Annotated in this window: 44 protein-coding genes (2 of these 44 cut by a window edge); 10 read left to right on the forward strand and 34 right to left on the reverse strand. The window is 37.4% G+C overall.

Translation table 11 applies throughout. The annotated features are described in order from the left end of the window. From EK417_RS13085 to EK417_RS13110, 6 genes are all read right to left on the reverse strand, one after another. On the reverse strand, positions 1-1,250 hold the 5' portion of the coding sequence (locus EK417_RS13085) for a zinc-dependent metalloprotease (protein ID WP_168801993.1). 868 nt of this gene lie to the left of the window's left edge; 1,250 of the gene's 2,118 nt are visible here — the first part of the coding sequence; it begins with the start codon at positions 1,248-1,250; its stop codon lies off the left edge, out of view. Between the two features lie 346 nt (positions 1,251-1,596). Then, on the reverse strand, positions 1,597-2,862 hold the full coding sequence (locus EK417_RS13090; RefSeq protein ID WP_136522387.1) for an NAD(P)/FAD-dependent oxidoreductase: 1,266 nt from the start codon (positions 2,860-2,862) through the stop codon (positions 1,597-1,599). Between the two features lie 8 nt (positions 2,863-2,870). Next, on the reverse strand, positions 2,871-3,869 hold the full coding sequence (locus EK417_RS13095) for a 4-hydroxyproline epimerase (protein WP_136522388.1): 999 nt from the start codon (positions 3,867-3,869) through the stop codon (positions 2,871-2,873). Beyond that, the gene (locus tag EK417_RS13100; protein WP_136522389.1) at positions 3,866-5,356 is read right to left on the reverse strand and encodes an aldehyde dehydrogenase (NADP(+)); all 1,491 of its coding nucleotides are present in this window, start codon (positions 5,354-5,356) and stop codon (positions 3,866-3,868) included. The genes EK417_RS13095 and EK417_RS13100 overlap by 4 nt, the downstream gene beginning before the upstream one ends. Beyond that, a complete protein-coding gene (locus tag EK417_RS13105) occupies positions 5,353-6,276 on the reverse strand; it encodes a dihydrodipicolinate synthase family protein (protein WP_136522390.1) in 924 nt (307 codons plus the stop codon). Before EK417_RS13105 ends, EK417_RS13100 begins: the two co-directional genes overlap by 4 nt. Before the next feature lie 92 nt (positions 6,277-6,368). Continuing rightward, entirely contained in the window at positions 6,369-7,250 is an 882-nt protein-coding gene (locus tag EK417_RS13110; protein ID WP_076594733.1) for an AraC family transcriptional regulator, read from the reverse strand. A 188-nt stretch (positions 7,251-7,438) separates the two neighbouring features. On the opposite strand from EK417_RS13110, the gene EK417_RS13115 reads away from it, so the two are divergent. Both EK417_RS13115 and EK417_RS13120 read left to right on the forward strand, forming a co-directional pair. Next, positions 7,439-8,833: an aminopeptidase P family protein gene (locus EK417_RS13115; protein ID WP_136522391.1), complete on the forward strand. Its 1,395-nt coding sequence runs from the start codon at positions 7,439-7,441 to the stop codon at positions 8,831-8,833. A 14-nt stretch (positions 8,834-8,847) separates the two neighbouring features. Then, positions 8,848-11,019, forward strand: coding sequence for a S9 family peptidase (locus tag EK417_RS13120; RefSeq protein ID WP_136522392.1), 2,172 nt, complete (start codon positions 8,848-8,850; stop codon positions 11,017-11,019). A gap of 74 nt (positions 11,020-11,093) precedes the next feature. Here the strand turns inward: EK417_RS13120 and EK417_RS13125 are convergent, their stop codons facing one another. Beyond that, a complete protein-coding gene (locus EK417_RS13125) occupies positions 11,094-12,077 on the reverse strand; it encodes a hypothetical protein (protein ID WP_136522393.1) in 984 nt (327 codons plus the stop codon). A 17-nt stretch (positions 12,078-12,094) separates the two neighbouring features. Next, a complete protein-coding gene (locus EK417_RS13130) occupies positions 12,095-13,024 on the reverse strand; it encodes a hypothetical protein (RefSeq protein WP_136522394.1) in 930 nt (309 codons plus the stop codon). A gap of 690 nt (positions 13,025-13,714) precedes the next feature. Here EK417_RS13130 and EK417_RS13140 point away from each other — a divergent pair. Further along, complete coding sequence (locus EK417_RS13140; protein ID WP_136522395.1) at positions 13,715-15,562, forward strand: chloride channel protein; 1,848 nt, start codon at positions 13,715-13,717, stop codon at positions 15,560-15,562. 161 nt (positions 15,563-15,723) lie between these two features. Here the strand turns inward: EK417_RS13140 and EK417_RS13145 are convergent, their stop codons facing one another. Both EK417_RS13145 and EK417_RS13150 read right to left on the reverse strand, forming a co-directional pair. Then, positions 15,724-16,668, reverse strand: a complete 945-nt coding sequence (locus EK417_RS13145) for an aldo/keto reductase (RefSeq protein ID WP_136522396.1) — start codon at positions 16,666-16,668, stop codon at positions 15,724-15,726. A gap of 385 nt (positions 16,669-17,053) precedes the next feature. Continuing rightward, complete coding sequence (locus tag EK417_RS13150; protein ID WP_136522397.1) at positions 17,054-18,862, reverse strand: hypothetical protein; 1,809 nt, start codon at positions 18,860-18,862, stop codon at positions 17,054-17,056. Between the two features lie 467 nt (positions 18,863-19,329). On the opposite strand from EK417_RS13150, the gene EK417_RS13155 reads away from it, so the two are divergent. Further along, entirely contained in the window at positions 19,330-19,848 is a 519-nt protein-coding gene (locus EK417_RS13155) for a hypothetical protein (protein WP_076594739.1), read from the forward strand. 51 nt (positions 19,849-19,899) lie between these two features. On the opposite strand, the gene EK417_RS13160 is transcribed toward EK417_RS13155, so the two are convergent. From EK417_RS13160 to EK417_RS13175, 4 genes are all read right to left on the reverse strand, one after another. After that, positions 19,900-21,051 (reverse strand): efflux RND transporter periplasmic adaptor subunit, encoded by a 1,152-nt coding sequence (locus tag EK417_RS13160; protein ID WP_136522398.1) that lies wholly within the window; start codon positions 21,049-21,051, stop codon positions 19,900-19,902. A gap of 7 nt (positions 21,052-21,058) precedes the next feature. Continuing rightward, positions 21,059-25,396 carry a CusA/CzcA family heavy metal efflux RND transporter gene (locus EK417_RS13165; RefSeq protein ID WP_136522399.1) on the reverse strand — a complete coding sequence of 1,446 codons (4,338 nt, stop codon included), beginning with the start codon at positions 25,394-25,396 and terminating at the stop codon, positions 21,059-21,061. 202 nt (positions 25,397-25,598) lie between these two features. Beyond that, entirely contained in the window at positions 25,599-25,931 is a 333-nt protein-coding gene (locus tag EK417_RS13170) for a hypothetical protein (RefSeq protein WP_076594742.1), read from the reverse strand. Between the two features lie 630 nt (positions 25,932-26,561). After that, on the reverse strand, positions 26,562-27,344 hold the full coding sequence (locus tag EK417_RS13175) for a helix-turn-helix domain-containing protein (RefSeq protein WP_076594743.1): 783 nt from the start codon (positions 27,342-27,344) through the stop codon (positions 26,562-26,564). Positions 27,345-27,415: 71 nt separating this feature from the next. Between EK417_RS13175 and EK417_RS13180 the strand changes: the two genes are divergently transcribed. Continuing rightward, positions 27,416-28,621: a CynX/NimT family MFS transporter gene (locus EK417_RS13180; protein ID WP_228457935.1), complete on the forward strand. Its 1,206-nt coding sequence runs from the start codon at positions 27,416-27,418 to the stop codon at positions 28,619-28,621. Between the two features lie 12 nt (positions 28,622-28,633). Here the strand turns inward: EK417_RS13180 and EK417_RS13185 are convergent, their stop codons facing one another. Further along, positions 28,634-29,341: a DUF421 domain-containing protein gene (locus EK417_RS13185; RefSeq protein ID WP_076594745.1), complete on the reverse strand. Its 708-nt coding sequence runs from the start codon at positions 29,339-29,341 to the stop codon at positions 28,634-28,636. Positions 29,342-29,403: 62 nt separating this feature from the next. After that, positions 29,404-30,168, reverse strand: coding sequence for an MBL fold metallo-hydrolase (locus EK417_RS13190; RefSeq protein ID WP_136522401.1), 765 nt, complete (start codon positions 30,166-30,168; stop codon positions 29,404-29,406). Positions 30,169-30,257: 89 nt separating this feature from the next. Between EK417_RS13190 and EK417_RS13195 the strand changes: the two genes are divergently transcribed. From EK417_RS13195 to EK417_RS13205, 3 genes are all read left to right on the forward strand, one after another. Continuing rightward, positions 30,258-30,572: a winged helix-turn-helix transcriptional regulator gene (locus EK417_RS13195; protein ID WP_076594747.1), complete on the forward strand. Its 315-nt coding sequence runs from the start codon at positions 30,258-30,260 to the stop codon at positions 30,570-30,572. Positions 30,573-30,726: 154 nt separating this feature from the next. Then, the gene (locus EK417_RS13200) at positions 30,727-32,130 is read left to right on the forward strand and encodes a T9SS type A sorting domain-containing protein (RefSeq protein WP_136522402.1); all 1,404 of its coding nucleotides are present in this window, start codon (positions 30,727-30,729) and stop codon (positions 32,128-32,130) included. A gap of 37 nt (positions 32,131-32,167) precedes the next feature. Next, the gene (locus EK417_RS13205) at positions 32,168-32,722 is read left to right on the forward strand and encodes a hypothetical protein (RefSeq protein WP_136522403.1); all 555 of its coding nucleotides are present in this window, start codon (positions 32,168-32,170) and stop codon (positions 32,720-32,722) included. A gap of 104 nt (positions 32,723-32,826) precedes the next feature. On the opposite strand, the gene bioA is transcribed toward EK417_RS13205, so the two are convergent. The 5 genes from bioA to EK417_RS13230 form a co-directional block, all read right to left on the reverse strand. Further along, positions 32,827-34,119: an adenosylmethionine--8-amino-7-oxononanoate transaminase gene (bioA, locus tag EK417_RS13210; RefSeq protein ID WP_136522404.1), complete on the reverse strand. Its 1,293-nt coding sequence runs from the start codon at positions 34,117-34,119 to the stop codon at positions 32,827-32,829. A gap of 309 nt (positions 34,120-34,428) precedes the next feature. After that, entirely contained in the window at positions 34,429-35,412 is a 984-nt protein-coding gene (gene bioB / locus EK417_RS13215; RefSeq protein ID WP_076594751.1) for a biotin synthase BioB, read from the reverse strand. Beyond that, complete coding sequence (bioD, locus tag EK417_RS13220; RefSeq protein ID WP_136522405.1) at positions 35,412-36,026, reverse strand: dethiobiotin synthase; 615 nt, start codon at positions 36,024-36,026, stop codon at positions 35,412-35,414. Before bioD ends, bioB begins: the two co-directional genes overlap by 1 nt. 34 nt (positions 36,027-36,060) lie before the next feature. Further along, positions 36,061-37,170 (reverse strand): aminotransferase class I/II-fold pyridoxal phosphate-dependent enzyme, encoded by a 1,110-nt coding sequence (locus EK417_RS13225; RefSeq protein WP_136522406.1) that lies wholly within the window; start codon positions 37,168-37,170, stop codon positions 36,061-36,063. Continuing rightward, positions 37,163-37,786, reverse strand: a complete 624-nt coding sequence (locus EK417_RS13230; RefSeq protein ID WP_136522407.1) for a hypothetical protein — start codon at positions 37,784-37,786, stop codon at positions 37,163-37,165. Before EK417_RS13230 ends, EK417_RS13225 begins: the two co-directional genes overlap by 8 nt. A gap of 66 nt (positions 37,787-37,852) precedes the next feature. Here EK417_RS13230 and EK417_RS13235 point away from each other — a divergent pair, with 66 nt between their 5' ends. Then, the gene (locus EK417_RS13235; RefSeq protein ID WP_136522408.1) at positions 37,853-39,343 is read left to right on the forward strand and encodes an aminotransferase-like domain-containing protein; all 1,491 of its coding nucleotides are present in this window, start codon (positions 37,853-37,855) and stop codon (positions 39,341-39,343) included. Positions 39,344-39,638: 295 nt separating this feature from the next. Here EK417_RS13235 and EK417_RS13240 read toward each other — a convergent pair whose 3' ends face one another. The 9 genes from EK417_RS13240 to EK417_RS13280 are packed head-to-tail and all read right to left on the reverse strand — an operon-like array spanning position 39,639 to position 53,331. After that, positions 39,639-40,826 carry a PepSY-associated TM helix domain-containing protein gene (locus EK417_RS13240; protein WP_136522409.1) on the reverse strand — a complete coding sequence of 396 codons (1,188 nt, stop codon included), beginning with the start codon at positions 40,824-40,826 and terminating at the stop codon, positions 39,639-39,641. A 2-nt stretch (positions 40,827-40,828) separates the two neighbouring features. Continuing rightward, positions 40,829-43,270, reverse strand: coding sequence for a TonB-dependent receptor (locus EK417_RS13245; protein WP_181446081.1), 2,442 nt, complete (start codon positions 43,268-43,270; stop codon positions 40,829-40,831). Beyond that, positions 43,257-44,645: an AMP-binding protein gene (locus tag EK417_RS13250; RefSeq protein ID WP_136522410.1), complete on the reverse strand. Its 1,389-nt coding sequence runs from the start codon at positions 44,643-44,645 to the stop codon at positions 43,257-43,259. The genes EK417_RS13245 and EK417_RS13250 overlap by 14 nt, the downstream gene beginning before the upstream one ends. Positions 44,646-44,649: 4 nt before the next feature. After that, on the reverse strand, positions 44,650-44,895 hold the full coding sequence (locus tag EK417_RS13255) for an acyl carrier protein (protein ID WP_047374822.1): 246 nt from the start codon (positions 44,893-44,895) through the stop codon (positions 44,650-44,652). Position 44,896: 1 nt separating this feature from the next. Continuing rightward, complete coding sequence (locus EK417_RS13260) at positions 44,897-46,300, reverse strand: MATE family efflux transporter (RefSeq protein ID WP_136522411.1); 1,404 nt, start codon at positions 46,298-46,300, stop codon at positions 44,897-44,899. Continuing rightward, on the reverse strand, positions 46,297-48,108 hold the full coding sequence (locus tag EK417_RS13265; protein WP_136522412.1) for an IucA/IucC family protein: 1,812 nt from the start codon (positions 48,106-48,108) through the stop codon (positions 46,297-46,299). The genes EK417_RS13260 and EK417_RS13265 overlap by 4 nt, the downstream gene beginning before the upstream one ends. Positions 48,109-48,115: 7 nt before the next feature. Beyond that, positions 48,116-49,432: a lysine N(6)-hydroxylase/L-ornithine N(5)-oxygenase family protein gene (locus EK417_RS13270; protein ID WP_136522413.1), complete on the reverse strand. Its 1,317-nt coding sequence runs from the start codon at positions 49,430-49,432 to the stop codon at positions 48,116-48,118. Continuing rightward, the gene (locus tag EK417_RS13275; RefSeq protein ID WP_136522414.1) at positions 49,425-51,833 is read right to left on the reverse strand and encodes a GNAT family N-acetyltransferase; all 2,409 of its coding nucleotides are present in this window, start codon (positions 51,831-51,833) and stop codon (positions 49,425-49,427) included. The genes EK417_RS13270 and EK417_RS13275 overlap by 8 nt, the downstream gene beginning before the upstream one ends. Beyond that, complete coding sequence (locus tag EK417_RS13280; RefSeq protein WP_136522415.1) at positions 51,805-53,331, reverse strand: pyridoxal phosphate-dependent decarboxylase family protein; 1,527 nt, start codon at positions 53,329-53,331, stop codon at positions 51,805-51,807. Before EK417_RS13280 ends, EK417_RS13275 begins: the two co-directional genes overlap by 29 nt. A gap of 216 nt (positions 53,332-53,547) precedes the next feature. On the opposite strand from EK417_RS13280, the gene EK417_RS13285 reads away from it, so the two are divergent. Beyond that, complete coding sequence (locus EK417_RS13285) at positions 53,548-54,645, forward strand: TauD/TfdA family dioxygenase (RefSeq protein ID WP_136522416.1); 1,098 nt, start codon at positions 53,548-53,550, stop codon at positions 54,643-54,645. 325 nt (positions 54,646-54,970) lie between these two features. Here EK417_RS13285 and EK417_RS13290 read toward each other — a convergent pair whose 3' ends face one another. The 4 genes from EK417_RS13290 to EK417_RS13305 all read right to left on the reverse strand — a co-directional run. Further along, entirely contained in the window at positions 54,971-55,783 is an 813-nt protein-coding gene (locus EK417_RS13290; RefSeq protein WP_136522417.1) for an alpha/beta hydrolase, read from the reverse strand. 162 nt (positions 55,784-55,945) lie between these two features. Beyond that, a complete protein-coding gene (locus tag EK417_RS13295) occupies positions 55,946-56,521 on the reverse strand; it encodes a Crp/Fnr family transcriptional regulator (protein ID WP_136522418.1) in 576 nt (191 codons plus the stop codon). A gap of 97 nt (positions 56,522-56,618) precedes the next feature. Further along, entirely contained in the window at positions 56,619-57,140 is a 522-nt protein-coding gene (locus tag EK417_RS13300; protein WP_136522419.1) for a GNAT family N-acetyltransferase, read from the reverse strand. Between the two features lie 17 nt (positions 57,141-57,157). Then, positions 57,158-57,671 carry the 3' portion of a 5'-methylthioadenosine/S-adenosylhomocysteine nucleosidase family protein gene (locus EK417_RS13305; RefSeq protein WP_076594766.1) on the reverse strand. It continues 68 nt past the right edge of the window, so the window shows 514 of its 582 coding nt (coding positions 69-582); its start codon lies beyond the right edge, outside the window — the gene reads right to left on this strand; it ends in the stop codon at positions 57,158-57,160.

Below are 57,671 nucleotides of genomic sequence, written 5' to 3' on the forward strand. Positions count from 1 at the left end.
ATGGTAAGTGTAGCAGTTGTTGGGCTTGTAACTACTATCGCTGCTGTTAGTCCTGCTGGTAATGAAGACGTGAAATGTGTTCCTGCTGTAAGAGTTGTTCCATTGGGTACGGCAAATGTTGCTGAATTTAGTGTAATTGTTGATGTAGGAGCAGAGGCTACTGTTCCATCTAATGACACCCTACCGCTATTGTCTAAGTTCTCTGTAAATGTACTGTTGCTAAGCGTTAGCCTAGGTGGCGTATTAGCAACTCCGGTTGCTGCTAAGTTGGCAGGCTTCCATAAATTTATTCTTGAAGGATGGTTTAATGCTGCCAGCATTCTGTTAACCTGTCCATTGGTAAACATTTTATAACAACCGGCAGAACCATTGTATCCCATATAGTTTTCAATATTTACTTTTTGGCCAAGACAATTGTTACCCGCTGTACATCCTAATCCTGAAGACATATTTTCTACAGGAGTGTCTGCAACTCCATCCCCATCATTACCTGGATTTGAAGTTGAACAAAGAACATTGAACGTGTGTTGAAGATTAAGCCAATGCCCAAATTCGTGAGTGAATGTATCAGAAAATTCGTTTGAAGATACTGTTCCTGCAGCATTAAATATATAACGTCCATTATAAACAACTCTGGCTGTATTTACTGAACTCATGTATGAATCCGGATACCAGGCAACTCCTGATTGATATAAATCCTTATTAGCATATAGGTCATTTTGGATATACACATTCATATACTTTGTATTATCCCAAGCATCGGTGCCAATTTCTGCATCATATCCGCCTCCATTGCCATATCCGCCTTTGAAAGGGTGAAATACTACTCCACTTGTTGCTTTTCCGGTTGGATCAATTTTAGCTAATCGAAATTCAATGCTTAAAGCTCCTCTGATAGATTGGAAGTCAGGATCTACAGTGTTTGAATCAGCGTTAATTCCATTGAAATTTAAGTTGATTTGTTCCAGTAAGTCAACTACTTTTTTGTAATTTACTTTTACATTACTTTGAGATTCTCCATACACATGAAAAACCACAGGGATGATGTAGGTTGGATTGCTGATCCTATTATTCAATGAATTTTTGTTTGATCCCATTTTTTTTATGAAATCTTGAGTGTATTTTTCAAATTTTTCATATTCAGCCTTAGATTCAGGATGCAGTTCAAAATGTTTTTTCATCATTTCATCTGCTTTACACTCATGAGGTCTGTTTTCTTGAGCAAAACCTATTATTGGAAATAGGGACATAATTAATAATGATTTAAATTTCATGGTTTTTTGGATTTGTGTGTTAATAAATTATTTGAATAATCAAATTGTTTTGGACTTAAAAATGTTTTGATTGTCTCTATATAGTCTTAGTTTTTAAAAGTTATATCATTAATAAGATGTTTTGTAAGAAATATTTCTAATTTTTTAGTGCTTTCAGATACAGCTTTGGAATTTGTTTGGGATGGCTCCAATGGTTCTGATTTTTTGCTTTCACAGGGATAGCAAAATAAGAACCCGATAAAAAATGCAATCTTCATAATAGGATGCATTGTAAGAGTTAGTGTTTTCATAAATAATAATTTTGTGTGTTATGTGATGTTTTTTAACTAAATCTTTCAGGGTTGAATATCTTTATCTCAACCGTTGGCTTTTGGTCATTGGCAAGCTCTGAAACTGTTTTCCCGAAAATAGGCCCGAGACTTAACCCCATCATTCCACCGCCTCCCGCAATAATCAGATTGTTCAATTTGGAAGATTGTCCTAAGTAAGGAAGTCCGTCCGGGGCACAGGGTCTGTATCCAAACCAGATTTCAGATTCTTTGGGTATTTTAACCTGGAAATCCGGCAAATAGCCAGGAATAGACCTAACGATTCCTTCTACTCTTCTCATATTAATTTTATCCTGGTGTGAAGCCAGTTCCATAGTTCCGCCAAAGCGGATCTGCCCGTTCATAGGGGTAACTGCAACTCTCGCTTCAAGTAATAAGGCAGCATGTTCCAAGGTATTGAGTGGGTTTTCTGGCTTGTGCATGAATGAATATCCTTTCCCAGGCATTAATTGAATTTTAATACCTGCTTTTTGAGCAAGTTCAGGTAAGAATGAACCTCCCGTCATGATAAACCTGTCTGCGGTAAACTGCTTATCATTGGCAATGACAGCCTTAATATGGTTTCCAAAAGTTTCAAAACCTGTTACTTTGTGAAGGGGATGAAAAATTACGCCATTATTTTTAAGATAAGAGATCATTTGTTTCATCAGTTTCATGGGATTCATATGCCCGTCACATTTATAATTGACGCCTCCGATAACATCCAATCGGGTATTGGGTTCGAGCTTCTGAATTCCCTTTTTATCCAGAATATCAACGGGTAAACCCATCTTAATTGCTTTATGAGCCAATTCTGTCTCCTCTTCTGCAACTTTCTCTGTTTTATAAAGCATTAAAATGCCATTTTGATGAAGTTCAAAATCAAATTCATCTTTTTGTGCAATCTCATTATAAAGTCTGCTGCTTGCCAGGTTAAGATCCCTGATGGCAGCTGCAGAATGATCAACATGTTTCTGGTTGGAATGTTTCAGAAACTTCAATCCCCAGGATATCAGGTTGGCATTGAGTGAGGGCTTTACATAAAACGGACTTTTACTATCAAACATCCATCGTATTCCCTGTGCAACAACTCCCGGAGCTGCCAATGGTGTAAAATGACTGGGTACAATCATTCCTGCATTGCCATAAGAACAGTTGTCGGTAAGGTCATTCTGTTCCAGAATCTCCACCTGCCAGCCTTTTTGTAAAAGATAATAAGCTGAACTTAATCCTGCTATTCCTGCACCGATAATAAGTGCTTTTCCTTTATTTTGTGTCATATACTTATTTACATAACCTGAAATCCCTGCCAATAAGGATCTTCATCATCAATGATAATATGATTGTACCCCGTAATTCTTGCCCAGCCTTCTACTGACGGAACAATCGCGGCTCTTCCATCAATAGTTGTGGCTTCTTCAATTCTCCCGATAAACTGAGAACCGATATAGCTTTCATGAATAAATTCTTCCCCTTCCTTCAGTTTTCCCTTAGCATACCACTGAGCCATTCTTGCAGATGTTCCTGTACCACATGGTGAACGGTCTAAGGCATTTTCGCCTACCAACACCGCATTTCTTCCGCTGGCTTTAGGATCAGTAGGTTTACCTGTCCACTGAATATGACTTAATCCGGTAATATGTTCTATTTCAGGATGGATGAACTGATATTTTTCATTGAGTAATTTTCTGATAAGTTTTCCATAATGGATGAGCTGGCTGGCCGTAAAATCAGAAATATCTCTGAAGTTTTCCTGAGGATCTATAATGGCATAGAAGTTCCCGCCATAAGCTACATCGGCTCTTCTTACTCCAAGATCCGGACATTCAACTTCCAGGTTTTCTGCATATAGGAAAGATTTTACATTGGTCAGTTTTACAGACTTTACTTTTTTTCCTTCCTGTACATAATCTATGAGGATAAGCCCTGCAGGCGTTTCCAGTCGTAATTTTCCAGGAATTTTGGGAACAACAAGACCTTCTTCAATGGCAATGGTAACCGTTCCGATGGTTCCGTGTCCGCACATGGGAAGACATCCGCTGGTTTCAATATATAAAACCCCGATATCGTTATTTTCATCTACAGGAGGATACAGAATACTTCCGCTCATCATGTCATGACCGCGGGGTTCAAACATTAATCCTTTTCTAATCCAGTCGTATTCTTGCATGAAATGCAGCCTGCGTTCCATCATGGAATTCCCTTTTAAAATGGGTGCTCCTCCCGCAATAAGACGTACAGGACATCCACAGGTGTGTGAATCTATACAAAAAAATGTTCTGTTCATGTGGTCTGTATATTTAATGATTCTGAATTCCTTACTCCATCCACCATTCTGCTGATTTGTAATGGGTTGCTATTTTTTAATTCTTCGGGTAGAAATTCATCCGGCCAGTTCTGGAAAGAAATTGGACGAACAAAGCGTTTGACGGCATCCGGTCCTACGGAGGTAAAACGGGAATCGGTAGTAGAAGGAAACGGTCCTCCATGCTGCATGCCATACACAACCTCTACTCCTGTAGGCATTCCGTTGAATAATAATCTTCCGCATTTATCTTTAAGAAGATTGATCAGTTTACTATTATCACGTACGTCTTCATTGGTAGCTGCAATAGTAATCGTTAATTGTCCTTTTAACTGTTGAGCAATTTTCCTAAGCTCTTCGTCAGTTTCACATGCTACAACAATACCAAACGGGCCAAAGACTTCTTCACTTAATACCGGATTATTCATGAAATTACTGGCACTGGTTGTTATCACTGAAGCATTTCCATATGAGCCTTCTGTTTCAGTATGTGCTGATGCAATCAATTCAACATTGGGTTGTGCTATCGCTGTATTTTTATTTTTCTCGAAGCTTTCAAATATACCTTTATGAAGCATATGGGCAGGAGCAACATTTTGAATTTCCACTTTTAAAGTATTGATAAAACGGTCAAGTGGCTTCCCTTTCAATGCAATAAACACTCCCGGATTGGTACAAAATTGCCCTACTCCCAGCGTTAAAGAAGCAATATATTCCTTCGCTAATACTTCTGCTTTGGTTTCAAGCAAGTATTGCAGGGCAAATACAGGATTAATACTTCCCATTTCTGCAAATACCGGAATAGGATTATCACGGCGGTTGGCAATATCAAACAAAGCTTTTCCACCATTGAAAGAGCCGGTAAATGCAACAGCCTGGATGTCCGGATGCTGGATCAGATAAGCGCCAATCTCGTAAGATTTCCCTGTAATATGGCTAAAAATTCCTTCTGGCCATCCAAAAGCTTTAACGGTTGCAGTTATAACATCAGCCATTATCTGTGAAGTCTGTGGATGTGCCGGATGTGCTTTTATAATGACAGGACAGCCTGCCCCAATTGCACTCGCAGTATCACCACCCGCTGTAGAAAATGCAAAAGGAAAATTACTGGCTCCGAAAACGACTACAGGTCCAATGCCTACATTGTATTTCCGGAGATCTCCTTTTTGCTTTTCAGGCTGAGAAAGATCAATTCTGGCTTCTGTATAGATTCCGGCAGATACTGCTTTTGCATAGCTTCTCCATTGTCCCGCAGTTCTGGCCTTTTCACCGGTAAGTCTGGCTAATGGTAATGACGTTTCGGAATGAGCGGCTGTTAAAAGCTCATCCCCCAAAGCTTCAATCTGATCCGCAACAGCATTCATAAATTCAGCCCTTTCATTGATGGTGGTATTCTTCAGGAACTGAAAGGCTTCAACAGCCAATTGAATTCTTCTGTCAATATTTTGTGTTGATGCTTCTTCAATCATAATTGTTTTTCCGGAGTTAATAGTAACGGACGTTTAGCTCTGCCTTCTTCAATAATTTTTTGAATCTTTTCCGCTTCTTTTCCATGAAGTTCAAGACGTGGCGCTCTCACATAAGGACTGCTTATTCCTTCTGCTGTTGCTGCCAGCTTAATATACTGGATTAGTTTAGGGTGAATGTCAAGTTCCAGCAACGGCATAAACCATCTGTAGATGGCTACAGCTTTGTCATATTCGCCTGTTTTAACATAGTTGTACATGGCCATAGTTTCGTTAGGAAAAGCATCTACAAGACCTGCCACAAGACCGTCTGCTCCAAGCATCAGGGTTTCCAGACAAATCGTATCTACCCCTCCTAGAATTTTGATTCTTTTTCCAAAGCGGTTAATCATTCTGGTTACATTCGCCAGATCTCTTGTCGATTCTTTAACGGCCTGAATGGTTGGATATTCAATAAGTTCCTCAAACATTTCAAGGGTAACATATATTCCATAATCTACGGGATTGTTATAGATAAGAATAGGAAGATCTGTAGCAGAAGCAACTGCTTTGAAATATTCAACAACTTCATGGCTGTCTGCTTTATAGCGCATCGGAGGAAGAAGCATCAGTCCGTCTGCTCCAAATTCTTTGGCTTTCTGAGCAAAGTTAACTGCATTTTTGGTTGTATTTTCAGAAAGGTTAAGAATGACAGGAATTCTACCCTGTGTTATCTTTTTCGCATATTTCAGCAGTTCAAATTTTTCTTCTGTTTCCAAAGCGCTGGCTTCTCCCAATGTTCCAGCGAGGATAATTCCGTGAACGCCAGCTTTAATCTGTGCTTCCGTATTGATGGCAAACATTTCAAAGTCTATCTCACCTTCTTTTGTAAAAGGCGTTAATACAGCGGGATAAATACCTTCCCAGTTTAGTTTTGTACTCATATCAAATAATATTTATCCAAAACTAGCAGAATTTCAAAACGGTAAATGTTAATATTTTAATATGTTCTAACCGTATTTTAACATGCCGCTTTTTATTGCTCTATTGTAGCCTCTTTATAATGCTTCAGGTATTCTTTAGGCGAATATTTCATAATGGACTTGAAAACCCTGTTAAAATTGGTAAGGCTATTGAATCCACTATTGAAAGCAACAGAAGAAATGCTGTACATGCTGCTGGCTGTCAGAAGTTTGCAGGCTCTTTGTACACGAAGCTCATTGAGATATTCAATATAAGTAATGCGGGTACGTTTTTTAAAAGAGCGGCAAAAAGCCTGAGGAGTCATACAGGCTTCTTTCGCAATAAGGTCGAGGGTAAGTTTATTCTGCGCAAAATTTTTCTTAATAAAATTCTGGGCATCTATAATTCTTTGGTCTGTATCGGAAATATGATTAGGCAGATTCTTTTCTGAAGATAACGGAATATGCAAATGTCTGTTTTGCATAAGATGATTTAGAATTCTGATAAAATCTATGATCTGATCTACTCCTTTAGTCTTTTGTAATGCAGCAATATTTTCTCCAATGCTTTTTGTGAGTTTGGAAGCCACCTGGAAACCTGTTTCTGAATGACTGATGAAGTTTTTAAGTTCCTCAAATTCCGGTAAGACGAAAAAGGCGGAAATCTTCTTATGAGGATCAAAGAAAATAGAGATGGAATGAACCTTCTGCTTTTCATCTTTTTCAAAATTACCCCTGAAAACATGGGATTGATTGGCGCCCAGATAGAAAATGTCACCTGCTTCAAAATTAAAAAGATTCTGCTCTATAGCCAATGTTCCATGCCCTTTAAGAATCCACATGATCTGTGTTTCTGTATGACGATGGAAATAAGGATAGAAATTAGGCATAATATCTTCCTGTATGCGGATACTTTTGTTAGTATCGGCAGGAACAGAAAACTGGAGACTCTTCATAATATCAATACTTTATGGGAACACTCTACTCGTTAGGTTAAAATATTGCTGAAGTTAAACAAAATATGAACATTGAATATCATATTAAAATCCAAATTTTACAGAATCTTAATTTTTAATGAATAAAGAGTTATAAATAGTACAAAATCGTAACTTTAAATTTTTAAAATAAAAAGTATTCATAATATATGTTTTCAGCACAAACTTACCAAGACAGACGGGAAATATTAAAGAAAAGTGTATCTAACGGAATCTTACTATTTCTGGGAAATATTGAAAATCCTGTGAACTTTGAACATAATCCTTATTATTTCCGTCAGGACAGTACCTATTTATACTATTTCGGAATCCAGGAACCTCGTATCGCAGCCATTATCGATATTGATGAAAATAAGACCATCGTTTTCGGAGATGAACTGAGTATTGATGACATCGTGTGGATGGGCAGACAGGAAACACTGAAAGAGAAAAGTTTGAAATCCGGTGTACAGGAAACACAGCCATATGCAGAACTTGCCCGATATATAGTAAAAGCACAGACTTCCGGCAGAAAAGTTCATTACCTTCCTCCTTATCAGTCTTCCAATAAAATTTTACTGGGAGATCTTCTTGGGATTAAAATAGGAGAATTACAACCTTCTGTAGAAATGATCAGGGCAATTGTAAAACAGCGTTCCATTAAAGAACCTCAGGAAATTGTACAGATAGAAGAGGCCGTAAATGTATCCAATGAAATGCATTTGCTGGCAATGCGCCTCACTCAACCCGGGATGAAAGAATATGAAATTGCCAATGCCATCCAATACCTTGCTGCTAATAAAGAATGTCAGATGTCTTATCCTCCTATTGTGACGATCAACGGAGGTATTCTGCATAATCATTATCGTCTTAATACAATGAAAGATGGGGATCTTTTCCTGAATGATTCCGGAGCAGAAACAGCGATGGGATATGCAGGTGATCTTACCAGAACATTTCCTGTAGGCAAAACTTTTACAACGAAGCAAAAAGATATGTACGAAGTGGTTCTGAATGCTTTTAATCAAGCTCAGAATCTTTTGAAACCGGGAGTACGATTTAAAGATATTCATCTGAAAGCAGCACAGCATCTGGTAGAAGGTCTTATTGATCTTGGACTGATGAAAGGAAATCCTGAAGATGCTGTAAAAAACCATGCTCATACGCTGTTCTTTCAGTGCGGACTGGGTCATATGATGGGTCTTGATGTGCATGATATGGAAGACCTCGGAGAACAATATATTGGCTATACCGAGGAAGAGCCAAAAGATACCAAAACATTCGGATTGAAATCTTTACGTTTAGGAAAAGCTTTGAAATCCGGTTTTGTAGTTACGGTTGAACCTGGTATCTATATGATTCCGGAGCTGATTGACATCTGGCAGGCTGAAAACAGGAATGCAGACTTTATTAATTATGATAAAGTAAATGAATACAGGAATTTCGGAGGAATCCGTGTGGAAGATGATTTCCTGATTACAGATGACAATTACAGACTTTTGGGCAACGGATTAATTAAATCGGTTGAAGACATTGAAAATTACAGAGCTGAGCATTTAGCTTAATCCAAATACTATTTATGAAGAACATAAAAAAACTGACAGCTATTGCATTGTATTTCCTGTGCTTGTCACCATTCGCGGCACAGAAGACACAATGGACTCCAGATGGCAACGCTTATTATTCATTTACTAAAAAAGGGGTGGAAATTGTTGATCTATTGCATCCCGGAAAAGATCAGATGCTTTTAAACAGTAGTGAACTGATTCCTGCCGGAAGTTCTGAAGCCTTACAGTTACAGAGTTTTCAGGTAGCTCCTGATGATAAAAGTTTATTGCTTTTTGCCAATACAAAGAAAGTATGGAGAGATAATACCCGTGGAGATTACTGGATTTTCGACAAAAATACCAAAAAGCTTACCCAGTTGGGAAAAGGATTACCTGCTTCCTCACTGATGTTTGCAAAATATTCTCCGGATGGAAAAAAAGTTGCTTATGTATCTAAGCATAATATTTATGTGGAAGATCTTGCCAGCAATCAGCAGACTAAGATCACTACAGATGGTACAGACGGAATGATTAATGGAACTTTTGACTGGGTATATGAAGAGGAATTCGGAACTCAGGATGGTTTCAGATGGTCGCCGGACGGCAGTAAAATTGCTTACTGGAAGCTGGATGCACGTGGTACGAAAAACTTCCTGATGATCAATAATACAGACAGTCTATATTCTTTTACCGTTCCGGTAGAATATCCAAAGGTGGGAGAAAATCCTTCCGGATGCAGTATCTGGTTTTATGATCTTGCTTCCCAATCTTCAAAGAAAGCCGATATTGCAGGGGATGAAAAGCAAAACTATATTCCAAGAATGGAATGGGTGCTGGATTCTAAATCCATTATTCTGCAGCAACTGAACAGAAAGCAGAATCAAAGTAAAATTATCGTAGCAGATGCCAATTCCGGAAGCAGTAAGGTCATTCACACAGAAACCGATGCGGCATGGATTGATATAAAAACCCGATGGAATGACAACGATCCAAAAGGCTGGGACTGGATTGATAATGGTAAAGAATTTTTATGGCTTTCTGAGAAGGACGGATGGAGACATATTTATAAAATAGATATGAACGGTAAAGAGACATTAATCACAAAAGATGCTTACGATGTAATTAAGCCAGAATTCTTTGATGTTAAAAACAACCAGATTTACTTTTTAGCTTCCCCGAATAATGCCACTCAGAAATACCTGTACAAAGTAAGTATGAAAGGAGGAAAAGCCCAAAAAGTAACCCCTGAATCCTATACAGGCTCTAATACTTATACGATATCACCCAATGGAAAAATTGCCATGTTTACCAATAACAGTATCGATGCATTTTCCGCAGATGCAGTAATATCACTTCCGGAACATAAAGAATTGGTTGCTGCCAAGAGGTCTGCAAAAGCAGATCCGGCAAAATCTAAAGCTGAATTTTTCCAGGTGACTACAGAGGATGGAGTTACCTTAGACGGATGGGTAGTAAAACCTAAAAATTTTGATCCAAATAAAAAATACCCAATCGTTTTCTATGTATATGGGGAGCCTGCTCTGCAAACAGTAACAGATGATTTTTATACCGGCTGGAATTGGTTATATACCGGAAATATGGCTGAAGACGGTTATTTATATGTTTCTCTTGAAAATCGGGGAACACCTTCTCCAAGAGGACGTGAGTGGAGAAAATCTGTCTATCGTAAAATAGGTCAGATGAATATCCGTGATCAGGCGATGGGAGCAAAAGCTTTATTTGCAAAATGGCCTTATATTGACACTTCAAGAGTTGCCGTATGGGGCTGGAGCGGTGGAGGTTCTTCTACCCTCAACCTTTTAGGGCAGTATCCTGATATTTACCAGACAGGAATTGCTATTGCACCCGTTGCCAATCAGCTATTCTATGATAATATTTATCAGGAACGTTATATGGGGCTTCCAAAGGAAAACAGAGAAGACTTTGTCAATGGTTCTCCACTGGCTTATGCTAAAAATTTAAAAGGAAACCTTTTACTGGTTCATGGAACAGGTGATGACAATGTACATTATCAAAATACGGAAGTTTACATCAATGAACTGGTAAAATACAACAAACAATTTCAGCTGATGTCTTATCCTAACCGTAGCCACGCTATTAATGAAGGTGAAGGAACATCACTGCATCTGGCAACAATGTTTACAAAATACCTGAAAGAACACTGCCCTCCGGGAGCAAAATAAAAATATACAAAAACCTGCATTATTGCAGGTTTTTGTATTTAAAGAGTATTTGTTATTAAACCTGGTATTGTAAACTACGATTTAGTAATGATAATATAGTAACTTGTGTCACCACCGGTTGGTATATTGAGAAGACACTCATTGTGGGTTAACTGATTGGGTTCTCCGCTTACATATTGAAAGAAAAGTGCTACTTTTTGATTAGGTACTGTTGTTTGTAATGTATGCGTTAAGATCTGAGCATTTGAAAATGCATAAGATACATTTACTGTATTTCCAAAATTATCCCTGTTGGCGTTAATAATTCCTCTTGAAACAGTATTGGAAGTATAAATACTGCCGGATGCTGTGGCAAAAACGGTATTTATATTCATCTGTCCGGAAAAACTATAATTTTGAGTGTTATTATATCTGTTGCAACGAATTGATCCCCAGGCTTCAAAAGTATATACGCCAGGCTCAGGAATTACAATGTATCTGACATTACTTACCGACTGTCCATTCACTGTTGCTGAAGTATCTGTACCAAAAGTAAATCCTGCGCTATTCCCTTTTAGTCCGGCATCATTAATAATGGGAATATTGATATACTGATTGGGGTCATATAGCGAAAATCCGCCTGTGTTGTTAGTAGGCGAATACGTGGCAGGATAGTTGGAACGTTGCTGATAATACAAATATTTAACAGTGACTGGCATAATTACATTATTTCCAGAGGCATCCACTCCTAATTTATTGAAGGGAGGTGTATAAGCCGGTGATAAAAGCTTAGGTAAATTTTCATGCCTGATATTAAGTATTGCTGCAGAGTTTACATGTAATAAGGCTGTGGGCATGGAAGTTCCTATATTAATTCCCACATTTCCTGTATTGATTACTTTCATAAGTTCTGAAGCAGAAGAATTATTAATTTCCAAGGCTTTTGTTGCACTGGTATTGCTTTTAAAAACAACATCAAGAGTGGCAGTCGGCGTAGCTGTATTGAATCCTACATTGCTGCTTTGAGCAAATAAAAAGAAGGAAACAAATGTAAAGGGTATCAAGAATATTTTGTTCATTACCATTTTATTTGCAGTTATAACTTAGAAATAATCAATGTTGCTTTTTTTTCCAAACCAGCAGCACCTGAAAGAGAACATGCATTTGTGTTGAACTGATCTCCTGTTCCCCAGTTAGTAAATAGTGCAAGTTTCTGATTGGCTGTTGTAGTTGCTATAATAGAAAACATACTATTTTGTGAGGGATAATCATATTGTCCAGGACTGCTTAAATTACCAGTACTGTCACGTAGAGGAAATATATTGTTGCGTATACTGGTCTGTTCTTTATAAGTAGTATTTCCTGCAGATGCCAGATAAATACTGCTGACTACACCTATAAAATTGTTTCCATTATTACTGCCGGATATAGCACCAGTACAATTAATAGAATACTTTAAATTTAGTTTATATACGCCAGGATCAGGAATGGTAATGTAAATTACATTGGTTGCCGGATTACTTCCTCCGTAGATTCTGTTAAGCGTTGCAGATGTATCAGTGCCCAATGTTACATTTAGTGAATTACTGTCAATACCGGTTGTCTGGAAAGGCAAACTGTAGAAAATATTATTATTGTAAAGAGAAAATGCTGAAGTAGTCTGGGTGTTGTCGATCGTAATGTATGAATAAAGCACAGCTGGTACATAGGTACCTACATATCCATTGGTATCTACTGCAATAGGTGTTACACCGGATGCTAATTGGGGAAGATTTTCGTAACGGACACTTCCTTTGGTATGTAGCTTCGCAGTAGGGATAGGTGCATTTATTCCCACATTCCCATTATCAAGAACTGTCATCATTTCCGTTCCTGTGGAATTGTTTATTTCTAATGCTTTTGTAGTATTGGTATTGCCTTTTGAGACGATATCCAGTGATGCAGATGGTGATGGCTGATTAATGCCCACCTGGGAATGGCTTAATGCAAAAGTAAGCACAAAAGCCTGTAATAATATTTTTTTCATCGTGTGTTATTTGCTCACAAATCTGCATCAAAAATCAAAACATATCAAATAAATAAATGCAACATAAATACATCACGCATACATCACAAATTTTGTATTTTAATGTAAGTATTTTGTTTTCAGATGTTTAATTGTTTTTTTTTTACTGCCTCAAAATAATTTTTTTTATTTAATAACTGTTTTCTTTTAATATAAAATATATCCTGAAGAATAATTTTAACCTTCTTTTTACCACGGTTCAGAAAAATAAAATCACGTTCAGCAACTTACGCCACCGGAATATGGAGATCAAGAAACATTAAATCTACATGATAAATACTTAAAGGACTGCTGGCATATACTGTATCTCCACATTTTCCTACGAGATTCAGTTCCTGATCTCTGGAGATAAAGCTTTCCAGTATTACAGCGGCAATAGGTTCATCTTCAATGGGTGTTTTGTTCCATATTTTTAAACAGCAAATGCCTGATATTTATGAATTTTATTCATTTCTCTTTAATAAATTAAAACTTACTAAAAGTAAAGATAAACAATACATATGATGAATGAATTTCTTTTAGATTAAAAGATAAGTTACAATAATAGAATCTATAGAATAATTCAACAGTTTCAAAAGAAGGTTTTTTGTGATATATTTCATAAATTTACGCTGCTTTATCAATCTGATGATAGCGTAAAATATTTCCAAGGTGAAAATTCACAACAAAAAAAAGTACCTTAGCTTCCTTAAATTTAAAAGAGATTTCCAGAAATACGGACTGGAAAAAGCGCGCAGTTATGAGCTTATCCTGCATTGGCTGAACAACAGGCTCAGCAGAAATCAGTTTCTTGTTCTTTCCGGAATTCTGGTAGGCTGTACAGCTGGTCTGGCAGGTGTTATTCTGAAAACGCTGGTACACAATATTCATTATTTCATTACCAATAAAGTTCATTTTGAATATCAGATATTATTTTATATTGTTTTTCCATTTTTGGGAATTGTTCTTACTACGATGATCGTTCTGACACTATTTAAAGGTCAGGATCGTAAAGGTATCGGAGCTATTTTATACGAAATTGCACAGAATTCAAGTATTGTGGCATCTGTTAAAATGTATTCTCAGGTGATACAAAGTGCGGTTACGGTTGGATTGGGAGGCTCTGCCGGATTAGAAAGTCCTATTGCGGTTACCGGAGCTGCTATTGGTTCCAATTATGCACAAACCTATAGACTTAGCTACAAAGAACGTACTTTGTTGCTGGCTGCTGGTGCTACTGCAGGGATTGCATCTGCTTTCAATGCTCCTATTGCCGGGATTATGTTTGCCTTTGAAATCCTTTTAACAGGCGTGGTCTTCACGGATTTTATTCCTTTGGTTGTTGCTGCAGTCTGTGGAAGTCTTTTGTCGAGGATTTTGCTTCAGGAAGACGTGCTTTTCAGGTTTTATACCAGAGATCCGTTTAACTATAAAAATGTTCCGTATTATCTTATTTTAGGAATTGTTACAGGGTTGTATGCCCGTTATTTTGTCATTATTTCTCAAAAAGTGGAGCATTTTATAAAAGGGCTTCAGCTTTCGAGACTTCGTAAAGCGATGTTTGGGGGAGCTGTGCTTTCTTTGCTATGTGTTCTTTTTCCTCCTTTATTCGGGGAAGGTTATGAGACTGTAAAGGCCTTTACCAACGGAAACACCTACTCTATTATTGAAAACAGTTTTTTCAGATATTTTGAGATCGGAGACTGGACGATTATCATTTTTCTGGTTCTGGTATTACTTTTAAAAGCATTTGCTACTTCATTTACCATATTCAGCGGCGGAAACGGAGGTAATTTTGCCCCTTCTCTTTTTGCTGGTGGAACTTTGGGGTATCTGTTTGCATTGGTTTGCCAGCATATTGGTTTTACAGATGTTCCGGTGACCAATCTTGTTTTGGTAGGAATGGCCGGAGCCATGAGCGGTGTTTTATATGCTCCTCTTACCGCAATATTTTTGATTGCTGAATCAAGTTTCGGATATGACCTGTTTATCCCGCTGATGATTGCTTCCATCATATCTTATCTGATTGCCAAATGGTTCTCCCCGATTTCACCGGAATTAAAATCCTTAGCGGATGAAGGAAAGATTTTCACGAATAAACATGATAAAAACCTTCTTTTCGCACTAAGAACGGAAGATTTTATAGATAAATATTCCCAGACCATTAATGAAAATGCCTCTGTTAGTCAACTTTTTGAATTGGTAAAGAACGGTAATAAAAATATTTTCGCTGTGGTGGATGAAAACAGAAAACTTAGAGGAGTCCTTACGTTAGATGATATAAGACCTTATCTTTTTAACAAAGAAATGGAAACATCCCAGACGGTAGCTCAGATGATGAAAGCTCCGCCAGCAATTCTTCACAGAGAAAATAAACCGTTGGATATCCTTCAGACTTTTGATGATACAGGTGTATGGAATCTGCCCGTTGTGAATAACAATAATGATTTTATTGGTTTTATCTCAAAATCTTCAATATTAATGAGCTACAGACAGCTTCTGAAAGAATATTCTGATTAATATTAAAGGCAAAAATGACAACCGTAAACCTGAATTCCCATCCTCTGGAGGGGTGTCAAAAATTCTTTGAATTTTTGACGGGGTGGTTAGCATCGTCAAACGATAAAAATCCGTTCAGCAATGAACGGATTTAATTTTAATCTATAATAAAGTTGAAAAAATTAGCTGCTTGCGTTATTCAACAAAGCCATATCTTCCTGATCAAGAGCAAGTTTCGGAGCATTGAACACGGTCTCCAGCTGAGATGCACTGGTAGCACTTACAATTGGAGCAGTGATCAATGGATTGGATAGCAGCCATGCCAGAGAAACCGTTCCCTGAGTGGTATTATGTTTTGCACTTACCTGATCCAGCGCTTTTAATATTTCAAGTCCTTTAGGATTTAAATACTTTCTTACTCCCTCACCTCTTGCACTTTTTGCCAAATCTGCTTCATCACGGTATTTACCTGTTAAGAAACCTGCTGCCAGAGACCAATAAGGAAATACACTCAAATCAAACTGCTCTGCCAGAGGGGCATAGTTTTGCTCAAAACCTTCTCTTTCCATTAAGTTGTAATGGGGCTGTAAAGCAACATATTTAGGAAGATTATTCTTTTCAGCAGCTTCAAATGATGCTTTCAAACGTTCCGGTGATAAGTTGGAAGCTGCAATATAACGTACTTTTCCTGCTTTAATAATCTCATCATAAGCAGACAGGGTTTCTTCTACCGGAGTGGTATTGTCATCAAAGTGCGTATAATAAAGATCAATATGATCCGTCTGAAGTCTTTGCAGCGATTCATCTACAGATTGCAAAATATGCTTTTTGCTGATATCATAGCCATGTTCTTTCGTCTCCGAACCTACTTTGGTGGCCAAAACGATGTCATTACGGTTTGCTCTGCTTTTCATCCATTTTCCGATGATTTCTTCAGACTGTCCGCCCTTTCCATTCACCCACCATGAATACGTATCTGCAGTATCTATAAAGTTGAATCCGGCTTCAGTAAAGCGGTCCAGTATATCAAAAGACTGTTTCTCGTCCAGTGTCCATCCAAAAACATTTCCTCCGAAATTGATTGGCGCAACCGACAAATCGGTGTTTTTGATTTTTCTTTTTTCCATAAAAATAATTTTACTAAGTGATCCGTAAGGTACGGAATATTAAACCTTGAAAATATTCAAAATAGCCATTCTCTCTATAGCTATTATAAATGAAAATGCTGATTTTTCCTGGTTTTTTTGGTTATTAAGAGTTTGTTGGAAATTGCAAAGACGCCAATAAATTAAACGCTAACTGCTTTAAGATGCAAAGGTTTTATCTCCGATAAAATTGAATACTGTTTATTTTATGTCTATTGCAAAAAGTCTTTGATTTTCTTGCGCCTTAAAGTAAACATTTTTTGCACCATTGCATTTCTCAAAGAAAAAATACATATATTATTAATTTTAAAAAATAAAAACAGCCATTTGAAAGCTGTTTTTATTATCTATCAATTAAAAAATACGGTTATTTTTCAACCTGAGGAATCTCAATAGCGATAAGCTGTAGTTTGTATTCCTGCAATTGCTGGTTGATCGTAGATAAACCGTTTCTGAAGAATGATGATGCTGTAAAAAGCTCATGATAATATTCTATCCCTTCAAGAACATTTTTCCTGAAAGCATTCCATTTTTTTGTCTGCGAATGAGTAATCTCTGCAGTAGAATCGGTGATTTCCTTTCTCAGGTAATCCACATACATTTTCAATTCATTAATGAACATATTCGGACGCTGGCTGTCGGAAAGAATATTGGTATTTCCGTAGATATGTTTTACCATTTCCGAAAGAGAAACTTCTTTATCAAAAAAGGCAATATTCGGTCCGGGACATATGACAACGCCCTGTTTTTCACCTTTAATTTCGAGGTTCTGCTCCATATATGCGGCGTTTACAAGTCCTACACACAGGCAGACTTTATCAGTAATTTCCGATTTCTTTTTTTTAAATTCCTTTTCTGTAAGGGTTTCCTTATTGTCGTACAGTTCCTTGAGTTTGATATCCTGGTACTTTCTGGAAGCGGTACAGGTTCCTTCCGGAGAAAATTCTTTGCTTAATGCCAGAAGTTTTTTGGGACATGAACTTCCATATTTCCCTTTTGCTTCTTTTTCAAAATTTAATCGTTCATTGGATGTTCCTTTTACCGTATTGAAAGGCACTCCTAATGGCGAAATATTGCTCAGATAAAAATCCTGTTCTTTTGATTGCAAAAGTAAATTTCGGGTTTCTGTATCTACGGATGTTGCTTCGGGTACCAGCAAAAACGGTGAACCCCATCCTACGCTGTCTACATGATAATTCGCCAATAAAAACTCGTGTTCTTCGGCAGTTCCTACTCCACCCTGAACCGTAATTTTCATTTCTAATGGCTCAGAAACTGTGGGTTTTCCTTTTTGTTCTAAAGCAGCTGTCATTAAGGCATGGGCAGATTGTATCAGGTCATTTTTTTTCTGCTTGAATTCTTCCATAATAGGCCCGAGAAGCATTCCTTCGGTAGCAAAAGCATGACCGCCACAATTTAATCCGGATTCTATTCTGTATTCTGAAACCCACAATCCTTTTTTAGCCAGAAAGTTTCCCTGAATCATTGCAGAACGGAAATCGCTTACTTTCAGGATGATTTTCTTTTTGATGTTTCCGTTTTCGTCCGGAAAAAAATCTTCAAATTCTTCCATATAGCTGTATAAGCGGGGATTCATGCCTGCGGAAAGAACCATTGATGATGATAATTTACTTTTGGCGAATCCACGCAGTGAAGCATGAGCATCGTTATACATCACTGGAAGCTGTTCATTGTTTTGATAATTGTCTTTATCCACTTTCGTCATGATATTGACATCAATACTTCCCGGTTTTAAGTTGGATTCAATGAAGTTTTTGATATTGGAACTCCATTCATCTTTTTGATTGATCAGGTTTTGAAGGCTGTTTTTTAGATCTGAAGTATTTGGAAGCATGGCTATGAAGTCTTTCAAAGCCTCTTTATTTTTGCTGATCTCGTGTTTGAAAGATTCAAATTTTTCATTCACGATATCATCCACCATATCCAGATAAGCCGTAACTCTTCTGGCTCTGTAATCTTCTGTTTTTGTAGAGATCCCGAAATAGTCAAGATTGAACTTTTTATTGTAAAAGTTCTTCATTTTTTCCAGGATTTCATCATCAATGATGGAGATCACAGAAGAAATTCCATACTGGGCAACACGAATAGGACTGTCTATTGTGTAAGCCAGTCCCATTACCGGAATATGGAAATTGTGCAAAGGTTTTTGTGTCATAAAGTTCTGATAAAATTTTTTATTATTCATCTAAAAATCCTTTACAACTATTCACTGCTTAAAAATATTATTTTAAAATGAATTATGCATTAAATAATATTTTATATTGTGAAAAACATGTCAAATATCATTCTTTTAAATCGATTCCTGTGAAATTGTTACTGAGACATCATTAATTGTATGACTACCACATCAGCTATAGATTTTTTTACTACATTTATTAGTTAAACGATAACCATATTTTCCCTCAGAAAAATTAAAAATGAGATTTTTTCATGTATTATTCTTTTGGTTTTCATGGCTTCAATATTTATTTTTGGCAGTGATTTACTTGTCCAGTTTGAAGCAATGAAAGTAGATAAACTTGATGGACAATTTGGGTTTTATATTTTTGAAAAAGCAGCCTATACCAGTTTGATATATGCTGTTGTTGGTCTTATTTATGACACATACAAAAGAAAACTTAAATGATAACAAATAAAATATATACATTAAGCTTATTTTTTAGCTCTATATGGATTTTTTCCCAAAATGTCAATGAAGAGCTTATTCACTACTTAAAAGAGGCAGAAACGATTCTTATTACCAGTCATGAAGATCTCAGACTTGATATTGAAACGCCTGGCAAGAGTAAAACAATTTACAGAGACTTACTGAAAAATGGTGTTCCCAACCATGAAATCATCATAAATAAAGTAGTACTAACTCCTGAATCCAGACAGGAATTAATAGACATCATAAAACGGCAGAAAATTGTAAAAGCCTGGGATGGAGCTTTATGTTTTGAACCGCACAATACTTTGTTCATTTATAAAGAAAATCAATGGAAAAATATTGAGTTATGTTTTGGATGTAAACAGTACGGCCACAGTAAAAATCTACCCGTTAATAGAGAAGAATTTTTACACAGTTACCAGGACTGGATCAATCTTGAAGATTTTTTCAGAAAACTAGGGGTACAGTGGGAAGTTCCAAAAAAGAAATAAAAAAAGATCAGCGATTGACTGATCTTTTTATTTTACAATGATGTTTTAACGCTATTCAGCTTTATTTTTAAGCATCATCAGAAGGCTGTAAGCCCCTTTCTGTACAATTTTCTTATCCTTTAAAAAATCGGCTTTTATAATTTCCGTAAACTGATCATCAGAAATTCCGGTCATTACAGGAATCATTCTGTAATTGGATTTTCCAAGGTCTTCAAAAACATAATTTTTATTTTCAAAAGAAACTACGGCTTCATTAGGAAGTCCCATTGTATAATGGCTGCTGATATTCACTTCAGCATTTACATACATTCCTTTTACAAATTCTGTATTCACAGAGGATAATCTGGCAATTGCCGTCGCAGAGCCTCCATTTTCAATACTAGGAACAACACTGACAATTTTAGCATTTGATTTCACATCCGGATTCTGATTGTTGTACACCAAAATTTCCTGGCCCATTTTTACATCATTCACATCATTTTCAAAAACCTTTAATTCTAAAAGTAATCCCGCCGGATTGATCAGTTCAAATAAAGTATCTGTAGGGTTGATATACTGCCCGTTATTCACAAGAATTTTGCTTACAAAACCCGTGAACGGAGCATAAACATTGATTTTACTTCTGATATTCCCGGCACTCAGACCTTTGGCATTGATTCCGATGATTTTCAGCTTTTCCTCAAGCCCTTTTAAAGTGGCATTCAAAGTTGAATAATCTGCCTGGGCAGTCTGTAGGGTCTTGTCACTGCTGGCTTTGCTCGTATTAAGGTCTTTCTGGCGGTTATAATTCAGTCTTGCCGCTTCAAGTTGTGCTTTTGTTACCAGATAATCCTGCTGCAGCTGTATAAACTGCGGATCTTCCACCACAGCAAGCACCTGCCCTTTGTTGAAATGACTTCCATTAATTACATTGATCGACTTGATGTGTCCCCCCATAATGCTGGAAACTGAACTGATATGAGACGGTGCAATGTCTGTCTTTCCGTTCAGTCTCACCAGTTTTTCCATATTCCTGTTCTGGATTGTAGTTGTTGTAAGCCCTACAGCCTGAATCTGTTTTTCTATAAGATGAACGGAATTTTTGTCATTCTTAGAAAATTTTGTGTTTTCATAAACTGTTTTTTCTTCCTCTTTTTTTCCTGAACATGAAGATAAAGTTACGATGAAAGCAAGGCTGTATAGTGATATATTCCTGAAATGCATGATGGTATTATTTTGAAATTAAGAATTGAAGTTCGGCTCCGATCTGATTAAGCTTTTCCAGCTGATCAATATAGTCTGCTTTGGTTTTTACGGCCTGATTCACCAGTATTACCCAGTCCAGATAATCTATTTCTCCCACTTCCATCTGTTTCTGAGCTGTTTTTAGAATGATTTCAGATTTGGGAAGCTGTTTTTGTTCATAATTTTGAATGATCTGCTGTTGGTTCATATAATTACCCAACTGTTGATTCAATCTGTTTTTAAGTTCAATTTCTTTTCTCTCATACTGATTTTCGGAGATGGCAATCTTAGCCTGTGCTGCCTTTGTCAAAGCTCTCTGTCCTTTTGTAAACAATGGAATTCCAACTCCCACCTGAACCGAATTGAAACGATTGTTATTGATGTTTTTCATACTCTGATTGGTATATCCTATGAGAAGATCAGGAAGCAGTCTGCTTTTCTCCAGCTGTACTTCTGCCTCGCTTACTTTGATCTGTTGCTGCAGATATTGAAGTTCAGGATGCTGTTGTACCATTTCTTCTGAAATCTGAAGCCCAATATTAATTATAGGCTTCTCTGCAACAGGTTGATATGGAATTGTAGATTGTAGTAATAATTGAAGCTGAAGTTTTACGATATTCAAATCATTTTCAAGAGTATTCAACTGTACTTTTATCTGTTCTTTCTGAATTTCAGCAGTGGACTCCTCCAGAATATTGGCTTCCCCTTTTTTTAATCTTAATGCGGCCTTATCTGCAAAATTATGATACAACTGACTGATGTATTCCAGAACTTTTTTCTTCTCCTGAAGCACAAGTATCCTGTAGAAAACGTCAGTTACTTCTTTGGTAAGCTGTGTTTTGGTCAGATTCTGATTGACGACACTGGCAGACCATTCAGCATCCAGCATTTGTTTTCTTCTTGAATATACCGTTGGAAAACTGAATCTTTGAGAGATTCCGAATGAATTGTCTGTTTCCTCGCCCTGAATTTGTCCAAATCCCCCCGTAATTTCCGTCTGGGGAATGTTCAGATAGCTGGCCTTCAGCTTTTCCTGATAATCTGATATTAATTTCGAATTTTTAAGAGTACCGTTCTGCTGGTATGCTTTTTCCAGAGCCTGATCATAAGTAATGTTTTCCTGAGTCTTATAAGTTCCGAAGGACAATAACAGCAAGAAAACAGACAGTTTTTTATAATTGAGTTTTTTTGAGAATTTCATTTTATCTTTATTAATATGTTCAAACAGGACGTATAAAATTGGAAGGACAAAAAGCGTTAAAAGCGTTGCAAGCATCAGCCCTCCGATGACTACAGTTGCCAGAGGCCTCTGCACTTCAGCTCCTGCACCATTGCTGATTGCCATGGGAAGGAATCCCAGAGATGCCACAAAAGCTGTCATTAAAACCGGACGGAGTCTTATTTTTGTGCCTATGAGTACAATTCTGTTTGTATTATTTATTCCGTTCTTTTTCAATCGGTTAAACTCTGATATCAAAACAATTCCATTAAGTACTGCAACTCCAAATAATGCAATAAATCCTACACCTGCGCTAATGCTGAAAGGCATTCCTCTCAACACCAGAAAATAGACACCTCCTATCGCAGATAAAGGAATGGCTGTATAGATCAGCAGACTGTGTTTTACAGAACCGAAAGCAAAGAATAAAAGCAGGAAAATCATCACTAACGAAATAGGAACTGCTATACCTAATCTGGCTTTGGCTTCATTTAAATTTTCAAAAGCACCTCCATAAGAAATACTATATCCAGACGATAATTTCAGGTTTTTGCCTGCCTTTTGCTGAAGCTCTTCCACAATACTCTGAACATCTCTTCCTCTCACATTAAAACCTACAATAATCCTTCTTTTGGTATCCTCCCTCTGAATCTGATTCGGACTGTTTTTAAGTTCCACTTTAGCCAATTGCGACAATGGAATCTGTTCTCCTGAAGCCGTAGGAACAAGAAGATTTTGGATACTCGTAATATCTTTTTTATGTTCGTTATCCATTCGGACAACGATATCAAACTTTTTTTCGCCTTCATATAAAGCGCCTGCAGTTTGTCCGGCAAAAGCCATATTAATCACCCTGTTGATATCCGCCACTGAAATATTGTATCGGGAAAGTTCTGAGCGGTTATAATCTATCACAACCTGTGGAGCGCCTACTACCGGCTCGATATATAGATCCTGAGCACCTTTTACGGTATTGATAATGCTTCCCATCTTTTTGGCATAGGTGGCAAGGCTGTCCAGATCTTCACCGTAAATCTTGCACACTACATCCTGTCTTGCTCCGGTCATCAGCTCATTGAAACGCATTTGAACCGGAAACTGAAAACTGGTTGTCAGTCCAGGGATAACGCTTAATGCTTTACTCATCTTATCAGAAAGTTCAGGAAATGAGGTTGCAGAAGTCCATTTCTTTTTAGGCTTTAAAACGACTATCATATCTCCGGAATCCATGGGCATAGGTTCTGTGGGAATTTCTGCACTCCCAATTTTCATGACCACTTTTTCTACTTCAGGAAAGTTTGTTAACAGGATGTTTGCAGCCTGAGTGGTAGCTTTTTTGGTTTCATTGATATTACTTCCCTGGAGAATCCTCATTTCAACGGCAAAATCGCCTTCCTCCAACGATGGTATAAATTCTCCACCCATTCTGTAAAGGGTAAAAACAGCACCTGCAAACAGAATCAACACACCAATGATTATTGTTTTTCTAAATTTAAGGGCCTTTATCAGAAGTTTTTGGTGACCGGTTTCCACTTTACCCATCACACGGTCTGAAATATTTTCTTTCTCTTTTTTCTTTCTGCTTAATACCAGAGAGCTCATCATTGGAATATAAGTCAGGGAAAGAATAAATGCGCCAATCAGGGCAAAGGCAACGGTTTGAGCCATAGGCTTGAACATTTTTCCTTCAATTCCCTGAAGCGTAAAAATCGGAAGATATACAATTAAGATAATGATCTGCCCGAAAACCGCACTGTTAACCATTTTGGTCGCAGAGTTGGAAACCTGATCATCCATTTCTTTTTTGCTGAGCATATTGTCTTTTCCGAAATGCTTTTTATGGGCAAGCTGATGAAGAACAGCTTCCACAATAATGACGGCTCCATCTACAATTAAACCGAAATCCAGCGCTCCAAGGCTCATCAGATTTCCTCCTACACCAAAAATATTCATCATGATAATGGCGAAAAGCATAGCCAAAGGAATGACGGAAGCAACTAGTAATCCCGCTCTGAAATTTCCTAAAAATAAAACCAGAATGAAAACCACAATCAAAGCCCCTTCCATCAGGTTTGTTTTTACTGTGCTGATCGTATTATTAACCATTTTAGCCCGGTCAAGGAATGGCTCTATCACAACTCCTTCCGGTAAGGACTCCTGGATTTTTTCCAGTCTTTGTTTAATATTTCCAATCACTACATTAGCATTCTCTCCTTTCAGCATCAGAACAATAGCTCCGGATACTTCTCCGGTATCATTGTAAGTCATAGCGCCATACCTTGTCGCATACCCTAATTTTACAGAGGCTACATCTTTAATATGAACAGGAATGCCTTCTTTTGTTTCTGAAACCTGAATGCTTCCAATATCTTCTGTAGTTCCCAAAAGTCCTTCGCTACGGATAAACAGAACGGTTTCTTTCTTTTCAATATAAGCGCCTCCGGTATTCTGATTATTCTTTTCCAGAGCCGCAAAAACATCATTGATATTGATATTAAAGGCCTGCAATTGATTAGGATTAATGGCAATTTCATACTGTTTCAGTTTTCCTCCGAAACTGCTGACATCCGCCACACCTTTAGTACCAAGAAGCTGTCTTCTCACCACCCAGTCCTGGATAGTCCTCAGTTCGGTTTCATCGTATACATTTTCATATCCTTTTTTAGCCCTTACCACATATTGGAAAATCTCTCCCAATCCTGTTGAAATAGGCCCTAATTCCGGTTTGCCGATTCCGTCCGGAATATTGTCCTGAACAAGCTGCAGCCTTTCCTGAACCTGTTGACGCGCCCAATACACATCAGTCTTGTCATCAAAAACTACAGTCACTAATGAAAGTCCGAAACGAGAAAAACTTCTAAGCTCCGTAATTCCGCTGATATTACTGGTGGCCTGTTCAATAGGAAATGTAACAAGACGTTCTATATCTGCTGCACCATAAGAAGGAGCTGTGGTAATGATCTGAACCTGATTATTGGTGATGTCCGGCTGGGCATCAATAGGAAGTTTGGTGGTTTCATAGACTCCAAAAAGGATGAGTGCCCCTGTAAAAAGAGCAATGATGAGTTTATTCTTTACAGAAAACTCAATAATTTTATTTAACATGGAAAAATTATTAATTGTAATCCGTAAGACCATACAGGAGCTGAGACCTCTCCATAACTTAAGTGTCCAAAATAAAGTTTTTGTAATTTCTTGAGTTAAGGTCTAAACACCAGTACATTGCATTACGAATTAATGGATATGTAACAAGAATTAAATACTTTAAGTAAAAAACATAAAGCATTAATTTTCAATGTGAAGTTGATTAAGAAAGCCGTGGAGGCTGAAAAATCTGAGAAAGATATTGTTGGGAGAAATCTTTTTCTTTGTAGATACTGCTTTTCTCTGAAACAGTAATTTCCTTAGGTTTTTTTATTTCGAATGAAAGCTCCGGAAGCTGGGCATGTACAGTGAGTACGATAGGCGGATTAATAAAAGGCAGTTTCTGATCGGTATCCCAGTCTGAATCCTGTTTGTGGTTATCATAATGCTCCATTACAAATTCTGAAAAGCTTCCGTGGTATTCCATGAAATGTTCAACAAACATAGGCACTTTCAGTACTTCCCCCGCATTGGTGGTAGCCAGTACATACATCATTGAGCATAATATGGAGAACCATTTTAACATGGATGCAAATATAATGTTTAAATTTTTCCCAGAAAGGCTCAGATATTAATTTTTTGAGAATTTTATAGGCGAGATCATATAAAAATTAAACATATGTTTGAATATTATTGGCTTAGCAGAGTCTTATTTTTATAATAATTCACTTTTCGCTATTTATTTATTTTTACTTAAAAACATACGTACAATTCCTCAGATGGCGAATTATATTTAACATGAGGTATTTTCGTGCTGGTAATTCCGGAATCTTAAAGAAAACAAACAACATTTAATAAATAATTATTTTACTTAAAAATAAGTAATTTTTAAAAAAAATAAGCTTATAGTGTTTTGTATAAAGTGATTTTTGCTTATATTTGTGAATCGAAATAATTTTTTTTCATCATTTGTGTTTTTTTAAGGTCTCCATTCGTGGAGACCTTTTTGTTTTCAATAATATCATAATTGAATATTCGCTACTGAAGTGGAAAAATGTGAAAAATGTGAAATATTATGTTCTTTAATCTTTCTAATTGCTTTTATATAAAGGAATGTCTAAAGTTATTGTATATTAATAACTCTCTTTTTTGATAAATTTTACCGGCTTTATATGTGGTTTAAAACTTATTGGATGGTTTTAATAAAATCAGTTGGCCTGAGCTGCATCACAGCCTGAAAACTTCGGGTATAGGCCTGAACACTCTTATACCCTACCTCATATGCTGTTTCTGAAATCGTAAGATTTCCGGAACTCAAGTATTCCAGACTCTTAATAATACGAAGCATTTGCTGATATTTGCTTAGGGTAAGACCAGTTTCTTTTTTGAAAATACGTTCCAGTGTACGGAAAGATAAAAGAGCCATATCACTGAGATCTTCCATTTTGATCTCTCTGTGATAATGATTGTGCAAATATTCTATGACTTTGTCAAGACGTTTGTCTTTCGGGAGGCTGATATGAAAAGTCAGGGAATGTTCTGCAAACCTCGGAAGTTCGTTGAAAAGTGCTTTCAGGAATAGGCTCTCATTATGATCCCGAATCATTAGCTTAGACCACTTCTCCGAATATTTTATCATTTCCTTTAAAACAGGAGGAACAGAAAATACATTCACTTCATGATAGAAGGATTCTTGGGCGCCAACTTCTGCAAACATGATCATCAGTTTGATTTTTGCAGAATGGGAATTGGTTTTATGGACAGCATTTGGAGGAATCCATACCGCATGATTCTGAGGAAGGAGATAGATTTTTTCTTCGATAGTAATATACTGAAAACCACTTTCTACATATACGAGCTGACCTTTTTGATGATGATGAAGAACGTTATCATGAATCCAGTTTTCCTCAAACCATACAAAATAAGGCTTATTTAGTTCATCAATATTTATACTGTCGCTGGCGTTCATGTCGTTTCAGGTTAAAACTTTGGCAAAATTAAACAAAATTACTGCGTTAATTTTGTACAAAAGTTTTTATTATGATGAAGAAAGAAGTAAAAAAGAATGCTTCGTATGTTTTATTAATCATTAATGTTCTGGTTGTTATACTCATTTCCAGCAATCTCCGCTCACCGATTGTGGCCGTTGCCCCTGTATTGGGAGAGGTAAGAGATGCTTTAAAAATGGATAATTTTCAGGTGAGCCTGCTTACTTCTATTCCACTGTTTATGTTTGCTGCCTGTTCTGTACTGGTAAGCAGATTCTCCAATAAATTCGGAATCAGTAAACTTTTGATGTATTCACTGATTATTTTAAGTTTCGGGTTATTTTTACGAATCAGTGGTTCTCTATGGCTTTTGTTTTTAGGTTCTATATTCATCGGTTTAGGAATATGCATCGGAAATGTGGTCACTCCGGGATATGTTAAGAATAATTTTCCGAAGCAGATTGGCCTTATGACAGGAATTTTTGCAGTATCTATGAATCTTACAGCAGCACTGGCTTCCGGTTTCAGTGTGAAAATAGGAGAATTGACAGGCTTTGGATGGAAAGGATCTCTGGGAATATGGCTTGTGATTGCCGCATTGGGCTTCCTGGTTTTATCAGTGGAACTCATATTCAATAAAAGAAATCCGGTTCAGCCTAAGACGGCAATCAGTACTTCAGATTTTAATATGTTCAAATCTGCCCAGGCGTGGAATATCAGTATTTTTATGGGACTGCAGTCTTTGTTTTATTATTGCCTGGTGGCCTGGCTGCCTTCATTTCTTGCTGATTTTCATATGCAGGGAGAAAGCTCCGGCTGGGTGTTCTTTGTGATCCAGATTACCATGATTCCGGTAACATTCTGCTGCCCTATTATTGCCAGTAAAATGAAGGACCAGAGGTTTATGATTCTTTTTATATGTGCTCTGATGTTCGGAAGTACAATGATGTTTGTCTTTCTGAAGTCTCAGTGGATCTATGTGAATGCTGTGATTATAGGGATTTCCAACGGATTGTCTTTCAGCTTGTCGATTCTGTTCTTTTCTGCAAGAACAAAAAGCAGTATCAATGCGGTTAAAATATCAGGTATGGCACAGTCCGTAGGATATCTGATTGCTGCATTCGGACCTCCGTTATTTGGAAAACTGCATGATTGGGACATTTCCTGGAACAGTTCATTCTATTTATTAAGCTTTGCTGTATTGCTGATGCTGTATTTTGGAATGAAGGCGGCAAGAAATAAATATGTTGAGGATTAGGAAAATCAAAGGTCAGGTTACACGTCTTTTATTGCTGGACGCTACCCATTCTTCTTTTTGGCAGTTTGGGCAGCTTCCTGCATTACCCGCTTTTTTATGCTCTGTATATCCACAGAATATACAGGAGTAATGTCTTTCCTCATGAATATAATGTAACGGATTATTTAATGAGCCTGGTAAAATAGGAAGACCGTATTTTACAGATTTATCTTCAAAAAAGAATACACTGATCTCTCCTGAAATTTCTTCTATAGCCATCTCAATCTGGCCAAGCTGCGAAACTCCTTTTAGCCTTAATTCTGCGAAGAATTCGTCACTCCCTAGATTTTCTTTTTGAAAGTTTTTAATTGAAAATTCGCCGTTTTCTATCAGGCAGATGGATTGTCCTTCAACCAGATTTTCAAATTTTTTACTTTTTCCGATAAAATGGGTCACAATAGAATACAGGAGAATAATAACAATAAAAACAATAAGGGATGAAATAATTCCGACATCCTTATTAAACATAGGATCTCCTGCTGCTGATCCCAGGCCGATAATGACTACCAATTCAAATATTGAGAGCTGTTTTACTCCTCTTTTTCCTAAAATTCTAAGTCCGATGATAATAGTCAGAAACATAATTATGGTACGAAGAATGATCTCTAAAAGAAAAGACCATTCTTCATGTCCCAATAATAATTCTTTCCAGTCAAAATTTAAGAGAAAAGTGGACAGCATATAAATTATTTACCACGGAATATTCAAAAAATAAGCCATAACTCCTGTTATTTATTTCATACTTATTTCAGGATTACCTCTTCTCCGTCTTTCAGTAGTAAACATTGGTTTCCAAGTCCTTTTTCGATTATTTTTTTCTGGATAAAATTCCTGTCTTCCTTACAATGGCTTACTGCTTCCAGATGAGTTACCCAAACAGTAGATTCCGGTGCGTATTCACATACTTTTGCGATGTCTTCGCTGGTCATAATAATAGGATCTCCCACAGAGAAGGTGGCAGCACCTCCTGCAACAATGATGTGCTTTGGCTTGTGTTGAGCAATTTCTGCAGCAACTTCATCATACCAGATTGTATCACCTGCAATATAGACTGACTGATTGTCTTTTTTAAAAACGAAACCGTTTACTATTCCCATTTTTTCTCCAATTTCTCCGGTACCGTGCTGGCCTTTGGTGGTAGAAATTTCAATGTTTTTCCATTGAAGATGATCATTTACAATTAAAATATTCGTAAATCCCTGTTCTGCAATATGATCAGCAATAACCTCTGAACAGATCACCGGAATATTTTTATCGAGAAGTTCTACTGCGTCAGCATCCCAATGATCCGGATGAAGATGGGTTACCGCTACAGCATCTATTCCTTCTAATTTTTTCTTTAATTCTTCTCTACTGAAAGGGAGATCTACAAGAGGATTCAGTAGTTCACTTTCTGTCATAGGCATTTTTCCCATAGACCCTTTTTCTCCGAGCATCGGATCTACCAGTATGGAAATTCCGTCAATATTCAGTAGCAATGTTGCATTGCGCCATAATTGTAATTTCATTTTGAGTATTTTTGTTGAACAAATTTATTGACTAATGAAGGTCAAACAATCGAAGGTTACCAAAAGGTTAACCATAAATATTCAGGTATATGAATTTTGAAGAATTTAAAAACTGTGGATTAAGAAGAAGCCTGAATATCCTTTCAGGTAAATGGAAACCTTTAATTCTGCATAATCTTTTTGAAGAAGATCAGGTGCGTTTTGTGGAACTTTGGCGAAATATGCCCCGGGTTTCCAAGAAAGTACTTGCAGAGCAGCTGAAGCAGCTGGAAGAAGATCGTATTATTGAACGGATTGAAGTTTATAATTTTCCGCCGGAAGTATATTATAAATTAACGGAGAAAGGGCAAAAGCTGGGACCTATTCTTTCCGAACTTCATTCATGGGGAAATGGATTGGGTTAAAACCATTTTGGATAAATTCATCGAAGGTTTTCGATGCCATTGAGTATTTCTTTCCTCTTCTAGAATTTTATCCTACATTTGGAAACACTGCCTAAAAATAGATTTATATAGGGGTTATATAATATAACCTCAATTTAAAAAAAAAAACAAACCAATGAAAAAACAATTATTATTTGTGCTTACTCTTGCAGCACAGGCTTCTTTTGCACAAATCATTTCCAAAGATCCTACGTTTGCTTCAAACGGAATTTACAACCTTCAAACGGGAATCTCTTATTTAGGAGAATTAACAGAAACAACCAATGCCGTATTTTACGAATCCTTTGACTCCAATAGTAATCAGTTACTTATCTCTAAAGCGACAAGTTACAATGGCTCTCCGGATTTAACTTTTGGGACCAATGGTAAAACTGCATTGAATTACACATCGGACGCTTTAGTGGGATTTATAAGGCACAGCAATAATACATTAACCCTACTGTTAAAACGATATGACTCTGTAAATAATATTAATTATTTAGATGTAGTCCGATTGCTTGCCAATGGGCAATTGGATCCTTCGTTTTCCAATGGAGGAATAAAATCATTAGCCAATTTCAATCAGGACAATTTCAATATAAAGAATAATCTTATAGAACAAGGAAACAAAATTATTGTTTCGGGAACCGGAATAGATACTAATGGATTTTTTGATGGGTACACTCATACATTCAGATTAAATTCTGATGGTACACCAGATAACAGTTTTGGGGATAATGGAGAATTATCCACTTACGGAATTCCCCGCATTATTTTAGATAAACAGTCCAATATTATCATTTTAGAACACAATACAATAAAAAAGTATACTTCTGACGGACAGCTCATGACTGGTTTTGGTAATAATGGGACAGCCTTGTTTAATGGGGTAAATGTAAATGTTATAAAAGCAGATTCAGCTAATAGAATTATATATGCACAACTTGGATCCTTAACGCCCGCTACGATAGGAAGACTGAATGCTGATGGGACGCCGGATACCACATTCAGCTACACCGGTACTCTTGGTCTTGAATTTTGGGATATCTATGAAAAAAACAATACTTACTATATAGCCGGCTATGCTGATCTTAATAATGCACCTGCTTATTATCTCTCTAAACTTAATCAAAACGGAGCTATTGATACGGTATTTGGAGAATATGTAGAAAATGATTCCAATTTACTCTATCACTTTATTCACGCAATCAAAGTTTTTGATAATAATGTAATTGTTTATGGAGATGGGCCAACAAAAGAAATTGTGAAATATCTTTTAAACGGTACTGCTACATTACCGACAGCAGAAACTGTAAAAAATAATACTGAATTTACTTTTGAAAGTCCTGTAAAACAAGATTTGGTGTATCAGTCAAAAGAAAAAATTAATAAAATAGAGATCTATTCTGTTGACGGAAGGCTATTAAAAACGATAAATAAAAATAATTCCGACGTTTCCGAACTTTCTAAAGGAGTTTATTTTGCGAAAGCAATTTTTGAAAATGGAAAAGTTTTTACAAAAAAACTTATTAAGAAGTAGTAAATTAATATTTTAAAACTAATAACAATTTTTACAAATGAAAAGAATCATTATTTTGATTTCCTGTGTATCATGTATGTGGGCGACGGCACAGATAACACCTCCACCTACTATTCAAAGATCAAATACCACATCCCGCGGACTTACCATCAATTCAAGAAAAGGGACATTAATTGAGAAAAAAATCAGCAATTTAGGCAAATTTAAAAATCTGAATATTCAAAAAATTGTAACCAGAGACGGATCTGATAATTCATCGGAATCTGTGTTGGGCATTATGTATGAATATGAAACCTTTGATGAAATTTCCAAGAAAACCTTAACGGTTGATAAGAATGAACTGGGAAAGCTGATCCAGGCGCTTCAGACTGTGGAACAGAAAGAAAATGAAAAAGCAAATCAGGAAACCAAATATAAGTTTGTTACGATGAGTAATATAGAGTTTGGAAGTGTTTACCGGGAAAAGATTTCATCGTGGGTGAATTATATAAAAACTCCGGGCAACCATTTTAATCAGAACTTACTGGAATTCAATAAGGATGAATTAAAAGAATTGATTACTGTTTTGAAGAAAGCAGACCAGGAACTTTAACACAGAATAGAATTAGATAGTTAAACATAAAAACCTTATAGGTTATGAAAACCTATAAGGTATATTTAAAAAAATTAAAAATAATTATTACCGGAACGGATTGTTTACTCTTTAAACAGATCAAGAACTTCCATAATATTCTGATATACAAAGTCTAATTCTTCGGAAGTAATACAATAAGGAGTAACCAGATAGATTACATTTCCCAACGGCCTCATGATAATCCCTCTCTGTAAGAATTCATTGTAAAGCTTCTTCCCTATTTCATTGAAATAAGAAGTATCATTCCCGGTTTTTAAATCGAACGCTAAAATAGTTCCGATCTGCCGAACCTTTTCTACATGAGGATGCAAAGCAAGTGCTTTCACAAACTCCGAATGTTGATGCGTAATGCGGTTAATATTCATCTGAGTTTCACTTGTCAATAGTAATTCCATACTGGCAAGAGCCGCTGTACAGGCTAAAGGATTAGCTGTAAACGAATGCCCGTGAAATAATGTTTTATAACGGTCTTCAGAAAGGAAAGCATCATAGATTTCATTGGAACAGGTCGTAATTCCCATGGGCATTGTTCCTCCTGTCAACCCTTTTGAAAAACACATAATGTCTGGTTTTTCTGTAAGATAATCTGCTGCGAAAAGCTTACCTGTTCTTCCAAATCCTGTAAAAACTTCATCCTGGATCATAAGAACACCTTCTTCCCTGCAGTATTTCATCAACTGACTAAGATCTTCAGCTTTATACATTAACATTCCGGCAGCACCCTGAACTAATGGCTCATAGATAAAGCAAGCCACTTCATCAGCAAGTTCTTTAATCTGTTTCTGTAAGCTTTCCAGATTTTCTGCATTGGGTGTATCTATAAAAACAACTTCAAACAGCATGCTTTCAAAAGGTCTTGTCCAGAAACTCTTTCCACTGACAGACATCGCCCCGAAAGTATCGCCGTGATAAGCATTTTTAAAAGCTAAAATCTTCGTTTTCTTTTTCTCTTGATTGTATGCATATTGAATACACATTTTTAAAGCAACTTCTACTGCTGTAGAACCGTTATCTGAATAAAAGACCTTTTCCTGACCAGCAGGAAGAAGTTTCAGTAAATTTTCTGAAAGCTGTACAGCAGGTTCATGGGTAAATCCTGCAAAAATAACCTGCTCCAGTGTATTCAGCTGTTCAAAGACACGTTGTGCAATATAAGGATGTGAATGCCCGTGCAGCGTCACCCACCATGACGAGACCACATCCAGATATTTTTTTCCTTCGTTGTCATACAGGTAAATTCCTTTTCCTTTTACAATAGGAATGGCATCATCAGCTGTTTTCATCTGCGTGTAAGGATGCCAGTTGACCGCTTTATCTCTCTCCTGCAGGCTGATTTCTTTTGTTATTGTATTCATATATTGATCTAAAAAGTAGAAATGAGTGATAAATTGTTTAAGTTTTAGCGTACTGATCGCTAGGTTTTTCACATTGCATGCTGTTATTTTAAGTTCGTAAAGGCGTTTCACTCAGCAATAAGAAATATTCTGCTTTGCTGAATAGAATGCCTTTGCGAGCGAAATATTTTCCGACTTAAAATATTACTTTGCGAACCTTAGCGTTAAAAACCAATACTAATATTGATGAAATCAGATATCAATGCTGCAATAAAAATCAGAATACTTGTAATCCGGCTTACCACTCATTATTTTATCATTCATAATTATCTAACAGCAGGTTTCTTTTTTCATCATAGGTTTCAGTCCTAATGTCTGAAGCATCTGCATATCTTCAGAAACTCCCGGATTAGGCGTTACCAGTAAGGTTTCTCTTTCACCCGTAAAAATAGAATTAGCTCCTGCCATAAAGCACCATGCCTGCTCTGTCTCAGACATTTCTATACGTCCGGCACTTAATCTTACCATAGAAGATGGCATTACGATTCTTGCTGTGGCGATCATTCTTACCATTTCCCAGGTATCTACTTTTTCATTATCTTCTAATGGCGTTCCCGCTACTCTGGCCAATGCATTAATTGGAACAGATTCCGGATGTTTTGGCATCGTTGCCAACGTTAAAAGCATTGAAATTCTGTCTCTATGAGTTTCACCAAGACCTATAATTCCTCCGGAACACACTGTGATTCCTGCTTTTCTTACATTATTTATCGTATTGATTCTGTTGTCAAAAGTTCTGGTAGAGATGATCTCTTCATAATACTGCTCAGAAGTGTCAAGGTTGTGATTGTAAGCGTATAATCCAGCCTCCTGAAGTCTGACAGCCTGTTCTTCCGTAAGCATTCCCAGTGTACAGCAAACTTCCAGACCAAGATCATTTACACCTTTCACCATATCAATCACTCTGTCAAAATCACGGTTATTACGAACTTCACGCCATGCTGCTGCCATACAGAATCTTGAAGATCCGGAATCTTTTGCTTTCTGAGCGTGGGCAATTACAGTTTCTGTAGGCAGTAAAGCCTGTACTTTGATATCCGTGTGATAACGGGCTGCCTGTCCGCAATATGAACAGTCTTCAGGACATCCACCCGTTTTGATGGATAATAGTGTTGAAATCTGTACTTCAGAAGGGTCATGCCATTCGCGGTGTACGGTGGCTGCTTTATAGATGAGTTCCATTAGAGGAAGGTGATAAATTTCCTCGATCTCTTCTTTCGTCCAGTTGTTTCTCAATGTTGTTTTTGTATCCATTATCTTATTTTTGTTATTGTTAATTGCTTGGCAGCAAGTTGTATAGATTCCTTATCTGTAGTATTGATTTCGGGAATCCTTATAATTTTTGTTTCTTTTTCAATAAAACTGCAGATCACTCTTTCTGTATCTTCCGGAAAATCTCCGTTAAGAATTAAATATTCCAACTGAATTCCTCTCTGTTGTAAAGCCAGGATGGAGAGCAAGCTATGATTGATACAGCCTAAATAATTTCTGACTACCAATGCTGTCGGAAGGTTTAATTCTTCAATCAGATCGATCATAAAAGTTGTGTCTGATATGGGCACCATAAGACCTCCGGCTCCTTCTACAATCAGTGGGTTTTCTGTTTTTGGGAGTTGAAAATCATTCAGATTGATGGTCATATTTTCTTCTCTTGCAGACTGATGTGGTGATGCAGCCAGCTGTAAACGGTAAGTTTCCGGATGGCAGACGTTGGTATCTGTCCATTTTTCAATTTTATGACTGTCCGTATAGTGAAGATCACCGGACTGTATCGGTTTCCAGTATTCTGTTTTAAAATGCTGAACTAAAATGGCTGAACAGACTGTTTTTCCTATTTCGGTTCCTATTCCTGTTATAAATAATTTCATGGGTTTCGGGATTCGGGTTTTGAATCTTTTTACTTTAAATAAATTCTTTAATAATTCCTGTCAGTTTCATAATTTCCTCTTCTGTATTAAAGCTGTGAAGGCATATTCTCAACCGTTCACTTCCTTCTTTTACCGTGGGACTGTAGATGGCATAGGTTAAAAACCCTTCCTCAGATAAAGTTTGCTGTAATATTTTCAATCTTTGATTATCCGCAATTACAATAGCCTGAACCGGGCTTTTTTCTGCTGATGGAGATTGTAAATTTTGGCTTCGGAAAATTTTAATATTATCCTGAAGCTTTACAGACAGTTCATGATGCTGATCTAAAAATTCATATCCTGTTTTTATACTCATCCACTGGAAATCCTGTGCTGATGTCGTATAGATGAACGGACTTGCAAAGTTGATGAGATAAGATTTCACTGTTTCACTGCAAAGAATTGCTGCTCCGTGAGCTCCAAGGGCTTTTCCGTAGGTCACAACTGCTGCCGAAACATGATTCTGTAATTGATATTTTTCAATCAATCCATATCCAAAAACGCCGAATGCGTGGGCTTCATCAACAATCAGAGAGGCTTTATACATATCGGCAAGTACAGCGATTTTCTGAATAGGTGCAAAATCTCCTTCCATAGAGTAAAGACTTTCTATGGCGATATAACAATGTCCTTCCTGTCTTTTTAAAATATTCTCAAGATCTTCAGTATCATTATGTTTGAATTTCAGCTTTTTAGCATTGGATAGTTTACAGCCATCATGTACCGACCGATGAATCTGTTCATCCACAATAACGACATCATGACGGCTGGGAAGGGTAGAAAATAAGGCCAGATTTGCATTATATCCTGATGGAAAAAGTAATGCTGATTCGAAATGATGTTTTTGGGCAATATCCTTTTCCACAGAAACTGCAATATCACTATTTCCGCTAATCAGCCTTGAACCTGTACTTCCGGAAAGCATTTGAGGGGTGTCCATAATCTTTTGCAACAGTAAATATTGAAGTTCTTTACTTTTTGCAAACCCCAGATAATCATTGGAATAAAAATCAACTCCATCAGACGGAATCTGCAAACGTCTTAATGTTCCCTTTTCTTTTCTTTTGTCAAGAAATTCCTGAAAACGAGAGGCATTGCTAAGCATAATTCAACTGGGCTACTTCCTGGATAATCGCATTGATCCATTCTTCATGAAGTCCTTTTTCTATGTTGAGAATATGATCTGCATGGTGTTTCCAGTCTGGTGAAAATTCATTGAGCTGATGAATCATTTCTTCCAGATGCCCTTCTTCTTCCAGAATAATAGATTTTACCATGATTTTAGAAGATGCTTCAGTAAGTGCCTGCTGATATACAGGATAAAGCTCATCGGCACGCACCTCAATGGCATAGGTTACGAAAAGATAGGCTGCATATTTAATATCTGTTTTATCAAGATTAAAAGCTTTCTGAAGATAGCGGCAGGCTTTAATATCCAATGAATGAAGATATTGGCTTGTTGCAATAGGAGCCAGAAGTTCTGTGCTTTCGTAGGTTTTGCAGAGTGCAGGATTTATCTTCCCGATTTGTTTTTTTAAATAATAAGCATGGCGGTGTTCTTCAGCAGCATGTTTCAGCTGGATCTGAGAAACCAATGTTGGATGTTCACATTTTGATATTTTCCTTGCACCGGCATTTTCCATAAAAGAAAGTGTGTTCAGCCACCTGGCGTGGGTGTTTCCTTCCTGTACAATTTTTTTTAACAGATGATGAAATTCCATAGATTTTTATTTTGATGTCAAAAATAGTATATTGCCGGATGGTTACATGGTGCCAGTTTTTATATTATGGATAGTCCGGTTAAGATTCCTTACGAAAGTTTTATAAAAATTGATAGAAAATCAGAGACTTCTATCTATTTACAGATTTCCAATCAGCTCATCAATGCGATTCAGAGAGGGTTTCTCCCTTTCGGAACAAAACTTCCCGGGACAAGAACGTTCAGCGAGATGCTGGAAATTCACAGAAATACAGCCGTTGCGGTGTATGATGAACTGTCGGCTCAGGGCTGGACAGAGAGTTTTCCGAACAAAGGAACTTTTGTGATCGGAAAAGATCAGGAAAAACCTGTCAAATTGAATGATTTTAAACAGAATAACCTTCAAAAATATCCTGTTTCCACTGGTTTTTCATTTAAAACATCCAATATTCTGGATAATCCTTTTGAACATTCGGACTGTGAGTATGTCTTTAATGATGGGGTACCGGATATCCGTTTGACTCAGATCGGGCAGCATTCCCGTTTTTACAGTTCTATCCTGAAACGTAAATCCAACCAGAAAGCTTTAGGACATTATAATCATGACGGAAGTGAATTTTTTAAAGAACATTTATCCCAATACCTGAATCTTTCCCGCGGACTTCCTATTTCCAAGAACAACCTGCTCATCACCCGAAGTACAGAAATGAGTATTTATATTGTGTCTGAGATTCTTCTTTCGGCTGGTGATACTGTATTGGTAGGTGCTTTGAGTTATTTCTCGGTCAATATGATCTTTATGAAAGCGGGTGTTGATATTGTTTCTATCCCTATTGATGAGGAAGGGATTATGGTGGAAAGCGTTCGGGAAGCCTGTAAAAAGCAGAAAATACGGATGCTTTACCTTACTCCGCATCACCACTATCCTACTACTGTTGCTTTGAGTGCGCAGAGAAGATTTGAACTGTTGGAGCTTGCCAACGAATACGGATTTATTATACTGGAAGATGATTATGATTATGAATTTCATTATGATAAAAGTCCAATTCTTCCGTTAGCCAGTGCTGATACGAATGGAATGGTGATCTATATTGGGTCTTTCGGAAAATCTTTAGCTCCGGGATTCAGAACAGGATTTATTGTTGCGCCTGAGAATCTGATGACAGAAATGCGTAAATATCTTGGAATTATAGACCGTCAGGGCGATATTCTGATGGAAAGAGCGCTTGGAGAGATGATTGCCGAAGGAGAAATCAACCGTTATCTGAAGAAGTCTTTAAAAGTTTATCAGGAAAGGCGTGATTATTTTTCTGTTTTGCTGGAGGAAAATCTGGGTGATTTTATGACCTTCCAGAAACCTTCGGGCGGCCTTGCCATATGGCTGGAATGGAATATTCCGCTGAATCTGATGCAGCTAAGCCGAAACTGTGCAAAGGATAATCTTTTCATTCCTAAAACTTTGCTATATCAGAATAAAGGACTTACGGCCATGCGATTAGGATTTGGAGACCTTAATTTTGAAGAGATGAATAAAGGAATTGAGGTTTTCTCAAAAAATGTGAAGGAATTGATTGGTTGATTTATAATCTAATTAATTGCATATTTCTTGGTTGGAAAACGCAAGGGCGCAAATGAGATGAAGATAACTTGTTTTAAGGCGCGAGGATTTTATCTCTGATAAAATTTGATATTGTATATATAATATAAGTAAAGAGGTTATTCAGAGGTGTCATTCTGAACACAGACTAAAAGTCTGCGAACTTAGTTCATCAATGTAGTGAAGAATCTCTTAACCTAAGTTATTAATGAGATTCTTCCTTCGTCAGAACGACAAAAGCCGGATTATTACTCTTTGAGATAACCTCTTCTCTTTATTAATGATGAGAAGGAAAAACTACTTTGTTTTTCTTATGTTTGGGTTTCTTCTTTTTCTTATTCAAATACATAATAAAACCGGTAATCGGTAGTGATAAAGCGATAATGGCTGCCAGAAAATAAATAACTCTGGTGGTTAGTCCCAAGATGCTTCCGGTGTGAAGATCATAATTTCTTTCTCTTAATGCAGTTCCATATCCGATATTTTTGTTTTTATACGATTGAGATTTTAAAACTTCTCCTGAATACTGATCAAAATTAAAATGTTCATTTCTGTACTGCCTTTCGTCATACACCAATTCAGCGTAATACGTTCCTTCTTCCGATCTAGGAAAATTGATAAGTGCTGATTTTTTATCTTTCAATCCTTTTTCCATAGTATTTCCGATCAGATTAAGGATATTTTCACGGTTTGAAAATTTTACGGAAGGAATTGTACTTTTGGCTTTCTTTTCCATGGGCGTATTTCCATTGAACGTATTTTTTATCCATTGGTCTGCATCTTCAAAGCTCCATATCAATGCGGAATACGAAATAATAAGCAAGGGAATTACGGAATAGAATCCCAACACATTATGAGCGTCATAGTTAATCCTTTTCCAATTAGCAGATGTTTTAATGAAAAACATTCCTTTCAGCATGGCTTTACTCATTTTTCGGGGATACCATATCACAAGCCCCGATAGAAGGATCACAGCAAATATCAATGTGGAATAACCGGTAATTGTTTTTCCGATTTTTTCACCTAATAGAAGTCTCCTGTGAAGATCCAGTACAATTTCAAAGAAATCCTTTTTGGCATCTTCTATTTCCTGTACTTTTCCGGTGTAAGGATCTACATAAATTCGATAATAATAAAGATAAGTTCCCCAATACGTCCATGCTTCTTTATCCATCTTAAGAGTACGGAACACATACGTTCGTGAAGGATTGGAAGACATCACTACTCTTTTGACTTTTAAATCTTCGGGAAGGGCTTTTTCTGCTTTTATTGTAAGTTCAGCCAATGAAAGTTTGTTTCTTCCGATGTTTTCAACGTAATATCTGTTGGGGTGAACAATATGTTTTAATTCTTCTTCAAAAGCCAGGATACATCCCGTAGCGGCCATAATAACAACTACAAGCCCGGACGTTAGTCCGAGCCATAGATGTAACTGATAGGCAATTTTTCTCAACTTTAATTTCATTCTTAAAATTTAAAGCTTACCTCAGCAACAAAATTACGAGGCATCTGAGCGACTATCACTCCCTGCCCTGCAAAATATTGCACATTGCCCAGGTTATTCATTTTAAACCCTAATCTGTATCTTTCTTTTTCAAGGGAAATAGAAGCATTCACTAAAGTATAGGCTGGGAATGCAAACTGTCCGGTAACGGTTTTGTTTCCGGTAATCTGTTTTCCGACACGGTTTACCCCGAAACCAACTCCAAGTCCCTGAAGTCCATTGATTGGAAGGATATAACTGATCCATGAATTGAATACATTCGCAGGACCTGCCGATTCCGGACGACGACCATCTACATTAGGATCTGCCTTTTCATATCTGCTGTGGTTATAGCTGTATCCGGCCATAATGTTTAACCCCTGAACAGGATTCATGATGGTTTCTATTTCAATTCCTTTACTTCTCTGTTTTCCATCCTGAACAACAATATTGTATTCTTTTCCGTCACGGATTACGCCGCTTCCTCTCTGGATGTTATCCACAAGAATGTCATAGTATCCAACGGTGAAATTAATTTTGTTTCTCCAAAGATTTCCTTTAATTCCAACTTCCCACTGATTCGCCATCTGAGGTTTCATCTCTCCGCTGTAGTCTGGTAACTGTTGTGTAACAGGTGCTGTATAGCTGAAACCGTTCATATAATTACCATAAGCAGATAACTGGTCTTTAAGAATCTGGTATACAATTCCCACTTTAGGAGACCATGCGGTCTGCTTGAAGTCATCTTTACGTTTGTTATCATTTATATTCAGCTGTCCTTTACTTTCGTAGTGATCCATCCGTAAGCTTAAAAGGGTGATCAAACGGTCTGTAATATAGGTTACATTTGAAATATAGACTCCATAAAGGTTGGATGCAGAATTATTTCTTACCAAAGGTGTTTTACCTACTGCAATAGCAGCTTGAGTAACAGCCTGGATTTTCTGAAGGGCAAGATCTTTAGAAATATTCGGATACCCCTCTAAACTTTGTCCGTTAACATTATCAAAGACTACAATTGGAGAATGGTTGTTATTGATCGTCTGATTCAGATAATCCAATCCGATCAGGACTTTATTTTTAATTTTCCCGATATTAAATTGTCCATTGAAATTCTGCTGAATACTTGTGGAAGAAGCTTCTGAATTCTGCCACTGTACGTTGCGTTCCAGCAAAGCATCACTGGTTGTCCCTCTGATAAACTGATATTGATACAATCCTTCTGTCTTTCTGAAGTTTCTGGAAAGCAATGTCTGTGAAGTCCATTGATCTGAAATTTTATAATTCGCCTCTGCTTTTACATTGATAGACGGAGCTTTTAAGGTCATATCATTGTTGGAGTAAGACCTTTTCCAGTCAAAGCTTAGCTCGTCAGGATTGTGGGCAAAATATTGCCTTGTTCTCGGAAGGAAAATAATCGGAGTGTTGGTTCCTTCATAATTGTAAATCTGTGCGCCTAAGTTAAATTTCAATCTGTCATTAACCTGATAGCTTACAGTAGGTGCCACAAAGAACGATTTTCTGAATTCAGAATCCCTGAATCCGTTCTGATACTGATAAGCGGCATTCAAACGGAACAGCATATTTCGGGATTCTGTAATAGGACCGTACACATCAGCTGTCACACGGTTCAGGTTGTAGCTTCCCATCAGATAAGAAGCTTCTCCTCCGAAATAATCTTTAGGTTTTTTAGTGACAGCATTAATCAAACCTCCAAAAGAAGTTACGGCCCCACCATACAATGTTCCTGAAGGTCCTTTGATCACTTCCAGACGTTCAATATCGACAGGATCTATTTCTCCGTTGGTGGTTGCAGGAACACCATCTACCATGGATACTTTGGTAGGAAATCCTCTAAGGCTGTAGTAGAAACTTCCGTCTCCTGAACCTCTTCCCGGGCTTCCCTGCATTTTTACCATACCCGGAACGTTTTTCAGTACTTCCGAAATATCGTAAGTAAGCTGTTCCTTCATGATCTGCTGGTTGATGCTTGTGTAAGCCTGTGGATTTTCCAGAACTTTCAGAGGCATTTTGGCCACTGAAGTACTGTCTTTATCCAAAAATTTATTTCTGCTCACTGCATATACAGTAATTCCCTCAATCACATTACTGTGTAAAGGGGCATAGATAGCAGGGATCTCATAGACATCTTTCTGAATGTAGATTTGCTCTCTCATCAGCTCAATGTCATTTAAAACCACCTGAAGCGTATATTCTCCAGGGGGCACATTTTCAAAGTAATATTCTCCTAAATTATTGGTTTTTGCCTGATAAGACGTATTGACAAGTCTTAAAACAGCGTTTTTTACCGGTGCTTTTTCAGACAGCATGATTTTGCCATCAACTCTGTCGCCCTGCTGTGCAGAAAGCGAATTGGAAGATAAAGCAAGACCAAGAAGTAATATAAGGGTTTTAGATGTTTTCATGCTGTAGGTTTTGTAACAGGGGATAGTTTATTTTACCGTTTTGTGATAACGGGAATGATTCTATACGTTCTGTGCGTACATATTGGGGGTTGATACGCAGTTTATTTTTAATGGTTTCGGTGATGATCTGAGGATCAATATCTGGGTTATCATACAACACCACGATTTTTTTATCATTGGCGTTCAGACACACGAAGGTATTGCCCGGCATTTCATTTTTAAGAATAAATTCTACCTCATCCAGATTAAGACGTATTCCGAAAAGTTTCATGATACGTTTTATTCTTCCTGTGATATAATACATTCCGTTTTCACCTTTTCTGGCAGTATCTCCGGTATGCAGTACGGAAGGCTGCTCATACGTAGCAAGATCCTCCAGTTTATTGGCATAGCCTCCGAAAATACTTACGTGAGAAAAAAGTAATTCATCCGTTTCAGGATCAATTTTGAAGCTTCCTCTTTCTACCACATTTCCAATTGATGTTTCTTCTTCCAGCAATCCTTCTGTGGTAAGATAAGCCATTCTTCCTCCTGCTTCTGTTTGTCCGTACTGCGCAAAGAATTCTTTTTTAAATTCATGACAATAAGAGAATAGAGTTTTTCTCAGCTCAGCATTGATCACCCCTCCGGTATGGGTAAAATACCTCAGACTTGGAGAATCTTTTCTGAAAAATCCTATTCTGTTCAGATTTTCATAAAGGAAAGGAACTCCGCCCAAAGTACTGTAGCCGTACTCATCCATTTCATCCCAGAATGCTTTCTGCATAATGTCTTTATCTGTACACACGATTCTTCCGGCACGCATACAGTTGGTGGTGAAAATAGAGAACCCGTACACAAAGTTGACCGGAACGTTTAAAGGAACTACATCCGTTCCCTGAACCGGCATATATTGAAGGATGCTCAATGCGTTCTGATAAAGGCTTTCATCAGATAATTTAACCAGTTTCGGAACACCTGTTGTCCCTGAAGTACTCAAAAGGATCTTGATGTCAGGATGAATCGTAATTTCACTTTTATAATCATCCTTTGCAAAGATGCTGATGTTGTCTGAGAATGCTTTCAGGCTGTATCCTTCAATGGCTTCTCTCTGTGGATCAAAGATATATTTAGGACGATATTCCGCCTCAATACGTTCTTTGAATTCCTGATGCAGTTTCTGTCCCAATACTGCAATGGTGTGTGCTGTTCCGTAAAAATTAAGAAGCACCTCAATGCTGGGCAGCTGATTGTCATTGTACAAAAACATCAGTCCTTTTTCTACCGGGTTTAAGCCTAAAGTACGGTACAGTGTTCCCACCGGTATTGCTGTACCGGTGGAAGCATCTGTAAACGCCAGGTTCTTATTGGCAATTACATTTTCTAAAATTTTCATAGGCTTAGTTTTCTACGAATACTTCGTATTTTTTCATTTTTTCGCGAATCTTTCCCACGGTTCCCATCTCCAGAATATCGTTAAAATCAAATTTGATCTGATAAAACTGCTCAAGCGCTTCTACGATCAGAAGGTGGGACATAGAATCCCATTCCGGGATTTCCTGATACGTTAGTTTTTCATCTACCAGTTCTTTCTTTATGGCGATGGCAGAGGCGATAATTTCATAAAATTCTTCTGTAGTGTTCATTTTAAATTTTTATAGTTTTCCATTTTCCATTTCTAAAAATCATGAGGAATAATACTGCCAGAACAATTTCTGAAGAAACGATAGCGGTAAATATTCCTCTCAGTTCCCATTGAAACCTTACTCCTAAGAGATAAGCCAGAGGAAGCTGAATCACATAAAACATCACGAGGTAAAGCAGCGTAACCTGCAGAATATTTCCGGCCGCATTCAGAGCACGGCTGATCACCATGGTAAATCCTAACAACAGATACGCCATAGATACCACATGGATATACTGCACTGCATATCCTGCAACTTCAGTTTCTGTAGTGAAAAATTTCACCACATATTCCGCTGCAATCTGCCAGAATAAGGCTACAAGTACCAGATACGTCATGTTAATTGTTCCGGCTCTCCAGACTGTTTTTTCTGCACGTTCCGGCTCTCCGGCACCCAGATTCTGACCTGTAAGAACGCCTGCGGCATTTCCTATTCCCCAGGCAGGCATTGTGGCTACTGAAGCAATACGCTGAGCAATGATATATCCTGCAAGCGCTGTAGTTCCGAAAGTGGAGATAATCTTCACCATAATCAGCCAGCTGGATGTGGGGATGATATACTGTACCAATCCGCCAAAGGCGAGTTTCAGAATCTTCTGCAGTAACGGAATATCAAGCTGTAAAGGAACTCTGATGCTGATACTGGTTTTACCGGACACAAATACAAAGGCCTGGTATAAAACGCCTAAAAGCCTTGATAAAACAGTAGCGTAAGCCAATCCCATCAATCCGAAAGCAGGAATAAATCCTAATCCGAAAACAAGGATCACTGCAAAGATGATATTGGAAATATGGCAGATCCAAAGTGATTTCATAGCAATATCAGCGTCACCAGCCCCTCTGAAGAGTCCATTCACAGAAAGGCGGAGAATCACAAGCCCGATACTCAAGAAAACCAGTCTTGAGAAAGAAATTCCATCTGTTACCGTACTGGCATTGATTCCCAGAAAACCAACGATTTCTGATGCGAAAAAGCAGGAAATCCCACCAATAAGCACCGCAAAAAACAGGGCCAGCAAGATGATGTATTGGGCTGTTCTGCCCATTCCTTCTTTATCTTTTTCACCTGCTCTTCTGGCGGTAAGGGTTGCTGCTGCAATTCCCAAACCTACTGCGATGGCATAAGCGAAGTTGATGTAGTTATCTGTAATTCCCACAAGACCAAGAACCTTGTCGCCTAATTTTGCAATAATCAATAGGTTGACGCTCACAAAAACAGATTCCATGACAAGTTCCATCACCATGGGAATGGCAAGACTAAAGATGGAACGGTTGATACTTCCGGAAGTCAGTTCGACTTTTTTTCCGGCTATGGCTCCATACGTAAAAACCGCTCCTTCTTTTAGGAGATGCAGGAATTTCCTCATACTGCTGCTACTGAGTTTTTATTGGCAATCTGATACAACGGATTAGGCAGTGCTCCGTCTTTTCTCGGAATAGCAAATGCCTTGTTTTCACTGTAACCGTTATTTTTCAGACGCAGACTGTTGATATAGAATCTTTTGAATGCCGGCACGTACAGGTCATACTTTTCGTATCTTTCCTGAAGATGGGTATTCTCAGCTTTATAATTTTCTACACAGTGGTGAACCAGTTCCCAGAATGTTTCTTCATTAAAGTTGGAATAGGTATGCAAAGCATTCGACAGATATCTGAAGAAGGCATCAAAAACACCCAGCAAAATAAATAATGGAATATTTTCTTTGTTGGAAGACTGAATCAAACCATCTGCAAGATGTGCAGGAAGCTTTTCTCTGGCTTCAGCTGTTAAAACGATGTCATCCACAAAGTCTTTAATTACGATTCTCTTCGGAACTCCGTTTTTCAAAACCACCATAATGTTTTCTCCGTGTGGCGTTACACATAATGAATGCGTGTAATAAATGTGTAATAATGGGGTAAGATAGGCATCAAGATAGCTTTCAATCCATTCTTTGATACTCACACCTGCTTTTTCAGCAAATGCCTGAACCAATGGAACTCCATGTTCGTCTACATACAGTAAAGAAGCCATGGTTACCATTTGTTCGTCTTCTTTCAGATAGTTTTCAGCACTTTCTCTCCATAATGCGCCTAGGAATTCATTATACTGATAAGGCACACTGGCAATAGCTCCATATTGTGGATGCAAATAGGTAATTGCAGCCTCTTCTCCTAAGAAAATAGTTTCTTTATTATCCAGATAAGCATCGTCTTTAATCAAACCTTTTACCCAATCTGTAATAGCAGGAGCAATTTTCATCTGTTTAGGTGATAATCCTCTGATATTTCCCGTACTCAGAATAGAAACAGCCGTTTTCAGGTATCTCTTTTTAGGATGATCTACATTGAATAAAGTACGGATACTCTGCTGCGGACTGTAGGTATCGCTACCCTCTCCTAACTCGATTAAAAGTCCGGAAGCAATATCTCCGGCAAAATGAATCTGAAGTTTATGCTCCCACTGCCATGGATGTACGGGGATAAAATGATAATCTTCAACATTTTTTCTTTTGCTCAACAACTGCTGCTGAAAATCATTATATAGATCTTCTCCTATTTCAGAACGATAAAACTCATCTCTGTTGATATGTTCCAAAGACTGGAATGACGATCTGCTTTTATGAGAAGCCAGCCAGATTACTTTTAAATTTTCATCGGCTTCAGGGGCAAATGTTTTCAGATCGCGAGGAGAAAAACCTAATCGGCTTTTGTTCACAATTACCCATGGATGTCCTGTCATATTGTGCTCTACAGTTTGATAATCCGCATCAGCAAGCTCTTTTGAAGACATCACTCCTCTTGATAAGATTAAAGCATCACAATACAGCGTATGCAGTAATTCTTCCGTGTATCTTGCAATGGTATAAGGATCTAAGTCAAAAACAGTCTGCATTTCCAGAAAGAAAGCCGCTACATCTACTGAAGACAAATCTTCACCGTTTTCTGTTTTTGTAATGCTGTTTTTATCAATATGCCAGTAATCCATCATTCTTTTCTGTCCGCGGAAGCTGTACGAAATGTTTTCAAATCCTGTTTCAAGTTTGAAAACAGTATATCCGTCTTTATTTTCAAAGGTTACCACAGGTTTCAGAAGCTCTTCATGCATGAGTTCTGCGATGGTTTTGGCCATTAGGTTTCTGTTAGCCTGATTCCAGTTTTCCTGGCTTACTGTATTTTTTAAGTTGGTGTTCATTTTTTGATTAAATTTTGGCAGTTGGTAAATCAGCATATTTTTCTACATCGAAATCCTGGAAAGCAATTTTCTTTTCAATTTTATAATGCTCTCTTCCCAGAATATCATTGATGATGTAGGAATTACGGTAAGCCGCCATTCCAAGATCTGTAGAAATGTAGCTGTGGGTATGTACTTCAGCATGAAGCACATAGATTTCGCCTCCGTTGTGGTCTATTGAATAATTCCTGTTCACATCAAACAATCCGCTGGAATCTCTTTTGATCCTATCCTGAATATTTTGTAAGAATGCAGGCTCGTGGTAACGGTATCCTGTTCCTAAAATCAGATAATCCGCTTCCTGATCATAAGGTACTTCCTGTTCCAGTTGGGTAAATTCGAGATTGATGAAGTCCGGGTTACTGTTGTCTACTCTATTCAACTGACTGTTAGGAATAATTTTAAGATTAGGATCAGCATTGTCGATATTCAGATCATAAATAAAATCGTAGATATCATTGATCAGGTCGTAATTGATTCCTTTAAACTGAGCTTGCTGCTTGCTTAAAATGGTTTTCCTTGCAGATTCGCTTCTGTTGTAGAAATATTCAACATAATCAGGAGAAGTAAGTTCCAGGGTCAGTTTAGAATATTCCATAGGGAAAAATCTGTCCGGACGGGAATACCATCCCAGTTGTGTATCTTCATTTCTGTTTTGAAGAAGATCATAAAAAACTTCTGCTGAACTCTGGCCAGAACCGATAATGGCAATCTTCTTTCCTTGAGACAGCAATTCCTCTTTTCTATACAGATAAGAACTTGTATGAATAACACGGGAATCATCCTTCGGAATGAAAGAAGGAATATGAGGCTGTGTTCCTGTTCCCAAAATCAGTCTTTCTGTTTTGAAAACTGTAGTTTCTTTGGTTTTGGTGTGAATCGTAGTTACATGATATAAACCTTCTTCAAAAGTAATATCCACTACCTGAGTAGAAAAACGGCATTGCGGAAGCTGTTCAATGACCCATTGGCAGTAACGGTTGTATTCTTTTCTCGGAATAAAAAAATCTTCTCTGATAAAAAACTTATACAGTCTTCCGGTTTCTTTCAAATAATTCAAAAGGCTTAAAGGATTCGTGGGATCAGCCATGGAAACGCAGTCGCATAAAAATGGGGTCTGCAGGGTTACATGGTCAATCATCAGTCCCGGGTGCCAGTCGAAACCATCTCTCTGGTCCAGGAAAAGGGTTTTCAGTTCTGAAATCGGATTAGATAATGCGGCAAGTCCCAGATTGAAAGGACCTATACCTATGCCTATTACATTGTATACGGCTTCGTTAGTCATTTTTTGTGATGTTTGTGGTGATTTGTACCTCTTTATTCTGTGGGAATTTTTCCCAGTACCATTCTCTGTAACAGAAGTTCAGATTAGCCTTTTTATGAGGCATTTCTATTACTTTATCTACTTTGAATCCTACATGGGCTTTATTCATCATAGAAGCAAGAGAGTCTACAGATCCTTCGCCTACCATTTTTCCTACCTGTGGCTGTGCAAAAACATAGTCAACCATAGATTGAGTGGATGGAGATACAAATTTCTTTTTAGGATCAATAGGTGCAATAAACTGGTGTGTTCCATAATCGGTAGGCAGTACTTCATAATAATCTCCTACGATATCTCTGCAAGCCCAATACACCTCAATATTACAGGAAGGTTCATCGTTTCCTGCGATGATATAACTGTGTGCTTCATCACCTGGTAGCATCAGCCTGTAGTACGTTTCCAGCTCATCAATGCGCCAGTTCATCTGCCAGATTTTTACGGCATGTTCACGGTTGAACCATTCATGAAGCATTTCAAGGTCATTTTCAAGATCAATAGGACGCATACTCATCGTCACATCTTCTTTCTGGAAGTATCTTTTAAAGAAAACTTCTGTTCCCTGCGGATTGATTAGCTGATCCGAGAAGAAATGTTTGTGAAGAAGGTTCGGAACTTGAGCATAAGAAATTGAAGAAGCATTCACGCCTCCGTCTACATCGGACACTGCGGATTGAAGGTTTGATTTCACAGCCCAATACCTTTGATTCAATGCATAATCGGTTAGCGATGAGGTTTCAGTTTCATGAAGATTTTCAAACTCCCTGTACAGAATATGGATTAATCTTCTTTCTTTAACCAGTCCCGTTTTGCCTATGGAAGCAATCAGTGCGCTCAGATTACTGACCAGAAGATGGTGTGAAATAATGTCCAGAAGACGCTCATCCCTAATGAAAAGATCTTCAATTTCAGGATAATTTTTGATCAGAGATTCATATTTTCCTTTAAAACTTTCTTTGATCAGATAACCTTGCCCGTCTCTTACATAAATAGACTCAGGAAGAAGTTGATTATCCAGCTGAACAAGCAGATTCTGCTGATGAACTTCCGGTGCCATGCCTAATTGATCGTACAACCTGTTTAAGGGCGAAAGCAATAGGTTTACATACTTTTCAAACCAGATAATAGCTGCTTTTTCTGCATCTACACCCAATTGATTCGCAACATTTTTAAAGAAATGGGTCGTAAAATTGAATCCGTCAGTAGATTCATCCTGGCAAAGTCTTGCTAATAAAATCACTTTATCTTCATTGGAAAAAGGATTTTCACGGAGCAGTATATTAAGACTGTCCATATTTTTTCCTCCATAATGAACGCTTAACGTAGAAGGTTCCAGCAATAATTTAAAATTCGGGAAACTTGGTTCAAATGAAGCCTTTATATTTTGCCACCAGATCGCCGAAGCATAACCTCTATTGAGATCTTTTAAACTGTTTGTTCTTACAGAACCTGTCATTAAAACATGCAGAGAAAATTTCAACATCCAGCTGAAATCCGGATTGTATACCGTTCTTATGGAAGATGTTGCATAAAAATCCTCTCCTAAAGGTCCGATGTGAATGATTTTCCCGGAACCCAACATTTCAGGGTATTCTGCTGTTGATAAAAGATATTGTGCCTCCCATGGATGGCATGGAACGATGTAAAAATCATTGATGTTTTCAAAATCATAACTTTCCGGTATGGATACCCATTTTTGAAAGATCTCTTTGGCCGAAATCCCCGGAAGAGATTTTTCCGTGATGCAGTCTTTATGAATCAGGAAATAATCCAGCTGAAATCCTTTTCTGAATTCAGGGCCATATAAAAGCTGCTCTTCCTCGGAGAACCCCATTCTTGATTTGGTGAAAGGATGCAGATTGTGTCCCGCAGGAAGCATTTGTTCAGATTCAAGAAAAGAATACGTTAAAAGCTGATCATCCTGAAGACAGGCTTCTGTTGTCAGTTCCAGATTTCTTAAACTGCTCTGAATTCTTTCTACAAAGTTTCTGAATCCTTTTTCATTGGTTGTTTCAGAAAACTCTTTGTAAACCAATTCTGTCAGTTTTTGATCATTCACTTCAAAAACTTCTTGATTTTGATGATCTACCGCCCACAAAACAGGTTCATATTCATGAAAAAGAGTTTCGGAACGATAAGAAACCGGAGCAAATAAAAACAGTCCGCTTTTCTTCATTTCAAATCTCATAAACAGTGAATAATCGCTGTTCTGGAGAGCTTTTGCTGTGAGAAGATCATATTTCGGAACTCCCTGATAGAATTTTCCGTTTCCCAGTTCTCTCAACATTCCGTTCAGCAGAATTCTGAAAGTAATTTCCCGGGCTTTTTCTCCTGTTCTATTTTTCTGAATTAAAGTCTTTTCCATGTTTTTTGATTGTGGTGAGAATTTGATGAATGTCTTCTGTAGTCGTAATCGGGTTCAGGAACGTAAACTTCAGATAGAAGTTTCCATCCACTTTTGTACTTGCTACAAGGATTTCTCCGCTGTAGAAAAGTTTCATCTTGATGTATTGATTCAGGGCATTCAGATCACTGATTTCAGAATTTATGTATCTGAAAACAAGAACACTTAAGTCAGAATCTGAAAGCAGTTCAAAATCTGCATCTTCCGTAATCATGGCTGCAGCATCTTTGGTAAGATCGATCACCGTGTCTGTGTATTCTGCCAACTGTTCTTTCCCCATCATTCTTAGGGTAAACCAAAGCTTTAAAGCATCAAATCTTCGCGTACTCTGGGTAATGGATTTATTGATCTGTGCCGGAATTTCTTCCTCATCCATTTCTTTCGGATTCAGATAATCGGCATGATGTTTAAGAATCAGCAATTCTTTTTTATTTTTAACAATAAAAGCACTGCTGCTGATAGGCTGGAAGAATGATTTATGATAATCAATCGTTACAGAGTCTGCTCTTTCAATTCCATTGATCAGATCACGGTATTTTTCACTCAATAATAAGGCGCAACCGTAAGCTGCATCTACGTGCATCCAGATATTATAATGCTCTGCAATATTGGCGATATCTTCCAGTGGATCAATGTTTCCAAAATCTGTAGTTCCTGCTGTCGCCACGATTCCAATAGGGATATTTCCTAACTGCTCTTCTCTTTTAATATATTTTTTCAAAAGAGAGATATCCATACGGAATCTTTCATCAGTAGGAACTTTCACAATGCTTTTCTCACCCAGTCCCATAATGGACGCATTTTTCAGATTGCTGAAGTGAGATTTATCTGAAACAAAGATCCTGAAACGGCTTGCCTCCGATGGCAGACCCTCCATTTTAATATTGTGGTTGTACCTTTTCTGAGAAAAACAGTCACGCATCATGACCAGTCCCATTAAATTGCTCTGTGAGCCCCCCGCGGTGAAAACACCATCGCTCTCATTCGTATTATATCCGATCTGACCGGCAGTCCAGTCGATCAGTTTTCTTTCCATGAAAGTTCCTCCGGCGCTCTGATCATAAGTATCCTGAGAAGAATTGATAGCACTTACAAGGATTTCTCCTGCCAATGCGGGGATTACTACAGGACAGTTAAGGTGTGCCACATATTGCGGAAGATGAAAAGCTGTGGCATGTTTCACATAGATTTCATCTACTTCTGCCAGAAGCTCATTATAATTGGAAAGTTTTTGGTTAAGGTCGATCTGTTGTACCATTCCTTTCATTGTTTTAGCTTCTATACCACTGAAAGGCTTGTTGTTTCTGTACAGGAATTCCTGAACGAGGTCTAAAGTACTGTTGACAGCATTACGATAATGATCATAATTGTCAGGATGAAAAATATTCCCGAAATTCCCCGAAATGTGAGGTGAAGTGGTGCTTGCGAGCTCTTCAAGGGATATTAAATTGTTACTCATAAAAGTTTTATAATGTTATTTTTTAAATCTTTGAATTGTTGTGGTTTTTTGATATATAATTTTATATATCTGATAGTCAGGTTTTTAAATTTTGCATTTTTTATTATGTTTTATTTGGTGATTGCATAATTATTACTAAATTTGACTCTGTTATTATTATTTAGAATAATTAAAAACAAAGATATGAATTATTAGTTAACACCAAATTTATTTTTAATGAATTCTACAGAAATTTTAGATAAAGACTGTTCAACAGCGGTAAAACTGCTTCCTACGGTCATAAAAGTCACCTCTCAGGAAAGAAAAATGATAAAAGATGCGGCGCAGCATCTTCAGAAAAAGTATGACACCTATGAAAACCGTGATTTTATAAAGCATGTACATCAGCTGGCTTCTTATTTCTTACCGGAGAGAATTTTAAATATAGCGGCTGATTTTGCAAGTGATTTTTCAAAAGATCAGTATGGTGCACTCATCTTTACCGGATTAATGGACATTGATCAGGAGAATATAGGTTCTACGCCTTCCAACTGGCAGTCGGCAGATTATTCAAAATTCAATTTATATGGTTTTGCGTGTGCGCTTATTCATGGGGCACTCCCTTCAAAACCTGTACAATATTATTCACAGCGTAAAGGCGGAGGATTGATCCATGCCATTATTCCTGATGAAAAAATGAAGGAAACACAGACCGGATCTGGGTCTTCTACAGATTTGTATGTACATACGGAAGATGCTTTTCTGAAACATCAGGCCGATTTTTTAAGCTTTATGTATGTGCGAAATGAGGAACAGGTTCCTTCTACTCTATATTCAATCCGTTCTCATGAGTCTATCGGAGAAAAATACAGACCTCTTTTTGAACCAATTTATAAAATCCCGAAAGATGCCAATCTGGAAACAGGAAATAGTGAAGAAGAGACCTTGGATTCTGTTTTGTATGGTAATTACAGCCTTCCGTTTATGCGATTTGATGCTGCAGAACAGCTTTTCAATCCCAGCATAAGACAGTCAGATGAAGCGCAGAATACGCTGCATGAGTTCTGGGAAGAAGCCCGACATTTAATTTACTCAGGATTTACGCCTCAGGCTGGAGATGTTATTCTGGTTAATAATCATTTATGCGCTCACGGAAGATCAGCTTTCCGTGCAGGAGTAAGAAAAATTAACGGTATTGAACAGCCGTGTGAAAGAAGAATCATGCTTCGTATGATGAGTAAAGTGAGTCTTATTGATATGAGAGCACACACGCTTACAGAAGATCCGTTCTTTGTGATAGAGGAACATTTGGGGAAAAACTTTCAACATTTTTAAAATGCAAACCTGTTAGCATTTTTGAACCTTCAATCAATCGAAATCCTTTTTGGGCATGGCTCAAAAAGGATTTTTTTATTTGATTTTCACTTGATTGATCTTTGACAATCAAAGGTGGTAAGTTTTGGTTAAAACCATCGGAATTTATATTTATTAAAACGGGCTAAAGCCCGTTCCTATTGAATATTTAAAGTCTTCATTGTATTTTTTTAAATATGATATTTCATTCTGATGGTTTTTTATATCAATAGAAGCGGGCTTTAGCCCGCTTGTTTTTGTTATTAATATAATATTGGCTTTAGCCAAAACTTAAAAGCTTATAATTTTACTGTTTAAAAAACCTGTCAAACAAAGACAACTGTTCAGACAATGATCTGCTCCAGTATTCGGTAACATGTCCTCCCAAAGATTCTATGTAGAGATGCTGGATCTTCATTTCGGTCAGTTTTTTATGAAAATTCCGGTTCATGGTGATCATTTGAGTGTCTTCTGTACCACAATCGAAAATATACTGCTGTTCTGCTCCTGCCATCAGCTTTATTTTACTGTCGGTAAGGAAGCTGGGATTGATAGATTCCAGTGGTCCAAGTACTTTATTCACCATATATTTCTGATAGCCTTCTCCAAAAGAATTGAAATCCAATGCTCCGCAAGAACTTCCTACAATACCAAATGTTTTATTATAAGTAACTCCGATATTGGTGGCTCCATAGCCTCCCATACTCCATCCCAAAATTCCGCGGAATTTTTTCTCTGCTTTCACAGGATAATTTTTATCAATGAATTCTACCAGTTCTTTTCCAATAAAGGTTTGATATTGTGAATCCTTAACGACAGGACTGTCCACGTACCACGAACTGTAATTTCCATCCGGAAGTACATAGATTGTTTTCAATTCCTGTGCTTTTTTTACCAGATCCGGAATATCCTGCTTAATGATTCTGTCCGGATTACCACTGAAACCATGAAGAATATAGACCGAAGGATACTTCGTATTAGGCTGAAGATTAGGAGTGATGATTACTGTTTTAATTTTTTTATTCATTTTCGGACTGAAAATTTCCTGATGAATAATTTTTTGTGCGGATAGCTGTACAAATGCAGTCAGTACAAATAGAATGTTGATGAGCTTCTTCATGCTGAAAAATGTTTAATTAATGATAATCACAGGCATACTTTTTTTAAACATATAGCATACCAATAATCTTATGACAGAACAAAATTGTGAAATAAAAAAGAAGAAAGCCTCAACATATGTTGAAGCTTTTATTAATTTATTTTCAGGTTAAATTCAAAAATATCAGTTGATTTCCTTTCTGATCCGGCTTAGTTGCGTGGGTGTTATTCCAAGATAAGAAGCAATATGATGCTGTTTTAGTCGATTATAAAGGGATGTATTTTCAAGCAATTGCAGATACCTCTTTTTTGCAGTTTCGTATTTGAGGGAAACTTCTAAAGGCTCTTTTTTTACTACCCAGTTTTTTTCCAGATAACAGAGATGAAAAAGAGCCAGATCATGGTGTTTTTCCAGCAATTCACGGTAGGCTTTTGCAGGATATTGTATCACCGAGCAGTCTTCCAGTGCAATAATATTAAAATCGCTGGGTTCATTTTTAATAATAGCTGCTGTGGAGGCTGCAAAACTGTTTTCCTCGAAAAAGATTTTATAAATATTGTTTCCCAGCTCATCTACTGTATAATAGCCAATCAGTCCGGACTTTACAAAATAATAATATCTTGCCATGGAACCGGATTCCAGCAGAAGATCATTCTTATGATAGTATTCTTCCGAACAGATATTCAATAAATCTTGAATCGTTTCTTCGGATAAAGGATAATATTGATTGAGATGTTTTACAAATTCTGAATTTTTCATTTGGGTATTTAGAAGATATAAAGAATTGTATTACATAATCATCTGTGAAAATCTGTGTAATCAGTGGTTAAATACAATCTTTCTATTTTGAAGAAAATTAATCCAATACTTTTTTCATCATCAGATCCGTCTGTTCTTCTTCCCCAAGCCTGAAAACATGCTTATCAAACTCAACGAATCCATTCTTTCTGTAAAATTGTAAAGCTCTCAGGTTTTTTTCCCAAACCCCAAGCCATAAGTATGATTTACCAAGCTGCTCAGCTGTTTCCAAAGCCTGGTTATAAAGAAGCTGGCCCACTTTTTTACCGTGATGGCTTTTCTTTACATAGATTCTCTCAATTTCCAAGCTGCTATCATCCTGAAGTTCTGTCTGAGCATTTCCTGTATTTACTTTCAGATAACCTACGGGATTATCTTCTTCCCAGGCAATATAGAAATGGGAATCAGGATTATTGAGTTCAGATTTTATCTTTTGAGTATTAAAACTTTCTTCCAGATATTTTTTCATGGCCTCCTCTGTATTATCTTCTGCAAAAGTTTCAGAAAATGTTTGTATCCCTAAACTTTGTACAATTTCCAGGTCTTCAGCCGATGCTTTGTTGATGATGATTGAACTCATGGTGGTAAGAATAAATGTTATGAGAAAAGAATTTTCTTAAATGCTTCAGAAGCCAGATGTACCTGTACACTCCAGTCGTCGGCAGCGTCACTTCCGGCATCATCGGAAATATATTTCAGGCATAGAAACGGGATATTTTCCTTTTGGGCAATCAATGCCAACGGATAGGCTTCCATGTCTACAATATTATAATCGGTTTCGGAGTGGTTCATTTCAAAGCTGTCACCACTTCCGCAGATTCCTTCTTTCAGGGTATCCATTTTAAGTCCATATTCCAAAACAGGCGGAACTCCGGATAATGGGGTCTCATAAAGTTGAAATCCCAGCCCTCTTACATCCATATCTCTCTGGATGAATTTTGTACAGCATACTACTTCTCCTTTATGAAATCCTTTACTTCCTGCAGAGCCCAAATTCACAATCAGTTTAGGCTTTCTTGCATGAATTTCTTTGGTTAATTCGATGGCTGCATTTACTTTTCCGATGCCGGTAATTAATTTGTTTTTATCGTCGAAAACGGTTCCTGCTTCG

This window comes from Chryseobacterium candidae (assembly GCF_004916905.1).
Taxonomy (GTDB): Bacteria; Bacteroidota; Bacteroidia; order Flavobacteriales; family Weeksellaceae; genus Chryseobacterium; species Chryseobacterium candidae.

Bases quoted from the DNA above. Each gene is read 5' to 3' on its own strand.
- EK417_RS13090 (WP_136522387.1), bottom strand. From the start codon at position 2,862: ATGACACAAAATAAAGGAAAAGCACTTATTATCGGTGCAGGAATAGCA.
- EK417_RS13095 (WP_136522388.1), bottom strand. From the start codon at position 3,869: ATGAACAGAACATTTTTTTGTATAGATTCACACACCTGTGGATGTCCT.
- EK417_RS13100 (WP_136522389.1), bottom strand. From the start codon at position 5,356: ATGATTGAAGAAGCATCAACACAAAATATTGACAGAAGAATTCAATTG.
- EK417_RS13105 (WP_136522390.1), bottom strand. From the start codon at position 6,276: ATGAGTACAAAACTAAACTGGGAAGGTATTTATCCCGCTGTATTAACG.
- EK417_RS13110 (WP_076594733.1), bottom strand. From the start codon at position 7,250: ATGAAGAGTCTCCAGTTTTCTGTTCCTGCCGATACTAACAAAAGTATC.
- EK417_RS13115 (WP_136522391.1), top strand. From the start codon at position 7,439: ATGTTTTCAGCACAAACTTACCAAGACAGACGGGAAATATTAAAGAAA.
- EK417_RS13120 (WP_136522392.1), top strand. From the start codon at position 8,848: ATGAAGAACATAAAAAAACTGACAGCTATTGCATTGTATTTCCTGTGC.
- EK417_RS13125 (WP_136522393.1), bottom strand. From the start codon at position 12,077: ATGAACAAAATATTCTTGATACCCTTTACATTTGTTTCCTTCTTTTTA.
- EK417_RS13130 (WP_136522394.1), bottom strand. From the start codon at position 13,024: ATGAAAAAAATATTATTACAGGCTTTTGTGCTTACTTTTGCATTAAGC.
- EK417_RS13145 (WP_136522396.1), bottom strand. From the start codon at position 16,668: ATGGAAAAAAGAAAAATCAAAAACACCGATTTGTCGGTTGCGCCAATC.
- EK417_RS13150 (WP_136522397.1), bottom strand. From the start codon at position 18,862: ATGACACAAAAACCTTTGCACAATTTCCATATTCCGGTAATGGGACTG.
- EK417_RS13155 (WP_076594739.1), top strand. From the start codon at position 19,330: ATGATAACAAATAAAATATATACATTAAGCTTATTTTTTAGCTCTATA.
- EK417_RS13160 (WP_136522398.1), bottom strand. From the start codon at position 21,051: ATGCATTTCAGGAATATATCACTATACAGCCTTGCTTTCATCGTAACT.
- EK417_RS13165 (WP_136522399.1), bottom strand. From the start codon at position 25,396: ATGTTAAATAAAATTATTGAGTTTTCTGTAAAGAATAAACTCATCATT.
- EK417_RS13170 (WP_076594742.1), bottom strand. From the start codon at position 25,931: ATGATGTATGTACTGGCTACCACCAATGCGGGGGAAGTACTGAAAGTG.
- EK417_RS13175 (WP_076594743.1), bottom strand. From the start codon at position 27,344: ATGAACGCCAGCGACAGTATAAATATTGATGAACTAAATAAGCCTTAT.
- EK417_RS13180 (WP_228457935.1), top strand. From the start codon at position 27,416: ATGATGAAGAAAGAAGTAAAAAAGAATGCTTCGTATGTTTTATTAATC.
- EK417_RS13185 (WP_076594745.1), bottom strand. From the start codon at position 29,341: ATGCTGTCCACTTTTCTCTTAAATTTTGACTGGAAAGAATTATTATTG.
- EK417_RS13190 (WP_136522401.1), bottom strand. From the start codon at position 30,168: ATGAAATTACAATTATGGCGCAATGCAACATTGCTACTGAATATTGAC.
- EK417_RS13195 (WP_076594747.1), top strand. From the start codon at position 30,258: ATGAATTTTGAAGAATTTAAAAACTGTGGATTAAGAAGAAGCCTGAAT.
- EK417_RS13200 (WP_136522402.1), top strand. From the start codon at position 30,727: ATGAAAAAACAATTATTATTTGTGCTTACTCTTGCAGCACAGGCTTCT.
- EK417_RS13205 (WP_136522403.1), top strand. From the start codon at position 32,168: ATGAAAAGAATCATTATTTTGATTTCCTGTGTATCATGTATGTGGGCG.
- bioA (WP_136522404.1), bottom strand. From the start codon at position 34,119: ATGAATACAATAACAAAAGAAATCAGCCTGCAGGAGAGAGATAAAGCG.
- bioB (WP_076594751.1), bottom strand. From the start codon at position 35,412: ATGGATACAAAAACAACATTGAGAAACAACTGGACGAAAGAAGAGATC.
- bioD (WP_136522405.1), bottom strand. From the start codon at position 36,026: ATGAAATTATTTATAACAGGAATAGGAACCGAAATAGGAAAAACAGTC.
- EK417_RS13225 (WP_136522406.1), bottom strand. From the start codon at position 37,170: ATGCTTAGCAATGCCTCTCGTTTTCAGGAATTTCTTGACAAAAGAAAA.
- EK417_RS13230 (WP_136522407.1), bottom strand. From the start codon at position 37,786: ATGGAATTTCATCATCTGTTAAAAAAAATTGTACAGGAAGGAAACACC.
- EK417_RS13235 (WP_136522408.1), top strand. From the start codon at position 37,853: ATGGATAGTCCGGTTAAGATTCCTTACGAAAGTTTTATAAAAATTGAT.
- EK417_RS13240 (WP_136522409.1), bottom strand. From the start codon at position 40,826: ATGAAATTAAAGTTGAGAAAAATTGCCTATCAGTTACATCTATGGCTC.
- EK417_RS13245 (WP_181446081.1), bottom strand. From the start codon at position 43,270: ATGAAAACATCTAAAACCCTTATATTACTTCTTGGTCTTGCTTTATCT.
- EK417_RS13250 (WP_136522410.1), bottom strand. From the start codon at position 44,645: ATGAAAATTTTAGAAAATGTAATTGCCAATAAGAACCTGGCGTTTACA.
- EK417_RS13255 (WP_047374822.1), bottom strand. From the start codon at position 44,895: ATGAACACTACAGAAGAATTTTATGAAATTATCGCCTCTGCCATCGCC.
- EK417_RS13260 (WP_136522411.1), bottom strand. From the start codon at position 46,300: ATGAGGAAATTCCTGCATCTCCTAAAAGAAGGAGCGGTTTTTACGTAT.
- EK417_RS13265 (WP_136522412.1), bottom strand. From the start codon at position 48,108: ATGAACACCAACTTAAAAAATACAGTAAGCCAGGAAAACTGGAATCAG.
- EK417_RS13270 (WP_136522413.1), bottom strand. From the start codon at position 49,432: ATGACTAACGAAGCCGTATACAATGTAATAGGCATAGGTATAGGTCCT.
- EK417_RS13275 (WP_136522414.1), bottom strand. From the start codon at position 51,833: ATGGAAAAGACTTTAATTCAGAAAAATAGAACAGGAGAAAAAGCCCGG.
- EK417_RS13280 (WP_136522415.1), bottom strand. From the start codon at position 53,331: ATGAGTAACAATTTAATATCCCTTGAAGAGCTCGCAAGCACCACTTCA.
- EK417_RS13285 (WP_136522416.1), top strand. From the start codon at position 53,548: ATGAATTCTACAGAAATTTTAGATAAAGACTGTTCAACAGCGGTAAAA.
- EK417_RS13290 (WP_136522417.1), bottom strand. From the start codon at position 55,783: ATGAAGAAGCTCATCAACATTCTATTTGTACTGACTGCATTTGTACAG.
- EK417_RS13295 (WP_136522418.1), bottom strand. From the start codon at position 56,521: ATGAAAAATTCAGAATTTGTAAAACATCTCAATCAATATTATCCTTTA.
- EK417_RS13300 (WP_136522419.1), bottom strand. From the start codon at position 57,140: ATGAGTTCAATCATCATCAACAAAGCATCGGCTGAAGACCTGGAAATT.